Genomic DNA, 57,327 nt, shown 5'->3' with positions numbered 1-57,327 from the left:
CGGCGGCTGCCTTGACGACCGCCGCCTTGAACTCCGCCGATCCCTCGATCCTGAGCGGCTGGCCGCCGAACCGGGTCGCACCGAGATCGAGGGCAAGATAGGCGGCTTGCAGCGAAACCTCGGGCACATAGATCCTGTCGGCGCGGTCGATGGCCTTGCCGCCGTCGCGCAGGTAATAAACCGAAGAACCGTTTTTCAGTACATACGGCTTCAGATGGCGGTAGACGATGCGGCGCGCGTCGGCGCCGCTTGCGGCTGAAATGAATGCGGCGTCGAGCGCCGCCTGCTCCTTGTTGCGGCGCTGAAGCAGCGCCAGCGCGTCGCCATTGCCCTGTTGCGCGGCGTTGGCCAGATACTCGTCGAAGCTCCATCGCGGCCAGGCGCGGCTGATGGCATCCTGCTTCACCGACATGTCTTGCGCGATTTCGCGAGCCCGCCTCGTCAGTTCCTCGCGAAGTTTGCTCAACCGATCCCGCCTGCCTTTCGGCGGCCTGCCGTTGGCGTTCCGCGACCGCAGGCGCTTGTAGGTGTCAAGCGCTGGCTGAAAGGCGTCGTTCGCTTCCTTCCTGATGCGTTGAAGTGCCTTCTCGCGGGCGCGGCGCTTCGTGATGCGGTCGATGTGATAGTGCGCCCAAAGGCGGTTGTCGACCGGATCGCGCTGGATTGCCGGGCGGCTTGGAGCACCCGCGCGTTCGTTGCCCGGATACGGCCCGAACCGCTGCACCATCTGGCCGATGCCGAAAGCGCGGTCGACCGTGCTGGCGCGCACGCGGCGCCCGTTCTCGTCCTCCACGCAAAGCCCGGCGCCCCGTTGCTTGAGCACCAGCTTCCGCTCGGTGAAGCGCCGCTGCACGTCATCCCAACTCGCCGCGCCGTCGAGCATGGCAAGGCCGACGCCATTCTTTTGAAGCTCCGCCCTGAACGCTCGCGTCACCTCAACCGGCTGCGGGTCGGTCGAACGCCCATGGTTCGTGCGAAAGAGGCCGAATTCCTTTTCCAGCCGCTCGCACTCCGTCATGAGCTTTCTCTGGTCGAAATACGGCTCGTGCATCCGAAATGTCGTCGGGTGGATCTTGTTGATGGCGATGTGCATGTGGAGGTGGTCGGTGTCGATGTGGACCGCCGACATGCGTTGATGCGCTTCGAGCCCGATGGCGGCAACGAGCCGCTCTTCGATCTTTTCCAGCACCTCGTCGCTGGGCCGCTCATTGTCTGCGAAGCTGACGACGAGGTGGTAGGTCTTGTCGGCACTGGCGCGCGTGTTGCGCTTCTGCGTCGCGATGATGTCGGAGAGCGCCCAGTCCGGCTCGTCGGTGCCGCAATTGGTGATGCGGATGCCGCCGACGCGACCGCCCGCGCCGGCCTTGTCAAGGATATAATCGGACAGCCGCGCGATCACCTCCGTGCGGCGCGCGCCTTTCGGGCCGAGGATATAGGTCGCGAGTCCCGTATAGCTCGACGCAACGCCCCGCTTCACGCGCTTGGCGATCGTCCTTCGCGCTCTGACAGGATGCTCGCGTTCACCGCGGCTTCGCGTTCGAGCGCCGCCCGGAGTTCCGCTTCGGGCATCATCTCCAGCTTTGCTGCCTCGAGGATGATCGCCCGCCGCATGGTCCCGATGATCTGTGCCGCTTCATCCGGGACGTTCAGCAGCCGCGATCTTCCCCAGGCGGAGAGGCTCAATCCCTCGGCATCGGCCCGCTCCTTCAGGTCACCCATTTCCGACTTCGTCAGCCGGATCTTGAGCATAGACGTCCGGTTCTCATTACCCATCGCTTGCCTCGCGGTTTTGGTCACAGGAGATGCAATCTTCGATGATCGGCCGCACTGTCGCGCGGTCGCCAGAAAGCTCATTTGCGGTGGGACATTCGTGAAAAGAGCCATGAGATTACATAGACCCTGATTGTCCCACTTTTTCTACTAAGTAATTGTTTTATCACGCTTGTTCGATTCTCCTACGGGGCGCCATTTCCGAACAAAAAAGAGAAATGCGGGCGGAGTTTGTCCGCGCATCGGTCGATGCGGCTCTGGCGAGGATCGCCCTTGAGCCGATGATGCGGATTTCCTCATACTTCCAAGCACTTCGCGCATGAGAAGCCGGGCGCAGGCCTGACGGAATTCGGGCGACCCGCTTGTTAGCTTCTCCTTCATCTCGAAGGCGGGCGTGCTCTTCCGCCGCCGCTACCGAGCACCAGGCTGAAATGAAGCCCGACGACTTCAGCAAGATGCCGCGCATCGATGGCAAGCGCGAGACGGCCCGGCTCTCGCCCGCCAGTGAGATCTGCAATCCGGGTTGCAAAAACGACGGATCGGCGGCCCGTGCAATCGACATGCACAAAGGACGGTCCCCGGTCCGAAATTCCACACTCTGAAGCGGTTTCGCTCAGCCCTTCACCCGTCAGCTTGGCGAGTGCCTCCTTGATTGTCCAGAGCTTGAGGAAAAGATCGTGCCGCAAGTCGGCACCCATTTTTTCCAGCGTGGTGAGTTCGCTCTTCGACAGAAAGCCGGCAAGCATGGGCTCGGTGGGCGCAATGGCCGTCGCTTCGATATCGATGCCGACGTCGATTCCCTCGGCGACCGCAACAGCATCAAGCTGATCGGTGTGAGCGATGCTCGCATGAAAGCCGGGAGGGTGAGCCACCAAGGGTTTTCCTGTCTCGGTCTTGTCCAGCGCGGCGCGCCCTTCGAAACGTCGCCCCGCCAGTTCATGCAGAGCCGCTTTCAACGCGATGCGCGCGGCCGCCATGCCCATCTGCCGTTCATGCTTTCTGTAGCGGGCCACGTCGCGTAAGTCGTTTTCGTCCAGGCAAGACGAAAGCGATTGGAGATCGTGACGGACGGCCTGCGGTATGAGAAGGCAGACGACGCGCCGGAACTGGCGAGCGTCTCCGGAAGGAGGCTGTGGAACAGCGAAGCCTGACTGAAGCGAGATCGAAAACGCAGCAAGTGGGACGCTTATCCCGCTCAGATTGGGAAAGTCCGTCGACCAGGACGACTGCGAGAAGTCGTCCATCGCGGTCACGGGGCGGGGCGAGCCGCCTGCAAGCGCGCAACCCCGTCCTTGCTCTCGCTCAAGCCCGCATCGATCGCCAGTGCCCTGTTATAGTCGGCCAGCGCTTCTTCCTTTCGGCCGAGGGCCTCATAAATATGGGCTCGCGTATCAAGTGCGTGGGCATTCGATGGCGCAAGCGTGGCGGCTCGCTCCGCATCCGGCAGCCCTTCGCGTGCTCTACCGGCCTTGAAGTAAATCCAGGCCCGCAGGTTGTGTGCCTCCGCAAAGTTGGGCTTGATCTTCAGCGCCACAGTCTCGTCTGCGATAGCGGCGTCGAAATCGCCCTTGTCGGCTAACGCCTCGCCGCGATTGAGATACGCTTGGGCGCGAAAATCCTGCGGCACCTTGGTGTCGTCTATCACGCGCGCGCATGCAGCGATCCGGGCTTCGGTTTCGGAGTCGTCATCGCGGCAGAGGTCGTAATCGGCGGTTTGGCACAGCGACACGCTGAACGGCGCGATGATGAATGAGCTTAAAAGAAGTGCTTTCAGTGAAAGTCGCATGAAAGGCTTCCCTATGTTCGCATTCTGTATCGAATTGCATTATTCAAAGACAAAATCGGGCGCGAATATTCCGAAGTTATCGCTTTTTATTGTGTCATCCGAGCAGGATGAGGCAGGCGCTGGGGTAATCACACAGTGTGAAGCGACGTCTTTTTACCGTTACGGACGAAAGAGATACTTGAACTCCACCATTCCGTAGCCGCCTTCGCCACCGACTGTTGAAGTGGATGTGGCGCCGAGCCCGTTATTGTTGGAGCCATTCACGAACTGATAGCCGCCTGACAGGGTGATCGATGCAGTTCGAACGAGAAGGTTGGAAAGTTCGAACTTGAGGAAGCCGCCCGCACGCTGCGCGTCGCTTTCCTCGTTACCAAGCGCATACCCCTCCGCGCCGACAAATATCTGCTTGAAGTTATTATCCAGCTCTTCGATAATCTTGAAGCCGACGCGACCGCGCGCGAGGTAGCTGTAGAAAGCAGTGGAATAGTATCCGTCTATGCCGATATAATAAGGCAGCTCCGTTTCCGTCTCGAAGTCGGCATCGACCTTGAATCCGACCTCGTTGCCTCTCACGCTGTTCGAGAGATCGCGCGGGTTTAGGTGGTCGTCGCGTATATCGACACCGATATAAAGACCGGCTGAGAAGGTTGTATAGACGAGCTGATAGCCGAGCATCACATCGCCTTGCCATTCCTTGCCGTTGATCTTCCCGAGGTCGTCGGTGAAATAGCTGTATTCGTTATATTCCGCATCGGCCCGCAGCAGGAAGCCATGCGATGTAAGATCGTTATTGACGGCGTAAGCACCCCCGACCCAAACTGCTGTCGAACGATTGGCGATGTCTGTACCTTGCCAGAGCGCGGCAGATATTGGCGGAGCTTCGTCTGCGTCCTGCGCCATCACCGGGCTGAGAAAAAGCATAAGCGGCAGGGCAAAGGCGGCCCCCACTGAGTAATTCTTCATGCAAAATCCCCGTTCCCACCGTTGCTTTGGATAGGAAGACGCGATTCGCTTTTTGCCGACAATCTTGGGTTGAATGAATTCGGGAAATAGTTAGCATAAGTTGTAAAAATGCAATGGCCAGGCGTCGGTGGTGCGAAATCATGAGTCAGAGCGCCTGCTTGCTGTCGCGAGAGCGATGGTTTGGAAAGAGTCTTGTGACATTCTGCGCAGCGTTTCTTTCCCGGCAGCGCGACAGTCGGGCATGGCGTGTGGCTCGGTAACGTGCGAACTGGATCGACGGAACATGCCCGACATCGAAATCGGAAAAGCCCGATTCCCGTCGTCTCCGCCGCAGAGAGCGATAACGTGCGGCAAGGCAACGCTTTTTTTGCTCGCCTCGGTTATCACACTCATCATGACGACGACTGCGCGCACCGAATTGGCGGCTCTCAAGGGCATTGGTATCAAGCCAACCGGACTCAAACCCGTCTATCCGGACGGCTTTGTCTGTTCGGGACTGACCTCGCTCTATGCAAGCTGGATCGATGTTGACGGCACGCGCCGCTCGGAGGCGCATTCCGGCGTCGATGGCGGCAAGCTGGGCGACACCATTCATGCCCCCGGACCCGGACGCGTCGTGGCCGCGTGGAAGACCAACTTCGGCTGGGGGCAGGAAGCCTCGCTCCTCATTTTGCATAGCCGCGCCGACCTGAACATGTCCGGCGGCCCACCCCATTATTATTCCGAGTTCGACCATCTTCGCTGGAACGATGTCAAACGCTTCAGGGAGGGAGAACACATAGTGCGGGGGCAGGTGATCGGCCGGGTGGCCACACCCGGAAGCAACAGAAGCTATCTGCCTGAGGTCCACTGGGAAATCTACGAGGTGGACGATCCCAACAAGATCGAGTGGGTGGAAAAGGCGAATGGATTGAAATATTTCCTGAATAAGAAGGCCGAGTTGATCGATCCGCTTTACATGCTTGGGCAGAATAGTGGAATCCGCGCCGACAAGCGCGTGGACATCGCGCCGTTCTTCGGCGACGCCGACTATTCCCGGTTCAAGGGGTTCACTTATATCCTGCCGTGCCGCCCTCGCTGACGGCGTCAGTCGGGTAGGGCGCAGAAGACCGCTCCGGCGGTCGCGATCGTCCGGGAAACCTCTCTCGCGGTCGAATGCGTCAGCCGGACAGAGCTACCGTCTGCCGGTGATGTTCGGGCGAGGCTATTTCCTTCGCTATGAAGTCGGCGACATCCGCGCGCGAGATGGTCATCTTGCGCGCCTTGCGGTCGGCGCTGGCGAGATAATTCCCCGTCGCCGGGCCGTTCGTCAGCCCAACCGGCTGGACCAGAACGAAATCGTTCGGCGCTGCCTTGATCGCGGCTTCCTGCTTTTCCTTGTCGGCGAGGATCGCTCGCATGAACAATGCCGCAGCAATGGAGAACAGGAACGACTTCTTGTCCCGCGTATCGCCGATGCCGAAGGCTGTCACCGCGATCAGCCGCAAGCCGGGCTCGGCGACAGCGAGGATATTGCGCGTTCCATATTCGCAGATGTGGGGATTGATCGTACGCTTTCTTCCCTGCGTGCTGCGGGAATTTCCGAGGCTGATGACGCAGACGTCGTGGCCCGGAAGCACCCGCGCAACATCCTCGGCGGACAGCGCGTCGCCCTTGACGACGGTGAGTGCGTTGTCGGCCGGCAATTTCGACGGGTCGCGCACGAGGGCCGTCACCTGATGCCCGTCGGCGAGAATTTTCTCAACGGTCGCGCGGCCAGTACCGCCCGTCGCTCCAAAGACAATGATTTTCATACTGACGATATAGGAAGGTGGATAGCTTCATGCCAACCCCGCATGGCGAAGTTTTGCCTGGCGTTGCAAATTCGCTATGCAGGCATGCTTTCGGCGCCATCATCGCCGCGACACATTCTGCGCTCATCCATGGTAAGCTGAAATGTCGCACCGTCCGTCTTGCAGGGTACGGCAGCGTTCTGTCCATAACAAACCCGGCCCTTTTTGCCCCTCACATGACCGATCTTCTCACGAAGCCCGCCGCGGCGGTTCCGGCAACTGCCGTCGAGCGCCCATCTTCCGACCGCCGCCTCCTCGGCATCGGGTTCATGCTGACGGCGGTGAGCTTCTTCGCCTTCCTCGACACGAGCGCGAAGTTTCTCGGCACCGTCGAGCACATTCCGGTGGTCGAAATCATCTGGGTGCGCTTTCTGATGAACGCGGTGCTCATCGTCGTGATGCTCGGCCCTCGCGGCGTGGCGCGCGCCGTGCCGTCGCAAAGGCCGGGTCAGCAGATCCTGCGAAGCGCGCTGCTTCTCGCGACGACGGCTTTCAACTTCGCGGCCCTTCAGTTTCTCCAGCTTGACCAGACATCGACGATCTATTTTCTCGCGCCGTTCTTCGTGGCTGCGCTTGCGGGGCCGCTGCTTGGCGAATGGGTGGGATGGCATCGTCTCGCGGCGATCTGCGTCGGCTTCACCGGCATCATCTTCGTGACGAAACCCGGTTTCGGCGGCATTCACTGGGCGGTGTCGCTGGCGCTCGGCTCGGCGTTTTGCCATTCACTTTACAGCCTTTGGACGCGCTATCTCGCGCGCTTCGACGCGCCGCGCACGACGCTCGTCTACACACCGCTCGCGGGAGCCGTCATCATGGCGCCGGTCGCCCTCTGGAACTGGCAGATGCCGCCGGATACGCTCGCCTGGGCCGTTCTACTATGCATGGGGCTTCTGGGGGGAATGGGGCACTGGTTCCTGATTCTCGCGCATGACCGTGCGCCCGCGCCCGTTATCGCGCCGTTCACCTACGTCAACCTCCTTATTGCGACGTGCCTCGGCTATCTCGTTTTCCACGATGTGCCGGACATCTGGACGCTGGTCGGCGCAGCCATCATCGTGGCCTCGGGAATTTATCTGCTCTTCAGGGAGCGGGCGCCTTCGGCGTCCGCGCCCGCGTCGTCTTCGACCGTCGACGGGTAGACGGCGCGCACGCGAGCGGCGACATCGGCGAAGGTGCCCTCCGCGATGGACTTCCGGATCGCGGCCATAAGCTCCTGATAAAAGCCGATGTTAGCCCACGACAGGATCATCGGCGCGAGATACTCGCCCGAGCGGAAAAGATGGTGGATGTAGGCGCGGGAATAATCGCGCGAGGCGGGACATGTGCTCGTCTCGTCGAGCGGGCGCAGTTCCTCGATATGCGCGGCGTTCTTGATGTTGAGCTTGCCCGCCCATGTGAACGCCTGTCCGTGGCGGCCGGAACGCGTCGGCATCACGCAGTCGAACATGTCGATGCCGCGCTCGACGGCGCCCACGATGTCCGACGGCGTGCCGACGCCCATGAGATAGCGCGGCTTGTTCGTGGGCAAAAGCGGCGTGGTGAAATCGAGCGTCTCGAACATGGCGCGTTGGCCTTCGCCGACCGCGAGCCCGCCGACCGAATAGCCGTGAAAATCCATCGACGTCAGCTTCGCCGCCGACTCTTTGCGAAGCTCGGGATAGACGCTGCCCTGCACGATCCCAAACAGCGCGCGGCCCGGCTGGCCGTACTGCGCGAACGCCGCGAGCGAGCGCTCCGCCCATCTGAGCGACAGGCGCATCGAGCTTTCCGCTTCCTCGAACGTCGCGGGGAACGGGGTGCACTCGTCGAACTGCATCTGGACGTCGGAGCCGAGAAGGTTCTGCACCTCGATGGAGCGCTCGGGCGTCAATTCATGCATCGCGCCGTCGATATGCGAGCGGAACGTCACGCCTTTCTCGGTCAGCTTCCGAAGCTGCGCGAGCGACATCACCTGAAAGCCGCCGGAATCGGTGAGGATCGGGCCGTCCCAGCGCATGAAGCTGTGAAGTCCGCCGAGCTTCGCGATGCGCTCCGCGCCGGGGCGCAGCATCAGATGATAGGTGTTGCCGAGGATGATGTCGGACCCTGCCGCCTTCACATCGTCGAGGAAGACCGCCTTCACCGACGCGGTCGTGCCGACCGGCATGAAGGCGGGCGTGCGGATGACGCCGCGAGGCGTTGCGATTTCGCCGAGCCGCGCCGCGCCGTCCTGCGCGATGAGCTTGTAGGAAAAGGGTTGCGTCATGGGCGGACCGTTGCGGGCTGGGCGTCCGCGCGGGAGAGAAGGCAGGCGTCGCCGTAGGAATAGAAGCGGAAATCGGCCTCCACGGCGTGAGCGTAGGCGCGTTTCATCAGGTCGGTGCCCGAGAAGGCGCAGACGAGCATGAACAGGGTCGATTTCGGCAGGTGGAAATTCGTCACGAGGATGTCCGCGCTTCTGAAACGGTGGCCGGGCTTGATGAAGATCCTTGTAAAGCCTTTGGCGGGCTCGATAAAGCCGTCTTCGCGGGTGGCGGTTTCGAGCACGCGCAGCGATGTCGTGCCTGCCGCGATCAGGCGACCGCCGCGTGCGCGGGCAGCGTTGATGGCGTGTGCCGTCTCCTCGCCGATCTCGAACCACTCGGCGTGGATTTCATGATCCTCGACAGAATCCGTCTTTACCGGCAGGAAGGTGCCCGCGCCGACGTGAAGCGTGACGAAGGCGGTTTCGACGCCGCGCTCGGCAAGCCGCGCCAAAAGCTCGGGCGTGAAGTGAAGCCCGGCCGTCGGTGCCGCGACGGCGCCTTCGTTGCGCGCGAACACCGTCTGATAGTCCGAGCGGTCGCGTTCGTCGGCGGGACGCTGGCGAGCGATGTAAGGCGGGAGCGGCATTGCGCCGTGGCGCTGCATGACGGCCTCGACGCTGTCGCCGTCCGGTGCCGTGACGATGACGACGCCCTCTTCCGTCTTGGCGACGACGATCAGGCGCGAAGCCTGTTCCCCGGTCTCGAAGTGGATTGCGTCGCTCGGACGAAGCCGCCGCGCAGGCCGCGCGAAGGCTTTCCACGCCCCCGATGCTTCGCGTTCGATCAGGTTCAGGGAGACGTCCACGGCGGGCGCGTCGGCATCGCGGGGCGGGCGCGTGCCGGAGAGTTCGGCGGAAAGAACCCTGGTGTCGTTGAACACCAGGATGTCGCCGGGACGGAAAAAGGCGGGAAGGTCGCGGATCGTGGCTTCGGAGAGCGGCTCCGGCGCGGCGGGATCGACGCGCAGCAGCCGCGCGGCGTCGCGGGGGCTCGCGGGCCTGAGCGCGATGGCCGATTTGGGAAGCTCGAAGTCGAAGTCGCTGAGGTGCACGATGCGTTGCGGATGAAACGGCGGCCCGTGGCAGGGCAGGCCCGAAAACAAAAGATGAGCGCCCGCATCCTGCCGGACGCTGGCGCTCGTTCCTGAAGGTCGGTCTATCTGCCGCGCTAGGCGGCCTTTTCGATGCGCGCCGTCACGATCTTGTCGGGGTCGCGCACGGGCTCTCCACGCTTGATCTTGTCCACGTTCTCGATGCCCTCGATCACCTTGCCCCAGACGGTATATTTCCCGTCGAGGAATGACGCATCATCGAAGCAGATGAAGAACTGGCTGTCGGCGCTGTCGGGATGGTTCGCGCGCGCCATCGAGACGACGCCGCGCTGATGGCTTTCCTTGTTGAACTCGGCCTTGAGCTTCTTGCCGGAGCCACCGGTTCCGGTGCCCGTCGGATCGCCTGTCTGCGCCATGAATCCCTCGATGACCCGATGAAAGGGCGCGCCGTCGTAAAACTTCTGCTCGGCAAGCTCCTTGATGCGCGCGACATGGTTCGGCGCAAGATCGGGGCGAAGTTCAATTACGACGCGTCCCTTGGTTGTTTCCAGAACCAGATTTTCTTTATCGGCAGATGTCATGTTCAAGCTCTTTCCTTGCCGCCTTGACCGGATCTACGCCAACCTGAGGGGCGGCACATCATTATCTCAACAGGAATGTGGTGATCAGCGGGCGTCCGACGCAAGCTGAATCTTGATGATCTTGTCCGGATTGAACACGCGGCCATCTCCGCCTGCTCCCTTCTTGATCCGGTCGACGAACTGCATGCCCTCCGTCACGCGGCCCCAGACGGTGTATTGCCCGTTGAGGTGGGGCGCGTCTTCCAGACAAATGAAGAACTGGCTGTTCGCGGAATTGGGGCTGCCCGCGCGCGCCGCCCCTACCGTGCCGCGCTTGAACGGCGTGGAGTTGAACTCCGCGGGAAGGTCCGGATATTTCGAACCGCCGGTGCCGTCGCCTTTCGGGTCGCCCGTCTGGGCCATGAAACCCGTTATCACGCGATGGAACGTAAGGCCATTGTAGAAGCCCTCGCGAACGAGCTTCTTGACGCGCTCGACATGCTTCGGCGCGACATTGGGGAGAAGCTCGATAACGACGCGGCCGTCCTTCAGATCGAGGTAGAGCGTGTTGTCCGGGCTTGCCGCCCGGGCCGATGGAGCGGCAACGCCGAGCGTGGCGGCGACAAGAAGCGCCAGTAACATCAGGGAACGAAACATGGAAACCCTTTGCTTATCGATTTCGTTTGCGATTTCGAGCGGCTATCGCGCGTTCGGGGCGGGATTGCGGCCACCGGCGGGGCGCCCCGTCTTTTCGAGAATCCGCCCGAGCACATAAGGTGACACGAACGGCGACACATCTCCGCCGAGCTGTGCGATCTGACGGACAAGTGTCGCGGTGATATGGGCAAAGCCCGGCGTGGCAGCAAGGAACACCGTGTCGATGTCTGGCGCCATGGCCCGGTTCATGCCGAAAAGCTGCGTCTCGTAGCCGAGATCCGCGGCGTCGCGCACGCCGCGCAGCATGAACGACGCATCATGCGCCCGCGCCGCGTCGACCGTCAGCCCGTCGAAAAAAACCACTGTTCCCCGCTCACCGACGCCGAGGCTCGAAAGCTCGTCGCGCAGCATCTCCGCGCGCTCCTCCGCTGTGAAAAGCGGCGCTTTCGACGGGTGGACGCCCACGCCGACCACCAGCCGGTCGAACAGCGCCAGACCGCGCGCCATGATATCCCGATGGCCGAGCGTTGGCGGGTCGAAGCTGCCGGCGTAGAAACCGCAAGGCATGCGGTGTTACCTCGCGCTCATTCGGATTGGTCCTCGCCCTCGACGTCGCCGCCGGTATCAGCGCCGTCGCCATTGCCGTTGCCGGTTCCATCGTCGCTGATGAGTTCGGCGGACACGACGCGCTCATCCTGATCGGTGCGGAAGATCGTGACGCCCTGTGCGGAACGGCCGGTGATGGAGATGCCTTCGACGGGGCACCGGATCAGCTTGCCGCCGTTCGTGACCAGCATGATCTGGTCCGTATCTTCCACCGGGAAGGATGCGATGAGGCGGCCGTTTCGCTCATTGACGGCCATCGCGATGATGCCTTTGCCGCCCCGCCCGGACGTCCGGTATTCGTAGGACGAGGTGCGTTTGCCGAAGCCGCGCTCGGACATGGTCAGGACGTACTGCTCTGCCGCTCCCATTTCGCCGTAGCGCGCGGGGGTGAGGTCGGCGATGTCGGTGCTTTCGACTGCCTCGCCGTCGTCGAGGGCATCGACCGTCTCGGCTGCGGCGATTGCCTCCTGTTCGGCGGCGTCCGCCTCGGTCGCGGCGCGTTCACCCGCGGCGGCGCGGCGCATGGCGTTCGCCTGCTTGAGATACGCCGCGCGCTCGGCGGGCGTTGCGTCCATATGCCTTAGGATGGCGAGCGAAATCACGGTGTCATCCTCTTCGAGGCGGACGCCGCGCACGCCGGTCGACTCGCGGCCCTTGAAGATGCGCACATCCGTCACGGGGAAGCGGATCGCCTGACCGTTGGCGGTCGTGAGGAGAATGTCGTCGGTCTCGCGGCAAAGCTGCGCGCCCGCGATATCGTCTCCCGCATCGAGCTTCATTGCGATCTTGCCGTTCTGGCGGACTTCCGCGAAGTCGGCGAGTTCGTTGCGTCGCACATTGCCGGAGCGGGTGGCGAACAGGATGAACACGCCCGACTCGTCGCGCTCTTCCGGCAGGGGCAGGATGGAGGTGATCGTCTCGTCCTGTTGCAGCGGCAGAAGGTTGATAAGGGCCTTGCCGCGCGCCTGCGGGGCCGAGAGCGGCAGCCGCCAGACCTTCATCTTGTAGGCCATGCCGCGCGAGGAAAGGAACAGCACAGGCGTGTGTGTATTCGCGACGAACAGGCGCGTGACGAAGTCTTCGTCGCGCGTCGTCATGCCGGAGCGGCCCTTGCCGCCGCGTCGCTGCGCGCGATAGGTCGAAAGCGGTACGCGCTTGATGTAGCCGCGATGGCTGACGGTGACGACCATATCCTCTTTCTGGATCAGGTCTTCGTCGTCCACTTCGCCTTCGACATCGAGAATTTCGGTGCGGCGCGGCGTGGCGAACTCTTCCTTTATTGCGGTGAGTTCGTCGCGGATGATCGAGACCACGCGGGCGCGCGAAGAGAGGATATCGAGATAATCGCGGATCTTGTCGGCGAGCGCCTTCAGTTCGTCGCCGATTTCGTCGCGGCCGAGCGCGGTGAGGCGCTGCAGGCGCAGGTCGAGGATCGCTTTCGCCTGATCGATGGACAGGCGGTAGACGTTGCCCTCGTGGATGCGCGAGCGCGGATCGTCGATGAGAAGCAGCAGCGGCGCGATGTCGTCGGCAGGCCAGTCGCGCGACATGAGCGCTTCGCGCGCGCTCGCAGGGTCGGGCGCCGTGCGGATCAGCTTGATCACCTCGTCGATATTGGCGACGGCGGTGGCGAGGCCGACCAGCACATGCGCACGGTCGCGCGCCTTGCCCAGCAGAAACTTCGTGCGCCGCGTGACGACCGTCTCGCGGAACTGCGTGAAAGCCTGAATGAAGTCGAGAAGCGTATGCTGTTCCGGGCGCCCGCTGTTGAGCGCCACCATGTTGGCGGCAAACACCGATTGCAGCGACGTGAAGCGATAGAGCTGGTTCAGCACGACGTCGGGCATGGCGTCGCGCTTCAGCTCGATGACGACGCGATAACCGGAGCGATCGCTCTCGTCGCGCACGTCGGAGATGCCCTCGACGCGCTTCTCGCGCACGAGTTCGGCGATGCGCTCCTGAAGCGTCGCCTTGTTCACCTGATAGGGGATTTCGGTCACGATCAGCGCATCGCGATCCTTGCGGATCGTCTCGACATGCACCTTGCCCCGCACGACGATGGAACCGCGTCCCTTGAGATAGGCGGCGCGGATGCCCGCGCGGCCCATGATCACGCCGCCGGTCGGGAAGTCCGGCCCGGGGACGTGCTCCATGAGTTGCTCGATGCTGAGCGCGGGATTTTCGAGAAAGGCGAGGCAGGCGTCGATGACTTCGCCGAGATTGTGCGGCGGGATGTTCGTCGCCATGCCGACGGCGATACCGCCCGCGCCGTTGACGAGGAGGTTCGGGAAGCGCGCGGGAAGGACAGTCGGCTCGCGCTCGGAATTATCGTAGTTGTCCTGAAAATCGACGGTGTCGTTCTCAAGATCGTTCAGCAGCGTGTCCGAGATCTTTTCGAGGCGCACCTCGGTGTAACGCATGGCCGCCGGCGGATCGCCATCGACCGAGCCGAAATTTCCCTGCCCGTCGATGAGGGGCACGCGCATGGAAAAGTCCTGCACCATGCGGACGAGCGCGTCGTAAACCGATTGATCCCCGTGGGGGTGATATTTACCGATGACGTCGCCGACGACGCGCGCGGATTTGCGGTAGGGCTTGTTCCACGCGTAGCCGTTCTCGCTCATCGAGAAGAGAATGCGGCGATGAACGGGCTTCAGCCCGTCGCGAACGTCGGGCAGCGCGCGAGACACGATCACGCTCATCGCGTAATCGAGGTAGGAGCGCTTCATCTCGTCGGTGATGAGGATGGGACGAATGTCCCCCGCTCCGCGATCGCCCTTGTTGCCGTCTGACGGATCTGCCAAAACCTGACCCTTGGCGTTGTGAAAAGATAAAAAACGGCGAGAACAGCCGCTAACCTGGTCGGAATTTACAGGCTGAACCCCGCGAGGACAAGGACGCCGTCCATTTGCCTTTCGCGAGACGCCTGTTTTTGTTTTTGCGCTCTGCGATGATCGTCATCGCGCGAAAGCCACTCAACGGCAGCATGCGCTAGAATGGAATCTCGTCGTCGAGATCCTTGTCGAAGGGCTTCGGCTGCCCCGCATCGCGCGGCTTCGCGCCGCCCGTGCCGCCGCCGCTTCGGAAGCCGCCTCCGCCACTGCGGCCGCTGTCGCCCCGGTCGAAGCTCGCACCGCCTTCGTTGAAACCGCTGCCGCCTTCATAGCCGCCGGCGCCGCCTGCGCGCCCGTCGAGCATGGTGAGCTGGCCGTTATAGTTCTGCAGGACGACTTCCGTCGTGTAACGGTCGTTTCCCGAATTATCCTGCCATTTCCGCGTCTGCAACTGGCCTTCGACATAAACCTTCGCGCCTTTGCGCAGGTACTGTTGCGCGACCTTGCCGAGCTGCTCGTTGAAGATGACGACGCTATGCCATTCCGTCTTTTCACGCCGTTCGCCGGTCTGCTTGTCGCGCCACGTGTCGGTCGTCGCAAGCCGCAGATTGCAGATCGAACGGCCATCCTGTGTGTGGCGCACTTCGGGATCGGCCCCGAGATTGCCGATAAGAATGACCTTATTTACCGAGCCCGCCATGAGAGCCCCTTTCATCAAACATTGAGTCGCTGCGGAGTTTACATGAAGCGTCAGCGCCCAAAACACAACTGTACCCGCACGATCCGCTTTTCCACACAGGTTGGGTACAACGAAATGGCGTTCGCTATATGTTCTATTTGTGCCCGGCGTTCGTGTCAAGCAGCTTCGATTGCGAGACGGTCTGTTAACAGCGCTGCGGAAAACTCCCTTAAAACAAGGGTTTTTCGGGCCAAAAAACCACACTTTGTTACAAAATTACCGTGCAACCAGCATTTGGCCTGCATCTCGCTCGAAAAGGTTGTTGACGCGCGGCGCTACACGGCTCGAAGGTTGCGTTGCGTCAAATGGCCATTTAGACCTGATTCTGTTGGCCTAAATCGCAATCAGTGCTCTTGACCCGGTGGATCGAACGTACAACATCGATTGCACTCAAAGGGATGGGTTTGTTTGATCAGCCATCGGTAACGGACGCCCGGATTTCTCTTTCCAAGGCATGAATCAAGAAGGAACTCGAGATGTCGAAAACGCAAGCGGCGCCTGCGGCCAAGGCTGCGAAATCTGAGGCGGCCAAACCCAAGGCAGCGGCAAAGGCGGCAGCGCCCGCAAAGCCCGAGAAGGCAGAGATCGTGACGCTTCGTCAGCTCGCGACGGAAGTCGCCGAGACCCACGGCCTTTCCCAGAAGCAGGCGAACGAGGTTCTGTCGGAAGCTGTCTCCAGCATCGGCAAGCATCTGAAAAAAGGCGCCCGCATCCGCATCGCCGGACTCGGCACGCTTGAAGTGCGCAAGCGCGCAGCCCGCACGGGCCGTAACCCGGCCACGGGCGAGGCGATTGAAATCAAGGCCAGCAAGAAGGTGGCTTTCCGCGCGGCCAAAGATCTGAGCGAATCCATCTAGGGCTTTCGCGTCCAAGCAGTCGAGTTCGGCCAGCGACGAAACAATGCGGCTTTCACGCATCGTTTCGTCGCGGCAACGTGTTATTTCGGCCGTACACAAAGTGAGCGGTCGGCCAGAATGTTTTTTATGGCGGTCATTTCCTTTTCGATCGCGCCGAGGCGGGTGTCCGTCTCTGTCTTGTCGCGCGCTAGACCCGACATGACGCCGCCAACCGTGTATCCGGCAACGACCAGAAAGCCGCCGAACGTCAGAACCATCGCGAACGGCAGATAAATCCGGCTGAGCGGGACGGCACCGTGATGACCGTTGGCACCGGTTGCGGCAACCGGCTGGATGGCCGAGGGCCGTCCGTCATCGGGGATAGTCATCGTGCGCGCCTCTCCGCCTTTGCCGCCGGGCAAGGCTTTTGCGAGGCGGCGATCCGCGTCCGCTCGATGGTTCGCCCCTCTTCGATGTAATGGTGCCGCAGATAAAGAAGCCCGAGTGTCGCTGCCAGGACGGCCAGCGCAACCCGACCCTCGGCACTTTTCGAGAGCGACGCGAGGATTTCCCCGATGGCGGCCACGAGCGCGCCGACGAATTGCGCGACGCCAGAGACGATCGGGGCCAGCGGCCCGAGAAAGGCAAGAGCGCCCACAGAGACGCCGAGCTTTCCTGCCAAGGCCGCAAGGCTTCCCCAAGACGATGAAATGAAAGCAAGAAGCGCGTTCATGTGTCTGGCTCCGGTCAGTCGGTTGAGGCAGTGGGGGCGGAAGCGCCTTGATAGTCGAAGTTTCGGTAGGCCTTGACGTGCTCGCTTCGGATGAGCCGGAGCAGGGCTATGGCCGCCACGAGGACGGCGCAGAGAAGCAGCCAGCGATTTGTCGAGGCCCACGCGATCACGCCCTGAAGCGGTTCGAGCGCAGCGCGCGCGCCGCTGATGCTGTCGAGAACGCTGTCGCCGGAAAAGGTTTCGGTTGCCGCCACAGTCCCGAAAAGCCACGCGAAGATGCGTTGCAGCAGGTTCATCTGGTGCAGCGGCTTGTCGCCTGCCGCTTCGAGATCGCGCCGAGAAACTTCACGCCGCCTCGGCAGCATCGGCGCGGCCTCCGCGAGCGCCTTGCCGTACCCGGGGCGCCAAACGCCCGCCTCGCCGTCGAGGCCATTATCGTACTGGAAAAGCACGACGGCTCGATGGGTCTGCGCACCGAAAATCCCGTCCACCGCTCCGGCCGGATAACCGAGGGCCCGAAGCCGCGCCTGAAGCGCGCGAACCTCTCGACCGCGCATCCCGGCATGAAGGGTTTCGTCGAAATGCAACTGCGCCTCCGGCTGGCCCGCCATGGTGCGCGCGTCGATCCTGATCCCGGACACGCGGCGCGCCCAGCCGGTTCCGAAAACGCGCCACAGTCGCCCAAGCCGCTGGAGGAAGGCGAGCCGCGCGTCGCAATAGGCGTCGATGTATTTCGCCTGTTCGAGCCACTGCCGCGCGCGGCCAGGGCCCGAGTTCACCGCCGCGTCGAAAACGCAGAGATCGAGCCCGGCCGGCAGCGCCTCACAGGCCATCGCATCCCAGTAATTTTCGCGATAGATCGCGCGAAGTTCGCCGTCCTCGATCTGCCGGACCGGCCTTGCTCGTTTGCCCCGCCTTTTCCGCCAGGCGTCGTATTCACGCTGAATCACGCCGCGCATGGTAGGGCCGCCCGGATCGTCCGGGTGATTGGAATACCCGCCTTCCCATTTGAGCGTGATGGCAAGACAGCGTTCGAAATTGCCAGCCGCCATGGTGCACCTCCCATAAATGGAAAAAGCCGGTCGTCGACCGGCTCCAAAGGACTATCGTTCGCTTGTCAGCCTGAAGGTCGGCGTCGCGTTGCGGGATGGGTGGATCTGGCGTTACCTGTCGCCGCAAGCGCCGCCTTTGTGTGTGCCGAGCGCGCTATCTGACCGATATCTTCGCACGCGCTCGGAGCCGCCTACCAGCTAGCCAGAGCCACGCGACGCCAGGTCGACGCGGCGGAACACACGTAACGGTAGCTCCCGTCCTCGAACCAGTCTCCGCGATCTCCGATTGCGGTTGCGGAAGCGGGCGCTTCAGACACGCGGCGGCCCACCAGGGTGGCGCTGTCGGTGACGAACAGCGCGCGGCTGCGGGTGAAGTCGATGGTGTTATCCAGACACGTCGATGCCGGATCGCTGCTGCTCGGGCGCGTTGCCCCCGTCGTATTGACGACGTAATTCACATTCGGCGTCGTGGGCTGCCAATGATTGCGGTCGATATGGATGCCCTTCGACGGCACGGCTGTGTCCACGAGGGCCCCCACGTCTCCGGCTCCCGAACTGTCATAGCCGGAGAAGCGATTGTCCCGGATGAATATGTTCGAGCATCCGCCCTCGATATGAACCGCGCGGCGGCGTGACCCCTGCATCACATTGCCGGAAACATCGATGTTGTTGCATGCCGCGCTGAACGATACGCCATAATATGCGCCGCCGCCCGTCAGGTTGTTTCCAGTGAAGACAACGCCGGCGCATGCCGTGAAGTTCGCGTAGGAGTCGCAATTCGATGCAGCGGTGAGCGTGTTATTCGTTATCGACAAGCCAGCCGAAGTTGCGCCGGTGCCGGTAGCGAAGTAGACATCGACAAGCGTTCTTTCCGTCCCTTCAAAGACGTTACCGGTCACGGTGACAGACCGCAGGGCCGCACCGTTGTTTTCGATCTTGATGCCCCTCGCGTTGGCGGTCTTCATGTCCACGACGCGGTTTCCGATAACGGTGACCAAGTCGAAGTCGCCGCCGGGAGTTGCGGACAGCATGATGCCCTGTTGGGCTGTGCGGACATCGTTACCGAAAACCGTGGCGCTTTTCACGTAGCTGCCGGTAATGCCGTTCTGACTTTTAAGCAGAATACCTACCGACGTGTTGTTGACCTGGTTGCCGATGACGAGTGCCCCGTCTACCCCGAATAGTTCGATGCCGACGATTTCATTCGTCGGGGTGCCGGAAGAGAGCCCGACGACCTTATTGTCGACTACATAGATGTTGGTGCAGAGCTTCCCGTATATCAGATATTGGTGAGTATCCCAGCCTATGACGGTGTTGTCCGTAACCCGAATATTGTCCGGCTTGCTGGAAGCACCATATTCGCCCGCCTGAATACCATTTGCGGTGCAGGAATTTGTTCTGAGATCCACAACCAAATCGGAGACCCCGCTATTGGCGTACATGCAGGCTATGCTTGCCGCTACGCCGATGCCGTTAATAGTCTTGGTAGGGAGAGAGGCTGCGGGTCGGATGATGGATTGGCCATACACCCCCGTGAGTGATACCCCACCGAGCACGGATATGACCTGTGTCGTCCTGTAAATACCGACGGGGAAGTAGACTACGCCGCCGCCTGCGGCGGAAGCGGCAGCAATAGCGGCGGCAATAGCGGCATAGCTGTCTGCGGCGCCACTCGGGTCTGCCCCGTAAGAGGTGACATCGAACAAGGGGCTCGTGCCGCCGCCGCCCCTAGTCGCGCTGAGCACGCCAGAAGCGTTGATTGCGAGCCCCGAGCCGACTTTAACGCCGCCCAGAAGCGATGCGCTCGCGGTCGGGAGCGTATAAGCCGATGGAATTGTCGGCTTGTCGGAGAGGTCATTGTAGCTCCCGGTCGATGCGACGGCAGCAAGGCCGAGAGCAGACCGGGCACCGGCTTCCGTACTGGCCCCCGTGCCGCCGTTGGCGATGGACAGCGGCGTGCCTGACCAGTTCGCATCATTGACCGACGACAGAGATGCCAATGCGCCAAGAGAAGGCTTGTCGACGAGGTCCGCATAGCTGCCCGTTGCCGCCACCGTGGCGAGGCCGTCGATCTTGGTGGCGCGAGCGCTGTCAAGAACACCGGCAGTGCTGGTGGTAGCGGCGGCGATGGCGATGCCGGAGCCGGTGGAACTCGTCAGGTTGACGGCGGTGTCAGTGTAAGAGGCACCGAGATCCGTGCCGCCGCTATCGGAGGCGGACGCATGCGGAATGTTGTCGGCAGGCCAGGGCGAGACCGTAGCGGAGGACGTGACGAGCACCTCCTTGTAGTCCGCAGTCGCGCCGAGATAGACATCCGTCGTCAGACGGCCCGAGCCGTCGAGCACGAGCGGATTCGTGTTCGAGACGGTTCCTTCATCGTCGGAATATGTATCCTGAAGAGTGGTCGTCCCGGCCTGATAATAATACAGGTTGCCCAGAGCCAGCGGATCGCCGTTGCTATCGAAAAACTGGTACCCCTTCGGGTAACGCAAGCGCGTAACCATGCGTGATCTCCATTGTTGTGTTAAAGCTTCGGGGCATGCGGTGCGAACCGTTTGGACCGGCTCGCACAAACGGTTCGCGCGAGCGCGCGCTTCCGCTTGGGCGGCGCACGGGCATCGCGATGTCAGGGGGAGGCCGATGACTCCGATCGATTTTGCCGATTTCCATCACGCGGCGCTCGAAGTTGACGCTGTCCGGCACAATTTGCCGCTGAGCATCATCGAACGGCTGCGCGCCCAGGGCGATGCGGGCGGCATCAAGTACTGGACGCTTGGCGATCCAGGTGCGTGCGCACTTCAGACGCCGGGCTTCCCGTTGCTTCTATGCAATCTCTCGCCAGATGAATGCCGCAACTTCGCCGATCTGACTGCCGACCTCGACTATCCGGGCGTCGTTGGCACCGGCGACACAGCGCACCAGTTCGCCGAACGCGCTCGCAAGCACGGGATCGTGTTTGCCGAGGAAATTCCGCAACAGATCCTTTCGCTCGATCATGAACCGGCGGTGCCGAGCGTTAAGGGATTTTCCCGATTGTTGGCAGCGCCGGACCTGCCGCTTTTTCGGGATTGGATCGGGGAATTCATCCGCGAGGCAATCCCGCACGAAGCCGTCCCCTCGGATGAACGGCTTCGCGCGACGCTTGGCGAAAACCGCCACTGGGTGTTGATCGCTGACAGTGCGCCGGTTTCCATGGCGGCGATAGGTCGGCGCAACCGCACAGCGGCCGCAATCAATTCCGTCTATACGCCGCCAGCATTTCGCCGGCGCGGGTATGCAGGCACGATCACCGCAATCGTCGCGAGACAGATATTTTCCGAAGGCCGCGCTCATGCCTGCCTTTACGTCGACAAGCGCAATCCAGCGTCAAACCGCTGCTATGCAAAGCTCGGTTTCAAACCCGTCTGCGATGTCTGGCACATCGTTCGCCAGAAGCTAGGGCTTCACAAATAATGCCATAAAATCAGCACTTTATGCTTCTATCCGCACATCCTGACGGCACGTAATTTCTTCATGCGTCAGCCGGCTTTCGTTTTTTGCCCGGAGAAATTGAGCTTGCCTTCACTTGACACCCCCGCCTGCTCGTTCCTAGCTGATAGTCCGAGCGGTCGAGCCTCCCGGACGTTGCCCATGGATTTTCTGCCGAGCCTGAGTAACGTCGGCGCCTACGCATTCTTTCTCGATTTCGACGGCACGTTGACCGAGATCGCTGATACGCCCACGGCGGTTGTTGTCGATCCGCGCATGCCCGCTGCCCTCGCGAGCCTTTCCGCCAGCACGGGCGGAGCGGTCGCCATCGTAACGGGCCGCGAGATCGGCACCATCGACAGGCTTCTTTCACCGCTCAGACTTCCGGTCGCGGGCGTTCACGGTTACGAACTGAGGGATGCAGGCGGTTTCAGGCTTACCGAGGCCTCGGATGAAGCCGCTGGCGCGCGCATCGAAAGCCTGCTTGCCGAGTTCGTCGCTCAAAATCCGGGACTGTTGCTCGAAAAAAAGCGGGGCGCGCTCGCACTCCATTATCGTCTGCGCCCGGAGCTTGAAGCGCTGTGTCTGGCGCTTGTCAGGGAACTGGCGGATCCCCTGCCGGGCTTCATCCTTACGCACGGCAAGATGGTCGTCGAGCTTCGGCTGCACCGCGCGACAAAAGGAACGGCTATCGGCCTGTTCATGCAGCAACAGCCGTTTCAGGGCCGTGTCCCGTTTTTTGCCGGTGACGACGCAACGGACGAAGACGCAATGATCGTCGTGAACGCCTTGGGTGGCATCACCGCGAAGGTCGGTCCTGGCGAAAGCGCCGCGCAATATCGCGTTCCGGACGTGCCGTCGTTTCTCTCCTGGCTCTCCGCTACTGCCGACACATTCGAAGGACTTTGAATTTCATGGCTAATCTCGATCTGGGCCTTATCGGAAACTGTAATATCAGCGCCCTCGTCGACAAAAATGCGCGTATCGTGTGGTGCTGCCTTCCGCGGTTCGATGGCGATCCGGTGTTCCATCAGCTTCTCGGCAGCGAGAGCGGCAATCCCGACGACGGCGCTTTCACGATCGAGATGCCGGGTTTGAAATCGACCGAGCAGTTCTATGTCCCCAACACGGCCATTCTGAAGACCGTGCTGCATGCGGAAAGCGGCTCCGTGGAAGTCACGGACTTCATTCCGCGCTTCTACAAGCGAAATCGCCCGTTCCGTCCCAAGACGCTGATCCGCACCGTTACCGTCAAGGACGGCTCGCCGCGCATTCGAGTGAGAATCAAGCCCCGTTTCCGCTATGGCGCGGTCCAGCCGCAGATCACATCCGGGTCGAACCATATCCGCTTCGTCGGTCCCGACATGACCACGCGCGTCACCACCGACGCGCCTGTCGACTATGTGCTGGAAGAAACGGTGTTCAATCTCACCGAGCCGATCCATTTCGTGATGGGACCGGACGAGACGCTCACTGACAGCCCCTTCAACATTGCGCGCGACTTCGAGGAACAGACGACCGTCTATTGGAAGAACTGGAGCGGCAGACTGGCGCTTCAGCCGGAGTGGCAGGAAGCGGTTATCCGCGCGGCCATTACGCTGAAGCTCTGTTCCTATGAACCGACGGGCGCCATCGTCGCGGCGATGACGACGAGCATTCCCGAAGCTCCGGGCACGGGACGGAATTGGGACTACCGCTATTGCTGGGTAAGAGACGCTTATTTCGTGATCCGGGCGCTGACCAGTCTCTCGGCTGGCCGCACGCTGGAAAACTATTATCGCTGGATCATGAACATCGTCGCTTCATCGGACGGGCACATCCAGCCTGTCTATGGCATCGCGCTCGAAAAGGACCTGTTCGAAAGCACGGCAGCGTCCTTGCCCGGTTTTCAGAGCAAAAGCGGTGTGGACAATCGTCCGGTGCGGGTCGGCAATCAGGCTTACGAACATTTCCAGCACGACACCTACGGAAATCTCATCCTCGGCGCGGCGCAGGCCTTCATCGACAAGCGCCTGCTGACGCGCGCGGGTGTGGATGACTTTCGCCGGCTCGAACATGTCGGGGAGCAGGCGTTCAAGCTGTACGATGTCCCCGACGCGGGCATCTGGGAGCTGCGGAACCGCGCTCGCGTCCACACCTCGTCAAGCGTCATGTGCTGGGCCGCTTGCGACCGCCTCGCGAAGCTCGCGTCCTATGTCGGCGAGCACGACCGTGTCGCTTTCTGGCGCGAGAGGGCCGAACTTATTCGGCACAAGATTGTTACTTGCGCATGGTCGGACAAGCGCAAGGCTTTCGTTGAGAGCTTTGGCGGCGAACACCTTGACGCAAGCGTGCTTCTGATGGGCGAACTCGGTTTCATCGACGGACAGGACCCGCGCTTTCTCTCCACCGTCACCCAACTCGAAAAGGTGTTGGGTCGCGGTCCGTTCATGATGCGTTACGAAGCCGCCGACGATTTCGGGCTTCCGGAAACGGCCTTCAATATCTGCGCCTTCTGGCGGCTCGACGCCCTGGCCCGCACCGGAAAAAGAGAAGAAGCGCGGGAAATTTTCCAGTCTCTTTTGAATGCCCGTAACCATTTGGGACTTATGTCTGAGGATACCGATCCGGTCACTGGCGCGGCCTGGGGCAATTTCCCTCAAACCTATTCCATGGTCGGCATCATCAACGGGGCAACGCGCCTGTCCAAGCCGTGGGAGGCTTTCGTTTGAGCCGTCTCATCATCGTTTCGAACCGTGTCGCGGATCTCGAAGCTCAGGTGCAGTCCGGGGGGCTTGCCGTCGCACTCGGCGATGCCCTGCGTACGGTCGGCGGCATCTGGTTCGGGTGGGACGGCAAGCTCGCCGGGGAAAGCGAGCCGGCCACGGTTTCGCTGAACGTCAATGGCGCGGTGACGACCGCCACCATTCCGATGACAGAGCGGGACTACGAGGAATATTATCTCGGCTTCGCGAACAAGGTGCTCTGGCCGGTTTGCCATTATCGGCTCGACCTCGTGCAGTTCGAACCCGCCTATTTCGAGGGTTACAAGCGCGTCAATCGCGCCTTCGCTAAGGCGTTGGCTCCGCTTCTCGCGCCCGACGACATCATCTGGGCGCATGACTATCACCTGATTTCCTTCGCCAGCGAATTGCGTGCGCTCGGCGCGAAGCAGCGGATCGGTTTCTTTCTCCACATTCCATTTCCGCCGCCGGAGCTGCTCCAGGCCATCCCGACGCATGAATGGCTTGTCGAGGCGCTGTTCCAGTTCGACGTGATCGGCTTCCAGACCGAAAACGACGTCAGCAATTTCCACCGCTTCATCGAGAATCATGCTCACGGCGAGATCCTCGATGGAGGCAGGGTTCGCGCTTATGGCCGGACCGTTATCGCGCGGGCTTTTCCCATCGGCATCGATGTCGACGAATTTGCCAACGCGGCGCAGACGGCGGAAGCCGCTTCGCAGATCGAGCGACTGAACCGGCGCACGGTCGTGCGCTCGCACATCATCGGCGTCGACCGCCTCGATTACACCAAGGGGCTGCCCGAGCGCTTCAAGGCGTTTCGCAAGTTTCTTGAAATGCATCCCGAACACTGGAAGGCCGTGACGCTGATGCAGATTGCGCCTCCGACCCGCATCGAGGTGGAAGCGTACGCCAACATTCGCGAGGAGCTGGAAGGCCTTTCCGGGGCGATCAACGGCGAGTTCGGCGATTTCGACTGGACGCCTTTGCGCTACGTTCACCGGGCCATGCCGCGCGATACGCTGGCGGCGTTGTTCCGCGGCAGCGAGGTCGGCCTTGTCACACCGCTTCGCGACGGCATGAACCTTGTTGCCAAGGAATACGTGGCCGCGCAGGATGAGGAAGATCCGGGTGTGCTCGTGCTGTCGAAATTCGCGGGCGCGGCTGAGGAACTCGAAGAGGCGCTGATCGTGAACCCGTACGACATCGATGACATGGCGACCGCGATGCAAAGCGCGCTTCGGATGCCGCTCGAAGAGCGCAAGGAGCGCCACTCGGCGCTGATATCGCGCATTCGCCGGCATGATGTCGCTTACTGGCGCAGGAGCTTCCTCGAAGTCTTGGCCGAAGGCGCGCCAGAGGTTGTGGCGTGACGTGGCGGCTCATCGCCGATGTCGGCGGCACGAATGTGCGTTTCGCGCGCGTGTTCGACGGCCTCGTGTTTTCGGAGCGGCGTGCTTATCTGGGCGCGCGCTTCGAGAGTTTCATTCATGCCATGCGAGCCTACGCGACGGAAACGGGCGGGCTTGAAGGCTGCGCTTCGGTCGCCATCGGAGCGGCCGGGCCTGTGGCAGCCGGCGAAATTCACCTGACGAACATCGCCTGGACGATCCGCGAAGCGGATGTCGAAGCGGAGACGGGTGCGCCTTGCACGCTTTTGAACGATGTGGAGGCGGCAGCGTACGGCGCGCTTACGCTGACGGAGCGAGATTATGCCTTGCTTAGCGGCCCGGCGCCGGATCTTTCGCGGGCGAGGCGTCTTCTCATCGCCAATATCGGCACGGGTTTCGGCGCGGCGGCTCTTTTCAGGATGGAAAAGGTCTGGGCCTCCTGCCCGAGCGAGGCGGGCCATATGTCGCTGCGCCTGCCGGACGATGCCGCCGAGCTTCGGCTCGCCTTTCCATCCGTCGAGCATGCGTTGTCGGGGCGCGGTATAGCTCATCTTCACGCCGCCTTGCATGGCCGCGACGACGGGCTTTCCGCCCGGGACATCTGCGCAAATTCTGCGCGTGATCCCGCCGCGGCGGCGACGGTTCGGCTTTTCTCCGAAATTACCGGAAGCGTGCTCGGGGACCTGACGCTCGCCTATACGGCGTGGGACGGTGTTTTCCTCGTCGGTAGCGTCGCCAAGGGCTGCGCCGCCACCGATCCGCGCGCGATGCGGGCCGCGTTCGAGAACAAGGGGCCGATGTCGGAGCGGCTCAAAACCGTCCCCATCGCCCTGATGCTGAAGGAAGACCCGGCCTTCTTCGGACTCGCGATAGCGCCTGTGCACGCGTTCTGAAAGCGTTCGGTCGAGAAAGGACGCTGCGAAGATACAGTTCGCGACAATTTGTGACAAATCCCTCAAAATTGATCGCTCCGTGTGCCTCTCGCCATGATCGGGACGAACGCATGCGTCAAGTCTCGCGCATTCCTTAAGCCGTTTCAGCCAGGAGCGCGGGCCGTATGTTGGAAACCGAGACAGCTTCCCCACCCACGAGCCAGCCGGCGCCGGGCGTTCAAGCCCCAAGGCGGGTTTCGCGCATCCGGCTCTTCATCCGGGCGACCGTCGGCATTTCGTTCTTCAGCGTGCTGAGCCTCGTCATCGCGTTTTTCGCATTTTCTAGCCTGCCGCAGGTGCAGGATCTGCTGTTCGACGCGCGGCCCTATCTGGCGCAGGAGATCGTTTATTGGGCTGGCTTCTACGCTATCGGCATCTTCATCTGGGCGCTGCCGCTCGTCTTCACGTCGCGGCTCCTGCTCCAGCAGAATTACGACGTCATCGGCATCGACAACGAAGCGCGTTTCAAATTCTACATCTTCCGGCTGCCGAGTCTGTTCGTCGTCTTCGCCTTCATCGCGGTGCTCGTCGGCATCGTTGCAGCGGCGAACAATCTGCCCGTACCTTTGCAGGACGGCGGCAACAAATACGAAGCGCCGATCCGCCGCTTGCTTGAAGCGCATCTCATCACCCTTCTTGTCGCCACCGCTGTCGTGCTGCTGCTGGTGATCTTTCGCGACGTTTTCCTGCGCGGCTACGGGCGCGCGATGGCCCGGCGGGAGGTCAAGGACGCCGAAGGCTTCAAGCGCTCCCTGATCCGCATCGAACGTTTGACGCGAAAGACCACGCCAGACCTTCAGGCCATGGACATCCATCTATCCGGGCTGAAACCGGCATGGCTCGGCATGGAGACCTGGATCGCCGCGCAGCGCGTGAAGGAATTCATGTGGCGGTACATGATCCGCCTCACGGTGTTCCTGCTCGTCCTCGTCGCGATCCACTTCCTCTCCTATTCGGAGACGGTGCAGCAGCTGTTTTCGTTCCCGGATCTGACGTCCAGCCCCGGCATCCAGCAGGCGCTCGATTTCATCGGCGATACGCTCTACCTGAAACGCGCCTCTTTCCTGTTCGTGGTGTTCGGCGCGTGGCTGCCTTTCATCGCGTTCCTGGCGCTGCTTTCGAACCGCTTCCAGTTTCCCTTCATCGCGGCGCTCGTCGTCGTCGCCATCGGCCTTACCTTTTTTGTCGGCGACGGGCATGACGTTCGTGTCGCCAGGATTGCGGAAGACCAGCGGCCTTCGCTTCGTCCTGCCCTCTTCGCCGACGCGGTCAAGGGTTGGAAGACCGCCAGCGGCTGGGACGCGCGCGGCTGTGAATGGCTCGCGCCCGACGCAAAGGAACTTGCCGATTGCCCGCGCCCCATCATCGTTTCGGGCGAGGGCGGCGGGAGCCGCGCGGCTTTCCTTCTCGCCAGCGTGCTCGGCTCACTCGAAGATGACAGCCTGGAGCGTGCGAAGATCAGCGCGGGGCGGCCTTTCCATCTCCAGCTTTTTGCAATTTCGAGCGTCTCGGGCAGTTCCGTCGGCGCGGCCTTCTACACAAGCGCGCTGAAGACGCATCAGGCGACGAGCACTGAGGATCTGAAGGCCGCGCTGTTTCGCCAGCGGCTCTGGTTTCCGAACGTCGCAACGGCCAATCTTGAGGCTGCCAACACAGAGCGGGAGCCGAGCGGCGGCGCAGAGCCGCTGACCCGCGCCTTCCTCACCGATTTCGTGGGATACAAGGATGCGCTTCAGGCTGCACTCTCCAACGATTTCATCTCGCCGGTTTCCATCGGTTTCCTCGCCCGCGACGTGCTGACCCTGTCGCGGCTGCCTTTCGTGCTGGACAGGGCAGGCGTTCTCGAAACGGCGTGGGAAGACGCCTTCAATGGCGTCTACGGCACATCGCGCGCAACATCGCCCTTGTCGGGACCGCTCCTTGCCATGGCTCCGACACCCGCGAGCTGGACGCCGCTGCTGTTTCTCAACGCCGCATCGAACGAAACCGGCCGCCGCGTGATCGTGACGCCGGTCAGGATGACCGAGCCAACCAAGACCGGCAACGCGCTCTTCATCGACGCTTACGACCTGCATGAACTCCTCTGCTCGCCCTATCGCGATCCGAACACGAACGCCTATCCCGAGGTCGGCACGCTGGACGAGATCGCCCGCGCTCTTCCGTCGTTTTTCAGCCCTGTGGCTGGCGCTCGCTGCAAGGACAGGAAGCCCGTTTCGGTCGACGTTCGCCTCAGTTCGGCGGCAGGTGTGAGTTCGCGCTCGCCCTTCGTGTCGCCGCATGCGGGCATCCGCGACAGGCGCGCCCAGATCGTCGACAGCGTTGTGGACGGCGGTTATTACGACAATTCCGGCGCCGTGACCGCGTTTGAAATCGCCGCCGCCCTCAAGGCGGAGGACGGCAGGCTGAAGCCCTTCATTCTTCAGGTATCGAGCGAGCCCGACTGGTTCAAGGACACGAGCGTCTGCGGCCTCGGAAGCGATCCCGGCACCAGTCCGCGCATCCCCGATCAGGCCGACTTCCGGCCCGGCGCCGCCGTCTCGGACATCCTGACGCTGAATTCAACGCGCATCGCGCGCGGTTACGGAACCATCGTCGAGCTGCCGGATCGGGTGAAGCAGCTGAACGGCGGCGTCCGTTCTGTCGCGCAGATCAGCATCTGCCCGCAGCCGAGAGAGAATTTCTTTCTGAAGGAAATCCTCAAGTTCTCGAACAAGGACGAGGTCGCTAAAGAACAGAAGCGCGCTATGCGCATCCGCGAAAAGACAAGGGAGCAGGCTCAGTACAAAAGCGTGTCGCTCAGCTGGTGGGTGTCGCCGCCGCTTCAGGCGTTCCTCGATGGGCAGATATACTCCGCCCACAACGTGAAGACACGAAACTGCATGCTTTCGCTGCTTCGCGAAACCGGTCCGGGACGGGAGTGCCAGTAGAGCGTCATTGATCCCGGCCTGCGCGTCGTCAGGCCGGGCACGACGATGAAAGCACGAACGGACACCGCCCTTGCGCTTGCAGAAAGACCTACCGGCCGCTCCAGTCCGGTTTGCGCTTTGCGAGAAACGCCGCCATCCCTTCGCGAAAGTCCTCGCTCATGTAGCACATGAGGATCAGATCCTGATCGTCGACGTGATGCTTCATCGCCTGAACGCGCCGCAAGCCTTCCTTCGTAGCGCGAAGCGTGAGCGGCGCGAAGCTCGCGATTTCAGCGGCAAGCTGCGTCGCGCGCGCATCCAGGGCAGCGCGGTCGGGAACGACCTCGTTCAAAAGGCCGATGGTGAACGCTTCATCCGCCTCGATCAGCCGCGCGGTGAGGATCATGTGCTTGACCCGAGCGATGCCGATCAAGGCCGAGAGCCGCGCAAGGTTGGCGACCGAGAGGCAGTTTCCGAGCGTGCGCGCGATGGGAATGCCGAACTTCGCGTTGGCTGTGCCGATGCGCAGATCGCAGCATGCAGCGATAGCGCCGCCGCCTCCGGTACATGCGCCCGCGATGGCTGCGATTGTCGGAACGCGGCAGGTTTCGATGGCCGAAAGCACGCGCTCCATGAAGCTTTCGTAGCCGATGGCGTCTTCCGGCTTCTGGAACGCGCGAAACAGCGAGATGTCGGTTCCGGCGGAAAACGCCTTGTCGCCCGCGCCCGTGATGATCAGCGCCCGAACCGACGAATCCGCATTCGCGGTCTCGCACGCTTCCGCGAGTTTCTCGTACATCTCGAACGTGAAAGCGTTACGCGCCTCGGGACGGTTGATCGTAATTCGGGCGATACCGTCATCGACGGTGAGAAGCAGGGTTTGATCCGGGGATTCGGTGGTCATGCCGTCTCGCTCATGTCCATGATGCTCGCGAATCTCGCATTCGCGGCATCACCTTGACGGATATCATCTTCGCTGTCACGGACCGGCGCGATGCGGCAACGAAAGAACGAGCACGATGTCATCGCCCGGAAGCGTTTACCACCAGGCCATGCGGCGCATGACACCGTCCTGCTTGATGAGCCAGTGATACAGCGCGCCCGCGATGTGCAGTCCGATCAGTAAAACGAGGATGCCCGCGCCGATCTGGTGCGCGGCGGCGAGGTTTTCTACCACGGGCTTGGGCTGCGGGGCGATGAGTTTGGGAAGCGTGAACAGTCCGTAGAAGCTCACCGGCCGGTCGGCAGCCTGGGAGAGGAAAATACCGATCAGAGGCTGCGCGATAAGCATGAGATATAGCGCGTAATGGTTCAACCGAGAGCCGACCCGTATCAGCGCCGGCTGATCGTCGAGGACCGGAGGGGCGTTGTTGAAGCGCACGAGGAGGCGTATCAGCACCAGAAAAAGAATGAGCGCGCCGGTCGCCTTGTGAAGGCTGTAAAGCTGGCCGCGTATCGGATCGTCAGGGCCGATGCCCTTCGTCATATACGCGCCAAGCGCGAGCATGAAGAAAACAAGAAGTGCGATGGTCCAATGGAAAGTGCGGGCCCACGGCCCGTAACGAAAATTCATTGCTTGCTCCAGTTCGTTTCTTCCTGAAGCGGGATGCGATGAACGCGGCCGTCCGCACCCGCCGAGGACGACGCCCGCTATGCCCGTTGGAGACAATGTTCGGGTTGACGGACGAACGAGCGCCGCGTTCGATGGTAAAGACACGTTCGAGCCAGAGCGGTTCCAAAGAAACTGGAATTGGTCGAAGTCGAGGATCAGCCTCGCATCAGGCTGAAGGGGAGCCAATGTCGCCGGAATTTATTCCTTTCGTCATCCTGACGATTACCACCGCAGCCGCCGCGCTCGGGGTGTATCTGTTCGCACTTTTCCTGAAGCGCAGGCGCCCCGCGAAACTTGTTCTCGGCGCGCATATTCTCCTCGGCATGGCGGGACTGGAGCAGGTTGCGATCCTCATCCGGGGCGCGGCGCCGAGCGGGACGGCGGCGGTCGGACAATTCGGCACGGCAGCGGCGGGACTGTTCGCATTATCGCTTTTCTCGGGCTTCGTCGCCCCGATCGTCGCCCAAAGGTCGAAGCAGGGCGGCGTCGCATTGCTTTACTCCCATGTCGGGCTTGGCCTCGCGGGCTTCGCATCGCTTCTCATCTGGTTCGGATCGTTCGCGATGTGACCGTTCCCTTCCCCGGCTTCACCGGAACAGGGGCAGGGCGAGGGGCGCGCGCCCGCCGGTCACATGCGATGCCCCTGTTGGTTCGATGCACGTCGGATGATGGTCCGGACGGCAGCGGATCGGGGAGGGGGATCAGGAGCCGTAATAATAGGAGGCGAGGTTTTTGGCGGAGCCGGTTAGCGCGTTGACCGCGCTCGTCAAGGCAGCCGCCTCGGTCGACGCCGCCGAGAGCAGAGCGCCGCTTGTCGACGAGGCGCTCGACGTGGCTGCGCTTGTCAGCGCATTCGCCGCGTCCGCGCCGAGTGTCGCCGTCTTGTAGAGATTGTTCAGGCGGGTCTGATAGGCATCCGAAAGCGACTTCTGCGAGTAATCCTGAAGCGCGGCGAGCGTGTTGCCGGAAAGTCCCATGCCGTTCGCCGCCGCGGATGCCTCGATCCTGCTCAACCCGTAATCCACGCTTGCGGTGAAGCCGGGATCGGTCTTGAAACTCTCGTAATACGTTGATTGCGCATCCGATCCGTTCGCGCCTGTCGCATTGTTGTAGAGTGCCAGCGCGTTCGTGCCCGCCGTCAGATAGGGCTCCTGATAGCTCACCGCCTGTTCGTAGCGCCTCTGCTGAAGCGCCGCTGCCTCTTTCGCGGCCTTCGCCGTCGTCTGCGCGCCGAGATAGGAGGCCGCCGCCGAAGTCGCGCCGCCGAAGTCGCGCCGCCGAGGAGGGCCGTTACTGCTGCTTCTGCCATGGAAGATCCTTTGCGTAGACTGTTTCGAGGGGCTGAAACCGAAGCCGTTCGAGCAGCGTGAGAGTTCGGGGCATGCGCCCTGCAACGACGAGCCGCGTCGCGCCCTTTTCAATCGCCCATGCCTCGAAGGCGCGCAAAAGAGATGCGCCGTAGCCTCGCGCGCCGGGCTGCGCGTACCAGGCGGTTTTGAACGCGGTCGGCTCGCCCGTGAGGTAGTGCGGCGCGATCATGCCCGCGAGGACGGCCACCGCAGGCTCTTTCGCCGCCAGCAGCACCCGGTTTCGCTCGAAAATCTGCGCGAAGGCGAAACGGGCGAGCGCGCGTGGATCGGCGCGCCGTGCACCTTCCTCGGCATAAAACCGCAAGGCCAGTTCCACGAAACGGGCGGCATCGGCCTCGCTCGCCTGTCGAACGACGCCGCTCATGTGGCGAGCCTGTTCTGCGCGCGGAGCACCGCGAGTAACGAATTGATCGCGGCGGCTGCCTCCGAGACGGTCGGTTCGAGCGGCACGTTTGCGATCGCGCTCCCCTTCACGAACTCGATGCTCTGGAAGAAATCCGCATACTGCTTGTCGAGCTTGCCCGTCGCCGGGTCCACGATATAGGGGTGGCGGGGCGCGTAGGTCGTCGTCTTGGCCATGCTGTCAAGCTCCGTCGGCAAGGCGTAGGTTGAAAGCTTGCCCGCGATCCAGTGGCCGTAAGCCCAGTTCGCGGCGTCGCTCCAGACCCACCAGAACAGCGGAAAGTACGGATAGGGCCGCGCGTCCCATGTGTAGATCATGATGCGTGACACATCGACCATGCGGCCGTCATAGACGGTGCTTTGCGGGTTGTTCGTCTCCTCGAACGCGGCATCGGTCTCGTCGAAGAAGCGCAGCATCGAATGGAGGTAGCGGCGCTGGATGAGGTTGTCCGGCTGGCCGGTCGAGTGATGAGGCAGGGCGCTTTCCGCCGATTTCGGATCGTGGAACACGTTCGGCTGGTTCGATCCCTTGTCGATGGAGGGGCAGCCGAGTTCGGTGAACCAGAATGGCTTGGAGCGCGGCACCCAGGCCGTCGGTTCCGCAGCCTCGATGCCGCCGAGGCGGTCGTAATGCGGGTTCGCCCACCAGCCCCATATGTCCTTGTAGCGATAGATCCAGGGCTTGTGGTAGCCGCCGTCGGTGATAGGCGAACGCACCTGGGCGTCGCGGTCGGCGGTGCTGGCGTAGTACCAGTCGTAGCCTTCGCCGCCTCTGATGTTGCCCATCAGATAGTCGTAATCGGTGTTGGCCGTCAGCGTGCCGTCTTCCTTCAGCGCGCGGTCCATGTTCGGCGTGCCGTCTCGCCAGTCCGACAGCGGCCAGTAATTGTCGAAGGCGATGGCGTCTATGTTCGGGTCCGTCCACAGCGGATCGAGATGAAAGATAGCATCGCCCGTGCCGTCAGGCGGCTGATGGCCGAACCATTCGGACCAGTCCGCTGCGTAGGAGAGCCTGGCCCTCGGCAGAACCGCCTTTACGTCCGCCGCCAGTTGCTTCAGCGCCGTCACGAAAGGATAGCCCCCTTCCGCGCCGCGAAGCCACGTCAGGCCGCGAAGCTCCGTGCCGAGCAGAAAGATATCCACGCCGCCCGCATCCGCGCAGAGCTGCGCATAATGCAAGACGAAGGCGCGATACTGCCTGACGAATGCTGCGACTTCCGCCTCGACCTCGGCCGACCTGTCCGCGGTGGCATAAGCCTTCGTGATGCGTCCGCGCCATGGATAGACCGGTTGACCCGCCCCGCCCCGAAGCGGGTCCGGCAGCGCGTTGCCCGCCGGGATGTCCATCAGAATGAACGGCGTGAAGGCGACTTCGAGCTTGCGCGCCTTCAGATCCTTGATGCAGGCGACAAGCGATGTGTCGTCCGGCGTGCCGCCGAAAGCCGCGTTGCCGTCCACCTGCGAGACGACATGCGCCTCGCCGCGCGACATGCCCGCGCAACTCCAGCGATCTGGCATGGTCTCGAAGCTCGCGCGCGTGACGCCGGGCACGAGTATGCATTCGCCAGCGCGCAGATCGGTGCCGTACCACGAAACGAAAAGGTTCACGAGGCCGACATTCGGCAACTGGCTTTGCATCACATTGAGCGAAGTGGCCCAGTCGCACGCCGCGCCGCCGATGCGCCCGGCCCTGTTTGCGGCGGCATGGGCGAGGAGCCACATATCGCGCTCATAAATGCTGAAGGCGTTTTCCGTCGCCACATATTCAGTGCCCGCCGTGACCTGGTCGCGCAAAACTTCATATGGCGCGTAGGCGAACTCGGTTGCGGCGGGGATCATGGTCACGGCGCGGACGGCGCTCGCATAGGCCGTTTCGTTCGAATCGAAGCCTTTTTCAGTCCAGCCTTGCGCCACAAATTCGCGGATGAGCGCATTTGCCGTGGCCGCGATCCCGGTCCACGAAGCGTCGCTTTCCAGATCGGCGATCGCTGGGCCGGTGCGTCCCTTGAACTTCGAGAGAAAGGCGCGCGTGTTGTTGTCGACGCGGCCCTTGCGATCGACCGAAAAGCCGAACGGACTGAATAGGTTGTCCTTTCCGGTCATGATGCCGTCCTCACGGTGCGATGGCGCGCACGCGCGCTTTCGCCGAGAGGATGCCGCGCATGACCGGCGACGACGATGCGAGGCGAAACGTTCGACCGCCGCGGGGCGCCGCGCCGAGCTGATGGAAACTCGCTACCGTGAATAGCTCGCCCACGCGGCCGAGGGAGGCGACACGCCCGCCGGTCCAGGTGACGCCGCCATCGTCCGACCAGTCGAGCATCAGCTTAGGGTCGGCGGTGTCCTCGTCGTTGCTCGTCATGCCGACCCCCGGAATGATGTCGACGTCGAGCTGGTCGACGATGAGGCCGTTCGGGAAAGCATGCAGCGGTGCCGACTGCGCAAGAAAGAGATAAGGTTGGCCGCTTGCCGTATAAGACGCATCGTCGAGCACGTGAAGGCTCGCATCGACGCCCGAACCGATCACCACCTTGCCGTTGAAAGAGGCATGCCCACGCGCCGTCCAGTGATCGAGTTCGCCGCTCGCCCGCTCGTGCCAAAGCCCGGTGGCCAGGTCGAATTCGAACGTCCAGTAGGGGCTCGTGACGGCATAGAAGTCATGGCCGTTGAAATGCGTGTAGACGGCATAAAGCGCGCGCCGCTCGTCCCACGACAGCGCGGCGATGGCGCGCTCGATGGCGTGTGTGGAGATGCGCTGCGGCTCCGACCCGGTGAGTTGGCGGACGACGCCGTTATGGTCCACGAAGAGGAGCGAGTCCCCGACGCTTGCGGCCGTGTGCTCCGCAATGCAGCCGATGTCGATATCGGCGCGGATCGGCGCGAAGGCGAACGGCGTGGTGCCTGCGTTTTCCCAGATTTCCAGGCTCGCCTCGCCGAGCGCGATGAGGGCGCCCCGGTGCGTGACGATTCGGCGAAGTCCATCCGAGCGGCTCGTGGTGGTCGCGAATGACAGGGCATTGACTGTCACCGCGTCGTTCAGCGCTGTGTGAAAGATGCGCCCGTCGGCGATGGAGAAGACGAGATAGCCGTCCAGGAAGGTCACGCTGTTCGGAGCGGGAAGCGTCGTGATATCGGGGGCGGCGATGGCGTTCGTCGCGGTGTCGAGCACGTAATAAACTCCGTCGGCGACGATGCCGATCTGCGGGTTCGTCTGCTGGTTCGCGGCCATGACGACCATGGAACTGCCCGCGATCTCGCCCGAGACCACTGCGGCGTTGCCTGCATCATCGAATAGCGCCGCACGCGTGCCCGCGACCACGTAAAGCCCCTTGCCGTAGACGTAAAGCATCCCACGGCAGGGGCCATCCAGGCCGGTCTCACCCCGGTCGAAGCGCCTTGTGCCTGGCACCGCATAGACCGGAAGCGAAGCCTTTGCCGCTTGCCCCATTGCCTCGGCGTAGCCGTTGAGGAGGCGCTGGTTCGACACGACGCCGCTTGCGCCTTTGTTCGATGTGTGACCGAATTCGACGGAAACCATGACATTACTCCGGGAGCGTTGAGCGCTTCTGCGGTGGAGGGTTGAGAGCGTTTCGAGCGAGGGGAGGTCGCGCTTCTGGAGCGCCGGAGCCGGTATCGAGGGACGGGGCAGGTCCGCCCCCTTTGCTGAGTGCGTCCGGCTGAAACGCTCCGCGTCGCGCACCAATCGGAGCGACACCAGTCGGATCCTCTAGTCTAGCGGCGCTGGCTCGGGAGCGCGGTGAGCGCACGGTCTTGCGATGCCTCAGGCGCGGCTACGAAGGCGGCGAGCATTGCCGCGTAAGCCTTCTTCGCACGGCTCTGGATCGAGGGTTGCGCCTCGATGCCGCTTTCGCTCGCCAATTCGACCGCGAGCAGCGCTTTCGCCCCTTCCACGAAACAAGGCGGAAGCGGGAAATCGTCGTCGAGGTCGGCGGTCTCCGGCGTCACGTTGCCCGCGACGATGCCATCGGCGGCCCATGCGCCGAGCATGCCACCATAGGCTTGCAGGCCGGCGACGGCGCGCGCGGGATCGAGGTTCGCGCCGAGCGGCAGGAGACCCAGCCGCCGATACGCGCCGGTGATGACGTCACGCGCCGTAGTCATGGAGAACCTCGCCGAGCGCTTGCCTGAGACGGGCTTTCGTCCAGCCCGGCTCGACCTTCAGACCGCAATCGCCTGCAAGTTCAAGCATGCGTCGGCGGGACATGGTGTCGAGGGCTTCGGCATCGGGCGCGCCCCCCTCGGGCGACACGTCTTCAGCTTCCCCGACGTCGGGGACGGGAAATCGCTGCCAGCCTTCCTCGCGCGGCACCTCGCCCGCGGCACCGAAAAGGCGAGCTTCGCCCTTCCGATACATCCAGAGGCGTGTGTCGGCGTGCATCACGAGCCCTTCATCAGGCCCAGCCCGACGAGCGTCGCGCGGATCTCGTTCAGAAGGGTGACGATCGCTTGTGCCTGCGCCTCGCTGAAGCCGTAAGGTGCGGCGTTGGTCGGCGCGGTCGCGGGCACCGCGGCCTGTGCGGAGCCAGAGCGCTGCGGCGTGGGCGTGGCGTTGTAAAACGAGATGAGGTCGCTCGGGCTCTGGCCGAGCACGGTGCCGTCAGGATTGCCGTCGGAGGGATGGCGAACGGGCATGGAATAGCTCCTCGGTTCTGGACAAGTGGTGCGCGGTCTGCCGGGGCTGTGCCCGGTTGCTGACGCTCGCGGCTTACGCCGCCGACCCGGAAAGGCGCGTGGCGAGGTCGGGGTAGATCGGCTTCACGCCGTAAAGGATGTCGAGCCGCCACATGTTGATGTCGTTGACGATGTCGTAGTCGCAGATGACGCGGATCGAGAGCCCGTTGTAGCTCTGCCGCGCCTTCTTGCTGGCCCCCTCGGGCAGTTCCATCGGCACCATGCAGAGCGCGAAGGCGTTCTCATGAAAGACGAGGTTCTGCGGATAATTGGCGCCCGCCGTTCCCGCGAATGTCAGCGCCGCGTTGGCTGCAGGCGCCGCGCTCACGGTCTGATACTGGCCGGATACGATGATCGCGGGCGAAATCGTAAGCGCGTCGGCGTTGCCGGTTGCCGTAACGGGCGCCTTCACGACGAACTGCTGGAGATAGGGAAGAACCTGCTTCGTGACAGGGTTCACGGCGTAAACGCCCGCGAGGGTGAAGACGTCGCCCGCATTGAGCGTGGCGCCCGGCGTCAGCCCGTCCACGAGGATCGCCGTCTCGTCCGAGTCCTTGGCGGCGAGCCACGTCGTGACGCCCGTATTCGTGACGCCGTTTGCCGAGGCGATGGCCGAGATCACCGGCGTGCCCGCGTGATTGCCGACCGTGTAGCTGACGACATTCTGCGAGGCGTAACAGTCGGTATTGCCGACGAGCGGAAGGCGCGACTTCTCAAGCGCGGTCTTCGCCACGTCCGGCACATGCAGGCTCGTGAAGCTCGACGCCATGCCGTAGAAATCGGCGGGCGAGAGGCACGCCGTGCGCGGGGTCGGCACCGCCATTTCATCGAGGCGCTGCGGCGCGGCGATGAACGACCTGTAGCCGTCGAGCGTTTTCCCCGGCGTGCCGACCCAGTTCCACACCGCCTTGTAGAGAGACAGCACGTCGAGATCGACCTGATTTGCCAGCGCGATCATCGGATGCTTCAGATAGCGCTCGGCGAAACGGTCGATGGACAGCGTCAGGTCTTTCGTCGGAAAGCGCAGGTCGACGCCGCGCTGCGTGTCGACCTTGATCTGCACCTTGCCTTCGGTCGCGTCCTGCATCTGCGCGACGGAGCCGGAGCGGACGGCGTATTTCACCGGCTTGCGGATGGTGAGCGTGTCGCCGATCTTCGTTTCGCCGAATTCGGCCTCGTAGGCGCGATACACCATTTTCGCGGCGACGAGGTTATTGTCGAGCTGCATCAAGCTTTCTTTGGCGATGAGGCTCGGCGTGAGAAGGGTAGAGGCCATGCGGGGAGGTTCCTTGGATTGAGGGAGGCGCGCCTGTCCGTTCCGCGCCGTGAAGCGGGCTCTAAAAAGGGCCGATTGCCGTTGGATTCGTCAGTAGCCGCGCGCGCGGCGGTATTCGTCGAACGTCATCTGGTCGAGCGGCTTGCCCGCGTTGCCGCCGCGCCCGGTGAGCGCGCCGATCGGCTCGGGCGCGCGGCTGACTGCGGCTTGCGCAGTGTCGAGCCGGGTTTCGAGCCGCGCGATTGCCATCACCTGACTGACGGGCGGAAGCGCCGCGATGCGCGCGGCCTCGCCGGGATTCTTGCCGAGGTAATAGGCGATCTCCGCGCCTCGCGGCATTCCGCGGATCGCCTCCGCCATGATCGGCGTGACGGCGAGGTTCGGATTGTGGGCCACCTCGTCGAAGTCCGGGACCTTTTCGCGGAATGCGGAGGTCGCTTCGCCCCAGGCGTCGTAAGCGGCGCGAGCCGCGATCTCGCGAGCCTGCTCGGCCTGCCGGGCGAGGATCTCCGCGCCGACCTCGCGCACGGCCTGCTCGGCCACGGCGCGGGTGTAGTCTTCGGGGGTGCGGTAATCCTGCGGGCGCCCCGCGTTCTGCAATCTCTGGCGAAGCGCCTCCGCCTGAGCCGCGCTCGTTTGAGCGAGGGCGTCGGCGACCTCCTTGTCGCGAATGAGGCGGTCGACGCGTGCCTTTCCGGGCGCGCCTTTGCGCCGTGCGGCGCCGCCTCTGTCTGCGGCCTCGCTCGCATCGTCGTGAAGGGCGGAAAAAGCCAAGGCGGCTTCGTCCGCCGACGGGGTATCGCCGGGGATGGTCATGCGCGGTCCTTTTGCTGATGGAAGAAACTAGAGGGCGGCGGGTCCTGCGGGAGCCTTGCCGCTCGCCTTGAGTTCTGCCTCGGCCTTCGCGGCGTCGAGTGCAGCCTGTTGAGCGACGGCCTCGGCCTTGGCGGCATCCGCGCCGGACTTGGCGGCTAGGCTCTGGGCGCGGGCGAGTTCGGCTTCGGCGAGCGCCTGTTGGCGTGCCTGCGCGGCCCGAACCTCGGGCGATGCAGCCTCTCCTGTAACCTCCGGGGGCGTGCGTTTCAGCCGCGCCGCGATTTCGTCGGCGCCCGGCCAGTCCATGGTCTTCGCGACGAGGTCGCCCGCGATCCCCGCCGCCTGCGGCACGGCGCGGATGAACTGAAGCATCGCGTCGGCAGCCTCCGAGCGTCGCGTGGCGTAGGCCGGTCCTATCTTCACGCGCACGTCGTAGACGCCTTGCGAAAGGTCGTTCAGCAGCATGGGCTTGCCGTCAACGCCCATAACGGCGGCATTGATGCGCACGGGCTCCTGGCTGTCGTCCTCTCGCATGATGCGAAGCGTCCGCTCGCTGTCGTAAATCTTCGGCACGAGGTCAATCAGCGCCTTGCCGAGATGATGCAGCGTCGCCATCAGGTTATCCTGATAGTGAAGCGCCGCGTTGCCGCCCTGATTTTCACGCGCCCGAATGGCCACGCCGGAAATCTCGTTCGACCGCGCCCAGAGCGCTGCGTCGTAGATGCCCGTCGTCGCCTTCATCTCGTCGGCGGCGATGGCACTTTCCTGCGTCAGCGCGGTCGGTACGTCCGGCGGCGGCTCGCGCATCGGGCGGCTGCCTGGTGCGTCGGGGTCCGGCTCGTAGAGAAGATAGGGGCGTGCGACACTGTTCTGCGTGTCCCACTGGCCCTTGAATTTTGCGATCATGGCTGGCGTTGCGAGGAACGGCGAACGCGGCGCGAGCGCGATGGCTTCCGCCGCCGCCGAACGCCAGAAATTATAGAGCTGTTGCGGGTCGCGCGCGGCGCGTATGAGGCCGCTGCGGACGGTTTTCGTCTCGAGCGCAGTTTCCGCGCCGATCACCGGAAAAATCGGGATGGTGCGCCCGGCCCAGGCGTTCGGTCCTTCGAGTACCTCGCTGCCCGAAAGCAGCCAGCGTTCCACCTTGTGCGAGCGAACCTTGCGCGTGGCGACGATCCCAAGCCGCGGCAGCTCCGCCGGGTCGACCTCGGTGATGTCCACTGTCTCGCCGCGCGCGAGCCTTGCGATGGCGCGCTCGACGGGCCGCTTAACCCAGTATTCGCAGACGCGCACGGCATCGCGGCTTGCCCAGAACAGGCCGCTTTCCGCGCTGCCATCGGCGGGCGTGTCGAAATCGGCGGGGGCCGCATGGGGGAAGCGCGCTTCGAATTCTTTGCGGCCGATCATCTCCGACACGAGGCAATAATCGGCATCGGCGCGGCTCGGCTCGATGGCAGCCGGGTCCCAGAACACCGAAAGCGGATGCTGGATGCGCTTGATCAGGATTTCCTGCTCGAAGGCGTTGTCGTCCACATAGTCGGTGGCGAGGCGGAAATGGCCGATGCCACACGCGACCGCGTAATAGACCGCATGCGCGAAGACGTGCGTCGCGTTCGAGCGATACTGGATGTGCCGGAACAGGCCGGAAAAGATCTCCGCCAGCGCTTCCGTCGCCGCGCCGCCCGCCGGGATGGCCTTGATCTGCGGCGGGTTCATGCGCACGCTGTTGGCGACTTGATGCACGAATTGCGGCAGGCGGTTGATGGTGAGACACGGGCGGCTCTGCGCCTCGCGCTGCTGGCGCACGGCGGCGGGCCACTGGTCGCCCGCGAGGAACTTCAGATCGGTGAACGCATCTTCGCGGTTCTCGCGATCCTGCAGCCATGCGGCTGCGAGGCGCTCCCGCGCCTCCCGAACGATGTCGATGTGGGGCAAGGGAACCTCTTTGGGGCGGTGACGCGCGTGCTTGCAGTTCAATGACGTTTGGCATATGCTGCTGGCATATGTCTGAGGGCAGTGTGAATGGAGCGTCAGGTCAAACTTTTCAAAAACGGGCGCAATCAGGCCGTCCGCATCCCGCGCGAATTCGAGTTGCCGGGAGACGAGGCGATCATGCGCAAGGAAGGCGACAAGCTCATCATCGAGCCGATGCGGAAACTCTCTCTTCTGGAACTCCTCGATACGCTTGAGCCGATCGAGGATGAGTTTCCCGAGATTGAGGATCTGCCTCCGGAACCAGTCGATTTCTGATGCAGTATCTTCTCGATACGAACATCGTTTCGGATCTCGTTCGGAACCCTAAGGGCCTCGTCCGAAAGCGGATTCGCCAAGTCGGGCAGACGAATGTCTGCACCAGCATCTTTGTCGCGTGCGAAGCGCGTTACGGAGCCGCCAAACGAAATTCGCTCCAGCTCACCCGGCAGTTAAATCTTATTCTCGCAACGATTGATATCCTGCCTTTCGAGGCACCCGCCGATACAACCTATGCCGCGCTTCGCTCAAATCTTGAACGGGAAGGCCGGTTGATCGGAAACAACGATCTCTTCATCGCCGCTCACGCTCTCACGCTTGGTTGCACGCTTGTGACGGCCAATGAACGCGAGTTCGCCCGCATCGACGGGCTTCTGTGCGAAAACTGGTTGCGCAGTTGAGGTGAAGTATTCAAGTAAGCCAGCTTCCGCCGCCCCCGCGCTCATCGTCCCACGTCGCGGCGTCGGGAACGGGGCGGATCATGCGCGGGAACAGGTCGGCCAGCGCCCACACCAGCGCATCGACGCGGTCGGCCGCGCCGTCGCCCTCGATGCCGAAGGGCGTGAACTGCACCATCTGATCTTCGAGTGTCGGCAACGCGCCAACATGGCTCACGCGGCCCTGCGCATAAAGCGCGGCGATGGGCTCGGCTCGCACGGTCTTGCCGCGGCTCGCGCGAACCGCCCGGATCGGCAGCCCGCCGCGCACCGCGCGCAGCACCGTCTCCACCATTGCGCCGCCCTGGTTTATCTCGACCACCACGGCGTCCGCTTCGTACCTGTCGAAGCCTGCGACCGCTTTTTGAGCCCAGCCCATTGGTCCTTGTCGGTTGGAGAGATCGTCAAGGACGTAACCGCGACCGTCTTCGCCGAGGGCACAGACGACAATCCCAGTTTCTGAAGTCTTATCACCCGCCCCGCTTGGGCGTGCCGCGGGGTCGATCCCCACCACAACACGGTCAAGCCGGGGAAGCGAAGCTCCCCGAGCAACGCGGTGCCGATCCAGCATAGATCGCGTCCAAAGAGCGTCAGCAACGTCGTCCAGGAGTTCTGCATTGATTTCCTGCCTCCCAAGTCTTGAACCTTCGTAACTTTTCACAACCGTATTAAAGTAATTTTGCGCCAGATTGGCGCGATTGTCATACGTGCTGCCGCGCGTCAAGACGACGCCATGCCCCTCTTTGGCGAGAAATTCGCGAATAATTGCAATGGGGCGTGGCGTCGTGGTCACAATCTGACGGGGGTCATGGCCGAGCCGGAGGCCGAACTGCAACATATCCCAGGTTTCGCGTGCATAACGCCACTTCGCGAGTTCGTCGCACCACGCCGCGTCGTGCTGCGGCCCGCGCAACTGATCCGGCTCCGTCGCATTGTAGAGCATCGCGACCGCGCCGTTCGGCCAGGTCAGCCGACGCTTGGACGGCTCGAATTTCGGGCGAAAGCCGCGCGGATGGATGGGGAGAAGGCCGCTCGGCCCTTCCACGATCACGTCGCGCGCGTCTGCTGCCGTCTCGGCCACCAGTGCCACGCGCGAATATCGTCCGCCCGAGAGCGGCGTCGGCCCGCAGACGCATGCGCGCACCCATTCGGCGCCGGTGCGCGTCTTGCCGGCACCGCGCCCGGCGAGAATGAGCCAGGTATGCCAGTCGCCGGATGGCTCGCGTTGTTCGGGCCTTGCCCAGAATGCCCAATCAAATCGGAGGCTTTTCAGCTCCCTTGCCGTCAGTTGCGAGAGGAAGTCCGCTCTCCGCTCCGGCGTCAGCGATGCGAGAAAGCTTGCGCTCCATTTCGTCCCGGAGTTGCTCGGCATTCACGCTGTCCTCCGGGTTTTCCTCACGCAGCGGCGGAAGCTTGTCGCGGAAGCGCTTGCGGAACCGGTTTCGCATCTGAAGCGCCCAGCCGCCCGCGTTCCACGTTCGCATGAACTGGCCCTTGCGACCGGCGGCGAGCCACCATGCATATTCGAGTTCCTTGGCACGGGTCATCGCGTCGCGAAACTCCTCATGTGTCTTGGTCCAGGCGGTGAGCGTCTTCACGCTGACATGGAGCGCGGCGGCAATTTCGGCCTTGCAGCAGCCCTCGGCGGCGAGTTCCAGCACCCGGTCGCAGTAAGCCGCGTTATAGAGAGTGGGGCGTCCGCGACCCCGCGGCCGCAAGATTTCGAGATCGGTGCCCATGTCACCTCTTGAAACGAAGCAGTGTTTACGGGGAAGTGGTGCAGAGCGTTATTGTCGAACTGTGTAACAGCGTGCCGTTTCTTCCGGCATCATCTGCAAGCGTTCTGCAACTATACTGATTGATAGGGGAAGTCACCGTCGCCGTGCAACGGCGGTGTATCCGACGTATCGCGAAGATGGTCGACATGGCTAAGAAACATTAAAAGCGACGGCACCCGGCACCGAAAGCCGCGGGGCGCGAAGTCTCATTCGCTCCAAAAAGACTTAAATGGGCCATCCGAGGTTGTCGTTTGTCCGCGACTTCCCCCGGTCGCTTGCGCCTGCCCCTTGCCAAATCGGTCGCAGCTTGCAACTTTCCATCCTCGCATCCGGTTGGGATTCGCGGCGCTTCGTCGGCGCGCCGGAAGGGGAGAAGGATGACCAAGCACAGCGCAGCGGCGACACGCGATCTTTTCGGCGAAGGCGGCGAGCCGGAAAAGCCGAGGGCGGCCGGAAGCGTGGCGCGTGGCGTTGCGCCTGCCGAAAGCTACACCGCAGCCGACATCGAGGTGCTGGAAGGGCTGGAGCCGGTGCGTCGGCGCCCCGGCATGTATATCGGCGGCACCGATGAGAAGGCGATGCATCACCTCTTCGCGGAGGTGATCGACAACGCCATGGACGAGGCCGTGGCGGGACATGCGAGCTTCATCGAAGTAGCGCTCGACGCCGATGGCACGCTTTCGGTCGCGGATAACGGGCGCGGCATCCCGATCGACCCGCATCCGAAATATCCGGGCAAGTCTGCGCTCGAAGTCATCATGACCACGCTGCATTCGGGTGGAAAGTTCAACTCGAAGGTTTATTCCACAAGCGGCGGCCTGCACGGTGTCGGCATCTCGGTCGTGAACGCGCTTGCCGAGAAGCTCGAAGTCGAGGTGGCGCGCAACGGCAAGCTTTATCGCCAGACCTTCGCGCGCGGCCTGCCGACCTCGAAGCTGGAAGAAGTCGGCGCTGTGAGGAACCGGCGTGGCACGACTGTTCGTTTCCACCCCGACCCCGAGATCTTCAAGGAACGGTCCACGTTCCGTCCCATCCGTATTTTCAAGATGGCACGCGCGAAGGCCTATCTCTTCGGCGGCGTTGAAATCCGCTGGAGCTGCGCGCCGGAGCTTCTGAAGGGCGATGCGGATGTTCCAGAGAAGGCCGTCTTTCATTTCCCCGGCGGCCTGCGAGACTTCCTGTCCTCTCGCATCGAGAAGCTGACCACGGTTACGAAGGATGTGTTTTCGGGCCGCGTTCAGAAGGAAGGCGGACATGGCAGCGTCGAGTGGGCCATTGCCTGGATCGCAGACGATGACGGCTTCATGCAGTCGTATTGCAACACCGTGCCGACACCCGAAGGCGGCACGCACGAGCAGGGCTTGCGGGCGGCGCTTACGAAGTCTCTGCGTGCGTATGGCGAACTCACGAACAACAAGCGTGCCGCGCAAATCACGGCGGACGACGTTTTCGTCGCCTCGGGCGCGATGCTTTCGGTCTTCATCCGCGAGCCGGAATTTCAGGGGCAGACGAAGGACAGGCTGTCTACCGCAGAGGCCGCGCGCATTGTCGAAAACACCGTCAAGGATGCGTTCGATCATTGGCTGACCGCATCGCCCCAGCAGGCGAACGGCCTTCTGGACTTCGTCATCGAGCGCGCGGAAGACCGTCTCAGGAAGAAACGCGAGAAGGAAACGCAGCGGCAGAAGGCGACGCGCAGGCTCAGGTTGCCCGGCAAGCTCGCGGACTGCTCGAAGAATGCGAAGGACGACACCGAAATCTTCATCGTCGAAGGCGACTCGGCTGGCGGTTCCGCGAAACAGGCGCGCGACCGCGCCACTCAAGCCATCCTGCCGTTACGCGGCAAGATCCTGAACGTTGCCAGCGCCTCGCGCGACAAGCTCGCCCAGAACCAGCTTCTTTCGGACCTGACGCTCGCGCTCGGCTGTGGAACCGGCAAGCACTACAACGACGCCGACCTTCGCTACGACCGCGTCATCATCATGACCGACGCCGATGTCGACGGCGCGCATATCGCGTCGCTGCTGATTACGTTTTTCTATCGGCAGATGCCGGATCTGATCCGCAACGGCCATCTTTTCCTCGCGGTTCCCCCTCTTTACCGTATCAGCCAGGGTGGCAAGACGGCCTATGCGCGCGACGATGCGCACCTGGCGGAATTGAAGCGCACCCTCTTCAATGGACGCGGCAAGCTCGAAGTCAGCCGCTTCAAGGGCCTCGGCGAGATGATGCCCGCCCAGTTGAAAGAGACGACGATGGACCGGAAGAAGCGCATGATGCTGCGCGTCGAGATTGCGGGCCGCGATGGCGATCTGACCGGCATCGATGCGAAGTCGGAAGAGGCGGCGGCCGCTGAGGTCGTCGAGCAACTGATGGGCAACAAGCCGGAAGCGCGCTTCCGTTTCATTCAAGACCGCGCCGCCTTCGCCGAGCCTGAAGCGCTGGACATCTGATCGTCGATGGAATGTGCTGTTGTGGGGCGTTTTTTCAGTTGGGCGTCGTCGGGGCAACAAGGCGCCGTCGGGACCGGACGATTGTCCTGATGAAAGCTCCAACGGCGTCTACAAGCCGGGCCAGGAAAAGCTGGCATTCGCAAACATGCTTTTCGTTTTAGGGACCGGCCGGGAAGCGCGCGGAATGGATGCACGCTTCGTTCTGGCTGCACTCGCGGGCCGTTCTTTTTTTGACGCACGGCCGCGCTGCGTGAGCGCAGGGCCACGCGACGCCTGACCAGAACGAGTGCGTATGCCTGCCGAAGGCGGAGGATAATCGCCGGATCGAAGATGAGACCCGGCCGCGATGTCGTCGCTCGTGCGGGCGTCGGCGATCTTCGCTACCGTGATCGCGACCGTTTGCGCGTTGATCGATGGAGGCGCATTGACTGATTTCTCGTCGCGCTTCACGGCTTGCAAGGCAGAAAGAAGAGCTGATGTCGGCTGGGGTGCCTTCGCTCCGTTGAAACGCCGCACAGCTGTGCGCATGGTCTTCGTCCAAGCTTTCGAGATCGGCCCCTGATAAAGGCCAAGCCGCGAGAGTTCCTTGCCGATCGCCTCGATCAGTTCGGCTCGCGTGTTCGGCACCGGCAATACAGCAGCCGCATCGCTCAATTTTACAGGAAGCGGACCGGTCGGAGCGGAAGCCGTCCCCGGGCGTTGTTCTGAACGCTCATTCACTTTCTGCTCCGCCGCAGCGTTCTTCAATGTCGCGGGTGCGGCGGCGCCCGTTTTATCAGGCGACTTCGACAAGTCCGCAGTTCTGAGCGCTCTCGGAGGGCCCGCGCGGAACTGATCCGCCAGCATCGGCAGCCCGATCAACGCCGCCGTGCTGCAAAGGAGCAGAACAAGTGGGCGCATTCCATAAACTCCTCGACGCAAGTTGCCAGTCGGCTACGGGGTCAACAAGGGCTCCGGGAATTCGATCCTGATACGGTAAATCTAATCTTCGGTTGCGGCACGACAGATCGCAACCGATTTTGTCACTTCTCGGCAAAATTCAGTGAACGGCGTGTGGAAATCAACATAAAGGTTCAGAGCTTCAACCTGTCCACCAGATCTTGTGCAGCGAAATTAATCCTCGCTTAACACTTCACGAATCACTAAAGCTGATGTCGGGGGCCTAATAAGCGCTTGATCTTGCGCCGGAAAAGACTGCGGACCAGCGGCGGAACGCAGCCTTGACGAGAAAGTCTCGTTCCGGCTCAGCGCGAGCGCACACGGACATGTGACTTCTGCCGGGTCTTGTCGGCGCGTCTTTGCGGGGCGCGCCACCCGGGATATTGTATCACGTCAGACCGACAGAATTCGCTGGCCCCCTTGCAATGGCGCCGCCAGCGGAGCGGCGCCCCATATGGGGGCAAGGCATGAGACACGTACTCGGTGTAGCAGGCGTTATGGCGGCGGCGATTCTTCTCATCGTCTCCGCAGCGATGAACTGGAAATTCGGATATACGCTCGGCAAGTCCGAGTTCGAGTCGCAGCTTTATGGCGGGGCGAGTGCTGCTGCCGACTGCTTCAAGGCACTGCTGCCGTTCTTTATCTTCGCGGCGCTGCGCAATCGCAGTTACAGTCAGGCGCTTGGCGGCGCACTGCTGTTCGTCGTGTGCTTTTCCTATTCGCTTTCGTCATCGCTGGGTTTTGCCGCGCTTAATCGTGCTGACACGACGAGCCAGCGCGTGCTGAAGGTCGAGACGCATGCGGATCTTCGGTCCGATCTCGAACGCGCGCGCGCCGCGCTGGCTGCTCTGCCCGAGCACCGCCCGTCCGGCACGGTTGCGGGTGAAATCGAGGCGTTCAAGCAGAATGGCCGCTGGATATCGAGCGGCGAATGCGCGAATGCGACCGCGACGAAAAGCATGACCTATTGCGAGAGCTACTTCAAGTTGAAGGCAGAGCTAGCGGTTGCAGAGCAAGCCGACAAGCTCGATGCGAAGGTTACGCAATTGCGCACGGAACTCGGCGACCTGACTTCGGAGGCGGCGACAAAAGCCAGCGATCCTCAGAGCCAGATGCTGGCCGGGCTTACCGGGTATAAGACCGAAGACGTGCAGACGGCGTTGACCGTGCTGATCGCGCTTCTCGTGGAGCTTGGTGCAAGCCTCGGGTTCTATACGGCCTTTTCCTATTGGCGGATCTTCGACGTCAAGGGCCTGCCCGCGCCTGAACCCGTTCGTGTCGTCGCGCCCGCGCCTGCCTTCGCGCCCACGCAGCGCCTTCCCGCTCTGGCCTTCGATGAGGATGCGGATCTGACACCGGCTCAACCCAAGACGGACGTCGAGCTTTATTTCGACGAACGGGTCGGCCGCGAGAACGGCTCCAGTGTGACGGCTCTCGCGCTTTACGACGACTACTGCCAGTGGTGCGAGGCGAAGGGCAAGCAACCGCTCGGTCTGCCGATCTTCACGCGCCGCTTCAGCGATCTCGGCGTTCAGAAAGCGAAAGTCGCCGGTCGCATCCGTTATATGGACGTGCGCCTGCTGTTTTCGGCGTCGGACGACGACGGACTGCGAGAGCTTTCGGCGGTTTCCTAAGGTACCGTTGCGGCAAGTCGAAAATAGCCGGGTTCACGCCCGGCTATTTTTTTGCCCGGGGATCGGGCTTCCAACCATCGGTTCGGCCAGGGCCGTCATGCCGTATGTCAGACGCGATACCACGCTTTAGATCTGCGTTGGGAAGAGATTGTCCGTATTCAATCGATGCCGCCAGGTCGATCCAACCAGGCTGGCGCCTATATGGACAGCTTTCCGCGCATGACGAGGCGGGCGAACCCGCCGATGCGGACGCGCTTGAGCTTGCGCGACGCTATTTCGATTTCGAGCCTGATTTCGCTCGGTCTTCCCATCTCGATGCCTTGTTCGATTGCGAACTCGGACGTCCCCTCCGGCAGGATATCGAAACGATGGATGACCGCCGAGAAGGCCGCGGCCGCCGATCCGGTCGCGGGGTCTTCAGCCACGCCCAATGACGGCGAGAACATGCGGGCATGAAATGCCGCGCTGTGCTGAATGGTCTCTCGGCAATAGAGGTAAACCTTGCCGCCCGAGCCGTGGAAGGCTTCATCCCAATGCTGCGCCACGATATGGGCGCGCCCGATCGCTTCGAGGTCGCGCACCGGGACGAAGGTGAATGGAGTCCCCGCATCGTATTGCGACGGCTTGTGATTGGCGAAGCCGATTTCGCCAGGAGCAAGGCCCAGCGCTGCCGCGATGCGGTCGTCATGGGCGGGCGCGCCGGAAAGCTCCGGCAATTTCGGCACGTCGAATTCCGCGTAAGGCGCGCGTCCCCGTCTGCCGACCACACCGACCCGAATGCTTCCGATCTCTTCTTCCAGAACGATGAGCGCATCGCAATCGGCTGCGGCCCCCGATATCCGGTCGTCGGCGAGCTGGATCGCCACGCCGACGGTCGGATGACCGGCGAAAGGAAGTTCGGCGGCGGGGGTGAATATGCGCACATAGGCGGTATGGGCCGGCAGCCGAGGCGGCAACACGAAGACGGTTTCCGAGAGATTGAACTCGCGCGCGACGGCCTGCATCTCTTCGGCCGAGAGGTCGCCCGAGTCGAGGACTACGGCCAGCGGGTTGCCCGATAGCGCCGAGTTGGTGAACACGTCCCACACTGCATATCGCCGTTCCATCAACCCGTCCCTGCCTGACGTTCCGTCTCGATTTTGAGCGAGAATAATCTATTTGGCGGGGCCGTGCGACCGGAAAAGGCGGATTTCTCTAGGGATTGCAAGGGATGAAATGTCGTGTTCAAGCCCGCAAATCGAGACGGCTTTTTCGGCTTTCGATGTCCTCATCTGAGTCGCGGGACACACCAAATGGTGGCGCAAATGGCCGCTTTTCTCGCATTTGGAGCGCGTCCGGCCTCAACCTGAGGAGCGCTTTGCTCGCCCCTGTTGCCTATATGCCACCCAAACCGATGCGCGAATTAAATGTAGGCGGATCGATAATATACGGAAAATATTGATATATTTTGTTCTATGACGCAAAAAGGCTTGGCATGCCAAGCATCCGGCTCCTTGCCGGTAGCTTGTTGCGCCGCACTGCCTCGGAGACTAGTATCCGCCTATCGAATGAAACGCAGGCACTGCCTAGGGCTGGTGGTGTCACGTGTGCTTTCATACGTTGACAACACAGAAGACTAGATGGGGAACTTGAGATGAAACTTCTTTCCGGCATCGCTGGCCTGACGCTCGCCAGCGTCGTGGCTATTGCCTCTGCAAATTCGGCTGACCTCTATCGCGGCCAGGCTGGCGGTTACAAGGACGGCCCGGTGGTTGCTCCCGTTGCGACCTGGACCGGCTTCTACGCTGGTATCAACGGCGGCTACGGTTGGGACGATATCGATTCCGACTCGAGGTTCGACGGCGACTTCAATGGCGGCTTCGGCGGCGGTCAGATCGGCTACAACTGGCAGGGCGCTTTCGGCACCAGCCCGCTCGTGATCGGTATCGAAGCTGACATCCAGGGTTCGGGCGTGGGTTACGACGCGCACAGCTACGAAGCTAACCTTGATTATTTCGGCACCGTTCGTGGTCGTCTCGGCTACGCTCTCGGTAACAGCCTCGTCTACGCCACGGGCGGTTTCGCTTACGGCAGCTTTGAGGTCAAGGGCAACGGCTGGTCGAAAGACGAGACCGAAACCGGCTGGGTCGTCGGCGGTGGTCTTGAACACAAGTTCACGCCGAATATCTCCGGCAAGATCGAATATCAGTACCTGAACTTCGAACTCGACGGCAACAGCAACTACAAGGATCTCGACTTCGGCGTCAACACGGTCCGCGTCGGCCTGAACTATCACTTCGGTTCCACGGGCTACGAGCCCCTGAAGTAGGCTTCGGCTTCTTCCGGAATGAGAGAGCGGCGCCTTCGGGCGTCGCTTTTTTTGTGTCTCGCGCAATCTGCTGTGCGGGTTGGCCGGGGCGGCAGGCCGGGCTTCTCATGGCTTCTTGATCGCAAGGCGTTCCCGGCGCCAGCCGGTGCCAAGGTTGCTCAGGCTGGAGCTTTCAGGACGCGCTTCAGCTGCGCCCGATGGCGAAGCGCGTTCATCGCGTTCGTCTCTTGCAGATGCCGTCGACGATAAATGGTGATGGCCAGCGATTTGCGCCTGCCGAAACCGCGATTTCGCTCAGCTTGTCAGCAAGCTGCGATAGAAGGCCAGTTCAAGGTCAAGGCATTCGCGGATTGTCTCCGCACGCCGGAAGCCGTGCCCCTCGCCCTCGAATTCGTGATATGCGACGCGGACGCCCTTTGCCCGCAGAGCGTTGGCGATGGCGAGCGACTGCGCCTTCGGCACCACCTTGTCTTCCGTGCCCTGAAGCAGGATGAGCGGCGTCTTGATCGCGTCGGCATGCGTGAGCGCCGAGCGCGCGCGGTAGAGCTGCGGGTCGGCTTCCACCGTCGCACCGAGCAGCGTTTCGAGATATCCCTGCTCGAACTTGTGCGTCGTCTTCTGCAAGCCGATAAGGTCGGCCACGCCGTAGTAACTCGCCGCGCCGCGAAAGACGTTCGACGTTGCAATCGCCATCAGCGCCGTGAAGCCGCCCGCGCTGCCGCCCGTTACGAAGATCGCGCGAGGATCGGCCAGCCCGCTCGCCGCCGCGTATTCCGCCGCCGCCACCGTATCGGCGACGTCGGCCACGCCCCACGCGCCATTGAGCCGGTCGCGATAGGCGCGGCCATAGCCGACGCTTCCCGAATAGTCGAGATCCAGCCAGCCGAAGCCGCGCGAGGTGAAGAACAGCGTTCTGGCCTTAAGCCCGCGTGGCGCGGCGCTGGTCGGTCCACCGTGCAGGTTGACGATGAGCGGCGGGGCCGCGCCCTCGGGACCGCGCGCATCAGGGTTGGCAGGCGGGTAATAAAGGCCGTAGACGGGGCCGGAGGGGCTCGGAATTTCGAGGCGCTGCGGTGGGGCGATGAAGCCGGGGATGATCGCGAGCGCGGAACCGCGCCGGATAATGCGCGGTGCGCCGCCTCCTTCCGCCTCTACCGCGATGCAAAGCGCCTCGTCGTCAGCCATGCCGATCAGCGCCGTGAGACCGTCGTCGACAGATACGGCGTTCACAGCGGTAAAAGGCGAAGCGAGCGGTGTCAGTCCTCCCGTTTCCAGGTCGAACAGCGCCGCGCGCGTCTCGCCGTTGTCGACATACGACAGCCGCGCCTTGCCGTCGCCGGAAAGCGCAAAGCTCGCCTGATTGAACACCCACAGCGGCAAAGACAGATCTCCGTCGAGCCGCGTGATCTGCACCGGGGCGGCCGCCTCCATCCAGCGCCACAGATTGCCCGTGCCGTCAGCGTCCCAAACGAAGAGCAGCGCCTCGCCGGTCCATTCCGGCTGGAAGCAGGCCGTGCCGCCGCCGCCCGCTACCTTCACCACGCCGGATAGCGTGCCATCCGGGGCAAGATGCCCGACGAACAGTTCTGCCGCGTCCCACGGCATGTGGGGCAGGTTCCAGGCGAGATAAGCCAGAAGCGAGCCGTCGGGGCTTATGCGTGGGCTCGCGTAGAAGTCATGTCCTTCGACGAGGACGCGAGGCCCGCTTCCATCGAGCGGAATCGACCACAGCGCGTTGGCGGGTCCGACGCCGTCGTGCGTCCGGCTCGCGCGATGCGTTTCGCCCACCGCGACGAGGCGATTGCGGCCTGCGTCGAGCGTCATGTCGGCGAAGCGCGTGTCCGGCAGTTCGGTGAGGCGGCGCGGCGGCGCATCGGCCCCTGCCGCCGTCAGTCGAGCCGCGTAAAGATCCTGATCGGCGTCATTGACGAAATAGAGCGCGCCACCCGCCACGGTAAACTCGCCGCCGCCATATTCATGCACCCGCGACCGCGCCGACCATGGCGCGGGCAGAAGCTCGGTGATGCCGCCCGCCGGCGTCCAGCGCAGCACGGGCGAGCGCCCCCTCTCGGCGGGGCGGCTTTCGCTCCAGTAGACGGCGCCGCCGTGCGCTTCGACGCGCCCGAAACGAAGCGCGCCCGCCGCGACCGCCTCGGCGGATATCGGGGACGGCCAATGGCCGAAGGGGATTGCCTGTTGCGTCATGCCGCACCTCTGGGCTCGAAGCGTGGTTAACAAAACTACCTATATTCACCCCATAGGCATTTTGATTGCGGGATTGAGCATGAGTTTTTATGAAGAAGCTGATTTTACCCATGCTGAAGCAAAGCTACTCGAATGCGTGCGAATGGGAGAACATTGCGTCCTTGGCGAGACGAAGCCTGACGTATCCACTCCGGAAAACACGATACGCGCCTGTGTGCTCCTCAACGTCCTGCTAAACAAAGATCTCTTTGAAGGGAAGCTGGAAATCCGCGGTGCCTATATCGATGGTGCCGTTATCCTCGACGGCGTCACTAAACTTCGCCCGCTCCACCTTACGCATTGTTTTATCTCTGAGCGTTTGTCCTTCGGGGATGCCGAGACCCGCTCCATCGCCCTTGAAAATGTGACGGTCGCGAGCCTATGCGGCAACAGCGCACGGATCGATGGCGATCTCTTCATTAGAAGATGCAACATCGCCGAGAGCCTCGAACTCTTCGGCGCGGAAATCACCGGCACCCTGTCTTGTACGGGAACAAGACTTGGCCTGAATCGCGACGATACATCGGTGAACCTGATTACGGCTTCGATCGGCGGTAAACTTGAGTTCAACGGAGGCTTCAGTGCAAATGGCACGATATTTATCGACGATTCCATCATAGAGGGGATCTTCGATTGCTCGCGCGCTTTTCTTTCCGCCTCCAAGTCGAAGCACGTTAACCCGAGCGCTCCTTGGGAAGTACCTGTGCGAGCTTTGAGTGCCTATCGCGCGCGGATTAGCGGCACCTTGAATCTCAGGGAAACAGTCGCGCATGGCGAACTTTCCTTTACGGGCGCTGAGATCGGAGGCGACGTCGACTGCCGCGGCGGGACTTTTGAAACTCCCTCGGAAATCGACCCGATTACACTCCGCTTCACACGCATAAAAGTGGGTGGGAATGTCTACATCGGACGTGGATTGCGAAGCTCGGGCAAGGTCGAGTTCAATGGCGCGAGCATAAGTGGCAATGTGAACTGTGCCGGTGGGCAGTTTTCAGTTCCGTACGACCCAAAACCAAATATTCAAAAGTTGCTTGGTAACGTAACACGTGACGCGCTTTCATTCGTGAACGCACGCATCGGAGGTTGCTTGTTCCTCGCGCCAGCGAGCGAGGAAGCCAACGTCGCTTCAAGTGAAAGCTCCTATGATACGCCTGCTGTTATCTACGGTTCACTGGATCTCAAGGGCGCGAACATCCGCATTATAGCAGATAGTAGGGCGGCCTGGCCCAAACCAACCAACCGGAAGAATCTTCACAACGTCATCTACCTGGATGGCCTGGAGTACGAGCGCTTTGCTGGGAAGGACATCACTGCAAAAGACCGCATCAGATGGCTGAAATATCAGCCGACTGCTCATCTTGGGCGAGATTTTCGTCCGCAGCCTTTCGAGCAACTGATGACGGTGCTCCGGAACATGGGCCATCGCCTAGAGGCTGGCCGCGTTGGTATCGCGCGCGAGAGATATTTTTTCAAGCGCGCTCTCTCGCAATGGCGGGAAGCGCCTCATAGCATTCCTCTGGTGGCAATTCTCTACTTAATTAAAGGCTTTTTTATCGACCACGGATACAGACCGCGCAAAGTAGTTGGCCGGATGCTCCTCGTCGCAATAATATGCGCTTTCTACTATAATCATGCCGAGAAACAGGGCGTATTCGCACCAAGCGATTCGCAGGTTCTGCTCGACGAAACATTGCACAGCTGCCGTGTCATCTCGCCTGAAGGTAATATAACGCAAGTAAAGGCTCTAGTTAGCGACCAGAAAACCGCTCGCAGATGGACGGCATGCCTTGAAGAAAAACTGCCGGAACACCCACGCTTCGATCCCATGATCTATTCGCTAAAAATTCTTTTGCCTTTTCTCGATGTTTTCAAGGAAAAGAGCTGGGTTCCGATGTGGAAGGAAGTGGAGATAACAGTCCCCACATTCGGCAAAATTGTCCTTCCGGCAAGCACCACCCAGATCGTCGTGCTTTTTGAAACGGTATTCGGTGGTCTTGCGAGCGTCTTTGCGATCGCGGCATTGACAGGGCTTATCCGTACGGATTGATGACGGGCGAGGCCCCTCAAGCCGCCTCGCCCGTCAGCGTATTCCGCCCCGGCTCGTAATTAAGGATGGGCGCGAGCCAGCGCTCTGCCTCGGCGAGCGTCCATCCCTTGCGCCGCGCGTAGTCTTCCACCTGGTCGCGCTCGATCTTGCCGACGCCGAAGTAATAGCTGTCGGGATGCGAGAAATAGAGACCGGACACCGAAGCGGGCGGCGTCATGGCAAAGCTCTCGGTCAGCGCGATGCCCGTCGCACGCGTGGCGTCGAGGAGATCGAACAGCGTCGTCTTCTCGGTGTGGTCGGGTTGCGCGGGATAGCCGGGCGCGGGCCGGATGCCGCGATAGGTTTCGGCCAGAAGCTCATGGGGCGCGAGCGCCTCGTCGGCGGCATAGCCCCAGAACTCGCGGCGCACACGCGCGTGAAGATGCTCGGCGAAGGCTTCGGCCAGCCTGTCGGCGAGCGCCTTCACGAGAATGCGGGAATAGTCGTCATTCGCGCGCGAGAAGCGCTCCGCGATGACGTCCTCGCCGATGCCCGCCGTTACCGCGAAGCCGCCGATATAGTCGGCGATGTTGGTCGCCTCCGGCGCGACGAAGTCGGAGAGCGCGATGTTGGCGCGGCCGCTGTCGCGCGCGATCTGCTGGCGGAGCGTGCGGAAGTTGGCAATCGTCTCGGTACGGCTGTCGTCGGCATAGATGGCGATGTCGTCGTCTTCGAGCGCGTTCGCGGGCCAGAAGCCGTAAACCGCGTTCGCTCGGAACCAGCGTTCTTCCACGATCTGCGCCAGCATCGCCTGCGCGTCGCGCCAAAGCGATGACGCGGCTTCGCCATATTTGGCGTCAGTAAGGATGCCCGGATATGTGCCCTTCATCTCCCAGGCCGAGAAGAACGGCGTCCAGTCGATATAGGGCACGAGCGTCGCGAGGTCGTAGTTTTCAAGCGCGCGGGCTCCGATAAACGTCGGCTTCGGCGGCACATAGCCCTGCCAGCCCGGATCGAAGCGATTGGCGCGCGCCTGCTCCAAAGTGAGGCGCGATTTCGCCGCGCGGCCGCGCTCGTGGGCGAGCGCCACCTTGCTATAGGTCTCGCGAATATTCCCGATATAGGTTTCGCGCTCGCCGCCGAGCAGGCTCGACACGACGCCGACGGCGCGGCTCGCATCCGTGACATAGACCGCTTGTCCGCGCGCGTAGGTCGGCGCGATCTTCACGGCGGTATGCACCTGACTCGTCGTCGCCCCGCCGATCAGAAGCGGTACCTCGAAGCCCTGCCGCTCCATCTCGGAGGCAACGAACACCATCTCGTCGAGGCTCGGCGTGATGAGGCCGGAAAGGCCGATCACATCCGCCTTGTGCTCGCGCGCGGCGTCGAGGATCTGCTGTGGAGGCACCATCACGCCGAGGTCGATCACCTCGTAATTGTTGCACTGGAGAACGACGCCGACGATGTTCTTGCCGATGTCGTGCACGTCGCCCTTGACCGTCGCCATGACGATGCGGCCTGCGGCTTGCGCTTCTCCACCGCCCGCCGCCTTCTCTTCCTCCATGAAAGGCATGAGCCAGGCGACAGCCTTCTTCATCACGCGCGCCGATTTCACCACCTGCGGCAGGAACATCTTGCCCGCGCCGAAGAGATCGCCGACGGCGTTCATACCGTCCATCAGCGGGCCTTCGATGACGTTGATGGGGCGGCCGAGCAAGGCGCGGGCTTCTTCGGTGTCGGCGTCGATATAATCGGTGATGCCGTGGATGAGCGCATGCTTCAGCCGATCCGCCACGGGCCGCTCGCGCCACGAAAGGTCCGGCGCCGCCTTCTTCGAGCCACCGCCCTTGAAGCGGTCGGCCGCTTCAAGCAGCCGGTCCGTCGCATCGGGGCGGCGGTTCAGCACCACGTCTTCGGCCAGTTCGCGAAGCTCGGGGTTCAAGTCGTCATAGACGCCGAGTTGCCC

General features: G+C 62.4%; 50 protein-coding genes and 1 pseudogene (2 of these 51 running past the window's edge). 16 read left to right on the top strand and 35 right to left on the bottom strand.

The genetic code is table 11. The features are described 5' to 3' along the window. From traI to bcsS, 5 genes are all read right to left on the bottom strand, one after another. Nucleotides 1-1,477, bottom strand: the 5' portion of a protein-coding gene (gene traI, locus EK416_RS06265; RefSeq protein WP_245433957.1) for a TraI/MobA(P) family conjugative relaxase. The gene continues 362 nt to the left of window position 1, outside the view; 1,477 of the gene's 1,839 nt are visible here — the first part of the coding sequence; it begins with the start codon at nt 1,475-1,477; its stop codon lies beyond the left edge, outside the window. After that, nucleotides 1,474-1,773, bottom strand: coding sequence for a plasmid mobilization protein (locus EK416_RS06260; RefSeq protein ID WP_127076651.1), 300 nt, complete (start codon nt 1,771-1,773; stop codon nt 1,474-1,476). Before EK416_RS06260 ends, traI begins: the two co-directional genes overlap by 4 nt. A gap of 374 nt (nt 1,774-2,147) precedes the next feature. After that, entirely contained in the window at nt 2,148-3,014 is an 867-nt protein-coding gene (locus EK416_RS06255) for a 4'-phosphopantetheinyl transferase family protein (RefSeq protein WP_127076650.1), read from the bottom strand. 5 nt (nt 3,015-3,019) lie between these two features. Beyond that, nucleotides 3,020-3,556, bottom strand: a complete 537-nt coding sequence (locus EK416_RS06250) for a tetratricopeptide repeat protein (protein WP_127076649.1) — start codon at nt 3,554-3,556, stop codon at nt 3,020-3,022. Between the two features lie 159 nt (nt 3,557-3,715). Then, nucleotides 3,716-4,519, bottom strand: a complete 804-nt coding sequence (gene bcsS, locus EK416_RS06245) for a cellulose biosynthesis protein BcsS (protein WP_127076648.1) — start codon at nt 4,517-4,519, stop codon at nt 3,716-3,718. 394 nt (nt 4,520-4,913) lie between these two features. Here bcsS and EK416_RS06240 point away from each other — a divergent pair, with 394 nt between their 5' ends. Then, a complete protein-coding gene (locus EK416_RS06240) occupies nt 4,914-5,600 on the top strand; it encodes a M23 family metallopeptidase (protein WP_245433956.1) in 687 nt (228 codons plus the stop codon). 79 nt (nt 5,601-5,679) lie between these two features. Here EK416_RS06240 and EK416_RS06235 read toward each other — a convergent pair whose 3' ends face one another. After that, nucleotides 5,680-6,312, bottom strand: a complete 633-nt coding sequence (locus EK416_RS06235) for an NAD(P)-dependent oxidoreductase (RefSeq protein ID WP_127076646.1) — start codon at nt 6,310-6,312, stop codon at nt 5,680-5,682. A gap of 215 nt (nt 6,313-6,527) precedes the next feature. Here EK416_RS06235 and EK416_RS06230 point away from each other — a divergent pair, with 215 nt between their 5' ends. Further along, nucleotides 6,528-7,490 (top strand): DMT family transporter, encoded by a 963-nt coding sequence (locus EK416_RS06230; protein WP_164729887.1) that lies wholly within the window; start codon nt 6,528-6,530, stop codon nt 7,488-7,490. On the opposite strand, the gene tgt is transcribed toward EK416_RS06230, so the two are convergent. The 7 genes from tgt to ssb form a co-directional block, all read right to left on the bottom strand. Then, nucleotides 7,421-8,596 (bottom strand): tRNA guanosine(34) transglycosylase Tgt, encoded by a 1,176-nt coding sequence (gene tgt, locus EK416_RS06225; protein ID WP_127076644.1) that lies wholly within the window; start codon nt 8,594-8,596, stop codon nt 7,421-7,423. The two genes, EK416_RS06230 and tgt, sit on opposite strands and share 70 nt — an antisense overlap. Then, nucleotides 8,593-9,687, bottom strand: coding sequence for a tRNA preQ1(34) S-adenosylmethionine ribosyltransferase-isomerase QueA (queA, locus tag EK416_RS06220; RefSeq protein WP_127076670.1), 1,095 nt, complete (start codon nt 9,685-9,687; stop codon nt 8,593-8,595). The genes tgt and queA overlap by 4 nt, the downstream gene beginning before the upstream one ends. Nucleotides 9,688-9,803: 116 nt before the next feature. Next, nucleotides 9,804-10,268, bottom strand: a complete 465-nt coding sequence (locus EK416_RS06215; RefSeq protein ID WP_127076643.1) for a peptidylprolyl isomerase — start codon at nt 10,266-10,268, stop codon at nt 9,804-9,806. An 84-nt stretch (nt 10,269-10,352) separates the two neighbouring features. After that, nucleotides 10,353-10,904 carry a peptidylprolyl isomerase gene (locus EK416_RS06210; RefSeq protein ID WP_127076642.1) on the bottom strand — a complete coding sequence of 184 codons (552 nt, stop codon included), beginning with the start codon at nt 10,902-10,904 and terminating at the stop codon, nt 10,353-10,355. Nucleotides 10,905-10,946: 42 nt separating this feature from the next. Next, entirely contained in the window at nt 10,947-11,471 is a 525-nt protein-coding gene (coaD, locus tag EK416_RS06205; protein ID WP_127076641.1) for a pantetheine-phosphate adenylyltransferase, read from the bottom strand. Between the two features lie 17 nt (nt 11,472-11,488). Then, a complete protein-coding gene (gyrA, locus tag EK416_RS06200) occupies nt 11,489-14,314 on the bottom strand; it encodes a DNA gyrase subunit A (protein WP_127076640.1) in 2,826 nt (941 codons plus the stop codon). Between the two features lie 187 nt (nt 14,315-14,501). Beyond that, nucleotides 14,502-15,044 carry a single-stranded DNA-binding protein gene (gene ssb / locus EK416_RS06195; protein ID WP_127076639.1) on the bottom strand — a complete coding sequence of 181 codons (543 nt, stop codon included), beginning with the start codon at nt 15,042-15,044 and terminating at the stop codon, nt 14,502-14,504. Between the two features lie 515 nt (nt 15,045-15,559). Between ssb and EK416_RS06190 the strand changes: the two genes are divergently transcribed. Beyond that, complete coding sequence (locus EK416_RS06190) at nt 15,560-15,940, top strand: HU family DNA-binding protein (protein ID WP_164729886.1); 381 nt, start codon at nt 15,560-15,562, stop codon at nt 15,938-15,940. 80 nt (nt 15,941-16,020) lie between these two features. Here the strand turns inward: EK416_RS06190 and EK416_RS06185 are convergent, their stop codons facing one another. The 4 genes from EK416_RS06185 to EK416_RS06170 all read right to left on the bottom strand — a co-directional run bounded on the left by EK416_RS06185 (nt 16,021) and on the right by EK416_RS06170 (nt 20,208). Next, nucleotides 16,021-16,308 (bottom strand): hypothetical protein, encoded by a 288-nt coding sequence (locus EK416_RS06185; protein WP_127076638.1) that lies wholly within the window; start codon nt 16,306-16,308, stop codon nt 16,021-16,023. Next, nucleotides 16,305-16,652 (bottom strand): hypothetical protein, encoded by a 348-nt coding sequence (locus tag EK416_RS06180; protein ID WP_127076637.1) that lies wholly within the window; start codon nt 16,650-16,652, stop codon nt 16,305-16,307. The genes EK416_RS06185 and EK416_RS06180 overlap by 4 nt, the downstream gene beginning before the upstream one ends. Nucleotides 16,653-16,666: 14 nt before the next feature. Continuing rightward, nucleotides 16,667-17,704: a glycosyl hydrolase 108 family protein gene (locus EK416_RS06175; RefSeq protein WP_127076636.1), complete on the bottom strand. Its 1,038-nt coding sequence runs from the start codon at nt 17,702-17,704 to the stop codon at nt 16,667-16,669. 191 nt (nt 17,705-17,895) lie between these two features. After that, the gene (locus EK416_RS06170; protein WP_127076635.1) at nt 17,896-20,208 is read right to left on the bottom strand and encodes a glycosyl hydrolase family 28-related protein; all 2,313 of its coding nucleotides are present in this window, start codon (nt 20,206-20,208) and stop codon (nt 17,896-17,898) included. 136 nt (nt 20,209-20,344) lie between these two features. Between EK416_RS06170 and EK416_RS06165 the strand changes: the two genes are divergently transcribed. The 6 genes from EK416_RS06165 to EK416_RS06140 all read left to right on the top strand — a co-directional run bounded on the left by EK416_RS06165 (nt 20,345) and on the right by EK416_RS06140 (nt 29,145). Beyond that, entirely contained in the window at nt 20,345-21,157 is an 813-nt protein-coding gene (locus EK416_RS06165; protein ID WP_164729885.1) for a GNAT family N-acetyltransferase, read from the top strand. A 177-nt stretch (nt 21,158-21,334) separates the two neighbouring features. Then, a complete protein-coding gene (gene otsB / locus EK416_RS06160; protein WP_164729884.1) occupies nt 21,335-22,081 on the top strand; it encodes a trehalose-phosphatase in 747 nt (248 codons plus the stop codon). Nucleotides 22,082-22,086: 5 nt separating this feature from the next. Continuing rightward, nucleotides 22,087-23,883, top strand: coding sequence for a glycoside hydrolase family 15 protein (locus tag EK416_RS06155; protein ID WP_127076632.1), 1,797 nt, complete (start codon nt 22,087-22,089; stop codon nt 23,881-23,883). Continuing rightward, nucleotides 23,880-25,268 carry an alpha,alpha-trehalose-phosphate synthase (UDP-forming) gene (gene otsA / locus EK416_RS06150; RefSeq protein WP_127076631.1) on the top strand — a complete coding sequence of 463 codons (1,389 nt, stop codon included), beginning with the start codon at nt 23,880-23,882 and terminating at the stop codon, nt 25,266-25,268. Before EK416_RS06155 ends, otsA begins: the two co-directional genes overlap by 4 nt. Next, entirely contained in the window at nt 25,265-26,179 is a 915-nt protein-coding gene (locus EK416_RS06145; protein WP_164729883.1) for a glucokinase, read from the top strand. The genes otsA and EK416_RS06145 overlap by 4 nt, the downstream gene beginning before the upstream one ends. A 164-nt stretch (nt 26,180-26,343) precedes the next feature. Next, the gene (locus EK416_RS06140) at nt 26,344-29,145 is read left to right on the top strand and encodes a hypothetical protein (protein WP_127076629.1); all 2,802 of its coding nucleotides are present in this window, start codon (nt 26,344-26,346) and stop codon (nt 29,143-29,145) included. 88 nt (nt 29,146-29,233) lie between these two features. On the opposite strand, the gene EK416_RS06135 is transcribed toward EK416_RS06140, so the two are convergent. Together EK416_RS06135 and EK416_RS06130 are read right to left on the bottom strand one after the other, a co-directional pair. Next, nucleotides 29,234-30,028, bottom strand: coding sequence for an enoyl-CoA hydratase/isomerase family protein (locus EK416_RS06135; RefSeq protein WP_127076628.1), 795 nt, complete (start codon nt 30,026-30,028; stop codon nt 29,234-29,236). Between the two features lie 135 nt (nt 30,029-30,163). Then, on the bottom strand, nt 30,164-30,697 hold the full coding sequence (locus EK416_RS06130) for a cytochrome b (RefSeq protein WP_127076627.1): 534 nt from the start codon (nt 30,695-30,697) through the stop codon (nt 30,164-30,166). Between the two features lie 224 nt (nt 30,698-30,921). On the opposite strand from EK416_RS06130, the gene EK416_RS06125 reads away from it, so the two are divergent. After that, nucleotides 30,922-31,305 carry a hypothetical protein gene (locus tag EK416_RS06125; protein WP_127076626.1) on the top strand — a complete coding sequence of 128 codons (384 nt, stop codon included), beginning with the start codon at nt 30,922-30,924 and terminating at the stop codon, nt 31,303-31,305. Nucleotides 31,306-31,437: 132 nt separating this feature from the next. On the opposite strand, the gene EK416_RS06120 is transcribed toward EK416_RS06125, so the two are convergent. From EK416_RS06120 to EK416_RS06075, 10 genes are all read right to left on the bottom strand, one after another. Further along, nucleotides 31,438-32,130: a hypothetical protein gene (locus EK416_RS06120; RefSeq protein ID WP_127076625.1), complete on the bottom strand. Its 693-nt coding sequence runs from the start codon at nt 32,128-32,130 to the stop codon at nt 31,438-31,440. Next, a complete protein-coding gene (locus EK416_RS06115; protein WP_127076624.1) occupies nt 32,027-32,470 on the bottom strand; it encodes a GNAT family N-acetyltransferase in 444 nt (147 codons plus the stop codon). Before EK416_RS06115 ends, EK416_RS06120 begins: the two co-directional genes overlap by 104 nt. After that, nucleotides 32,467-34,611 (bottom strand): GTA TIM-barrel-like domain-containing protein, encoded by a 2,145-nt coding sequence (locus EK416_RS06110; RefSeq protein ID WP_127076623.1) that lies wholly within the window; start codon nt 34,609-34,611, stop codon nt 32,467-32,469. The genes EK416_RS06115 and EK416_RS06110 overlap by 4 nt, the downstream gene beginning before the upstream one ends. Before the next feature lie 10 nt (nt 34,612-34,621). After that, nucleotides 34,622-36,046 (bottom strand): hypothetical protein, encoded by a 1,425-nt coding sequence (locus EK416_RS06105; RefSeq protein WP_127076622.1) that lies wholly within the window; start codon nt 36,044-36,046, stop codon nt 34,622-34,624. A 194-nt stretch (nt 36,047-36,240) separates the two neighbouring features. Next, nucleotides 36,241-36,630, bottom strand: coding sequence for a hypothetical protein (locus tag EK416_RS06100; RefSeq protein ID WP_127076621.1), 390 nt, complete (start codon nt 36,628-36,630; stop codon nt 36,241-36,243). Next, nucleotides 36,614-36,907, bottom strand: a complete 294-nt coding sequence (locus EK416_RS06095; RefSeq protein ID WP_127076620.1) for a hypothetical protein — start codon at nt 36,905-36,907, stop codon at nt 36,614-36,616. Before EK416_RS06095 ends, EK416_RS06100 begins: the two co-directional genes overlap by 17 nt. Continuing rightward, nucleotides 36,907-37,161 carry a hypothetical protein gene (locus tag EK416_RS06090; RefSeq protein WP_127076619.1) on the bottom strand — a complete coding sequence of 85 codons (255 nt, stop codon included), beginning with the start codon at nt 37,159-37,161 and terminating at the stop codon, nt 36,907-36,909. The genes EK416_RS06095 and EK416_RS06090 overlap by 1 nt, the downstream gene beginning before the upstream one ends. Nucleotides 37,162-37,234: 73 nt before the next feature. Then, nucleotides 37,235-38,476 (bottom strand): P22 phage major capsid protein family protein, encoded by a 1,242-nt coding sequence (locus tag EK416_RS06085; RefSeq protein ID WP_127076618.1) that lies wholly within the window; start codon nt 38,474-38,476, stop codon nt 37,235-37,237. Between the two features lie 90 nt (nt 38,477-38,566). Continuing rightward, nucleotides 38,567-39,292, bottom strand: coding sequence for a hypothetical protein (locus EK416_RS06080; protein ID WP_127076617.1), 726 nt, complete (start codon nt 39,290-39,292; stop codon nt 38,567-38,569). Nucleotides 39,293-39,319: 27 nt separating this feature from the next. Next, nucleotides 39,320-41,227, bottom strand: a complete 1,908-nt coding sequence (locus EK416_RS06075; protein ID WP_164729882.1) for a portal protein — start codon at nt 41,225-41,227, stop codon at nt 39,320-39,322. An 87-nt stretch (nt 41,228-41,314) separates the two neighbouring features. On the opposite strand from EK416_RS06075, the gene EK416_RS06070 reads away from it, so the two are divergent. Both EK416_RS06070 and EK416_RS06065 read left to right on the top strand, forming a co-directional pair. Next, entirely contained in the window at nt 41,315-41,542 is a 228-nt protein-coding gene (locus tag EK416_RS06070; RefSeq protein WP_127076615.1) for an antitoxin, read from the top strand. Beyond that, nucleotides 41,542-41,943, top strand: coding sequence for a type II toxin-antitoxin system VapC family toxin (locus EK416_RS06065; protein WP_127076614.1), 402 nt, complete (start codon nt 41,542-41,544; stop codon nt 41,941-41,943). The genes EK416_RS06070 and EK416_RS06065 overlap by 1 nt, the downstream gene beginning before the upstream one ends. A 10-nt stretch (nt 41,944-41,953) precedes the next feature. Here the strand turns inward: EK416_RS06065 and EK416_RS06060 are convergent, their stop codons facing one another. Together EK416_RS06060 and EK416_RS06055 are read right to left on the bottom strand one after the other, a co-directional pair. Next, complete coding sequence (locus tag EK416_RS06060) at nt 41,954-43,351, bottom strand: DNA-packaging protein (RefSeq protein ID WP_127076613.1); 1,398 nt, start codon at nt 43,349-43,351, stop codon at nt 41,954-41,956. Then, nucleotides 43,233-43,718: a helix-turn-helix domain-containing protein gene (locus EK416_RS06055; protein ID WP_127076612.1), complete on the bottom strand. Its 486-nt coding sequence runs from the start codon at nt 43,716-43,718 to the stop codon at nt 43,233-43,235. The genes EK416_RS06060 and EK416_RS06055 overlap by 119 nt, the downstream gene beginning before the upstream one ends. Before the next feature lie 416 nt (nt 43,719-44,134). Between EK416_RS06055 and parE the strand changes: the two genes are divergently transcribed. Beyond that, nucleotides 44,135-46,210, top strand: a complete 2,076-nt coding sequence (parE, locus tag EK416_RS06050; RefSeq protein WP_127076611.1) for a DNA topoisomerase IV subunit B — start codon at nt 44,135-44,137, stop codon at nt 46,208-46,210. 108 nt (nt 46,211-46,318) lie between these two features. On the opposite strand, the gene EK416_RS06045 is transcribed toward parE, so the two are convergent. Further along, a complete protein-coding gene (locus EK416_RS06045) occupies nt 46,319-46,957 on the bottom strand; it encodes a hypothetical protein (protein WP_127076610.1) in 639 nt (212 codons plus the stop codon). Between the two features lie 659 nt (nt 46,958-47,616). On the opposite strand from EK416_RS06045, the gene EK416_RS06040 reads away from it, so the two are divergent. Then, on the top strand, nt 47,617-48,783 hold the full coding sequence (locus EK416_RS06040) for a hypothetical protein (protein ID WP_127076609.1): 1,167 nt from the start codon (nt 47,617-47,619) through the stop codon (nt 48,781-48,783). Between the two features lie 197 nt (nt 48,784-48,980). Here EK416_RS06040 and EK416_RS06035 read toward each other — a convergent pair whose 3' ends face one another. Beyond that, complete coding sequence (locus EK416_RS06035; RefSeq protein WP_127076608.1) at nt 48,981-49,889, bottom strand: PhzF family phenazine biosynthesis protein; 909 nt, start codon at nt 49,887-49,889, stop codon at nt 48,981-48,983. A 527-nt stretch (nt 49,890-50,416) separates the two neighbouring features. Between EK416_RS06035 and EK416_RS06030 the strand changes: the two genes are divergently transcribed. Then, nucleotides 50,417-51,091: an outer membrane protein gene (locus EK416_RS06030; RefSeq protein ID WP_127076607.1), complete on the top strand. Its 675-nt coding sequence runs from the start codon at nt 50,417-50,419 to the stop codon at nt 51,089-51,091. Nucleotides 51,092-51,385: 294 nt separating this feature from the next. Here the strand turns inward: EK416_RS06030 and EK416_RS06025 are convergent, their stop codons facing one another. Next, complete coding sequence (locus tag EK416_RS06025; protein ID WP_127076606.1) at nt 51,386-53,296, bottom strand: S9 family peptidase; 1,911 nt, start codon at nt 53,294-53,296, stop codon at nt 51,386-51,388. A gap of 22 nt (nt 53,297-53,318) precedes the next feature. Here EK416_RS06025 and EK416_RS06020 point away from each other — a divergent pair, with 22 nt between their 5' ends. Continuing rightward, complete coding sequence (locus EK416_RS06020) at nt 53,319-55,382, top strand: hypothetical protein (RefSeq protein WP_127076605.1); 2,064 nt, start codon at nt 53,319-53,321, stop codon at nt 55,380-55,382. Nucleotides 55,383-55,398: 16 nt separating this feature from the next. Here EK416_RS06020 and metH read toward each other — a convergent pair. Next, nucleotides 55,399-57,327, bottom strand: a pseudogene (metH, locus tag EK416_RS06015) (methionine synthase) (its annotated part continues 732 nt past the right edge of the window); the annotation flags it as partial.

Source organism: Rhodomicrobium lacus (assembly GCF_003992725.1).
GTDB lineage: Bacteria > Pseudomonadota > Alphaproteobacteria > Rhizobiales > Rhodomicrobiaceae > Rhodomicrobium > Rhodomicrobium lacus.
Note: the sequence above shows the minus strand (reverse complement) of the source record. Positions and strands in the feature narration are given on the sequence as shown.

Coding starts and splice junctions, on each gene's coding strand:
- EK416_RS06260 (WP_127076651.1), bottom strand. CDS start 1,773: ATGGGTAATGAGAACCGGACGTCTATGCTCAAGATCCGGCTGACGAAG.
- EK416_RS06210 (WP_127076642.1), bottom strand. CDS start 10,904: ATGTTTCGTTCCCTGATGTTACTGGCGCTTCTTGTCGCCGCCACGCTC.
- bcsS (WP_127076648.1), bottom strand. CDS start 4,519: ATGAAGAATTACTCAGTGGGGGCCGCCTTTGCCCTGCCGCTTATGCTT.
- EK416_RS06100 (WP_127076621.1), bottom strand. CDS start 36,630: ATGACTACGGCGCGTGACGTCATCACCGGCGCGTATCGGCGGCTGGGT.
- EK416_RS06055 (WP_127076612.1), bottom strand. CDS start 43,718: ATGGGCACCGATCTCGAAATCTTGCGGCCGCGGGGTCGCGGACGCCCC.
- EK416_RS06185 (WP_127076638.1), bottom strand. CDS start 16,308: ATGACTATCCCCGATGACGGACGGCCCTCGGCCATCCAGCCGGTTGCC.
- EK416_RS06250 (WP_127076649.1), bottom strand. CDS start 3,556: ATGCGACTTTCACTGAAAGCACTTCTTTTAAGCTCATTCATCATCGCG.
- EK416_RS06030 (WP_127076607.1), top strand. CDS start 50,417: ATGAAACTTCTTTCCGGCATCGCTGGCCTGACGCTCGCCAGCGTCGTG.
- EK416_RS06070 (WP_127076615.1), top strand. CDS start 41,315: ATGGAGCGTCAGGTCAAACTTTTCAAAAACGGGCGCAATCAGGCCGTC.
- EK416_RS06105 (WP_127076622.1), bottom strand. CDS start 36,046: ATGGTTTCCGTCGAATTCGGTCACACATCGAACAAAGGCGCAAGCGGC.
- tgt (WP_127076644.1), bottom strand. CDS start 8,596: ATGACGCAACCCTTTTCCTACAAGCTCATCGCGCAGGACGGCGCGGCG.
- EK416_RS06025 (WP_127076606.1), bottom strand. CDS start 53,296: ATGACGCAACAGGCAATCCCCTTCGGCCATTGGCCGTCCCCGATATCC.
- EK416_RS06190 (WP_164729886.1), top strand. CDS start 15,560: ATGTCGAAAACGCAAGCGGCGCCTGCGGCCAAGGCTGCGAAATCTGAG.
- ssb (WP_127076639.1), bottom strand. CDS start 15,044: ATGGCGGGCTCGGTAAATAAGGTCATTCTTATCGGCAATCTCGGGGCC.
- EK416_RS06215 (WP_127076643.1), bottom strand. CDS start 10,268: ATGACATCTGCCGATAAAGAAAATCTGGTTCTGGAAACAACCAAGGGA.
- otsB (WP_164729884.1), top strand. CDS start 21,335: ATGGATTTTCTGCCGAGCCTGAGTAACGTCGGCGCCTACGCATTCTTT.
- EK416_RS06065 (WP_127076614.1), top strand. CDS start 41,542: ATGCAGTATCTTCTCGATACGAACATCGTTTCGGATCTCGTTCGGAAC.
- EK416_RS06040 (WP_127076609.1), top strand. CDS start 47,617: ATGAGACACGTACTCGGTGTAGCAGGCGTTATGGCGGCGGCGATTCTT.
- EK416_RS06230 (WP_164729887.1), top strand. CDS start 6,528: ATGACCGATCTTCTCACGAAGCCCGCCGCGGCGGTTCCGGCAACTGCC.
- EK416_RS06135 (WP_127076628.1), bottom strand. CDS start 30,028: ATGACCACCGAATCCCCGGATCAAACCCTGCTTCTCACCGTCGATGAC.
- EK416_RS06060 (WP_127076613.1), bottom strand. CDS start 43,351: ATGCCGAGCAACTCCGGGACGAAATGGAGCGCAAGCTTTCTCGCATCG.
- EK416_RS06130 (WP_127076627.1), bottom strand. CDS start 30,697: ATGAATTTTCGTTACGGGCCGTGGGCCCGCACTTTCCATTGGACCATC.
- EK416_RS06255 (WP_127076650.1), bottom strand. CDS start 3,014: ATGGACGACTTCTCGCAGTCGTCCTGGTCGACGGACTTTCCCAATCTG.
- EK416_RS06125 (WP_127076626.1), top strand. CDS start 30,922: ATGTCGCCGGAATTTATTCCTTTCGTCATCCTGACGATTACCACCGCA.
- EK416_RS06165 (WP_164729885.1), top strand. CDS start 20,345: ATGACTCCGATCGATTTTGCCGATTTCCATCACGCGGCGCTCGAAGTT.
- coaD (WP_127076641.1), bottom strand. CDS start 11,471: ATGCCTTGCGGTTTCTACGCCGGCAGCTTCGACCCGCCAACGCTCGGC.
- EK416_RS06170 (WP_127076635.1), bottom strand. CDS start 20,208: ATGGTTACGCGCTTGCGTTACCCGAAGGGGTACCAGTTTTTCGATAGC.
- EK416_RS06110 (WP_127076623.1), bottom strand. CDS start 34,611: ATGACCGGAAAGGACAACCTATTCAGTCCGTTCGGCTTTTCGGTCGAT.
- EK416_RS06115 (WP_127076624.1), bottom strand. CDS start 32,470: ATGAGCGGCGTCGTTCGACAGGCGAGCGAGGCCGATGCCGCCCGTTTC.
- EK416_RS06035 (WP_127076608.1), bottom strand. CDS start 49,889: ATGGAACGGCGATATGCAGTGTGGGACGTGTTCACCAACTCGGCGCTA.
- EK416_RS06090 (WP_127076619.1), bottom strand. CDS start 37,161: ATGCCCGTTCGCCATCCCTCCGACGGCAATCCTGACGGCACCGTGCTC.
- EK416_RS06085 (WP_127076618.1), bottom strand. CDS start 38,476: ATGGCCTCTACCCTTCTCACGCCGAGCCTCATCGCCAAAGAAAGCTTG.
- EK416_RS06080 (WP_127076617.1), bottom strand. CDS start 39,292: ATGACCATCCCCGGCGATACCCCGTCGGCGGACGAAGCCGCCTTGGCT.
- EK416_RS06240 (WP_245433956.1), top strand. CDS start 4,914: ATGACGACGACTGCGCGCACCGAATTGGCGGCTCTCAAGGGCATTGGT.
- parE (WP_127076611.1), top strand. CDS start 44,135: ATGACCAAGCACAGCGCAGCGGCGACACGCGATCTTTTCGGCGAAGGC.
- EK416_RS06155 (WP_127076632.1), top strand. CDS start 22,087: ATGGCTAATCTCGATCTGGGCCTTATCGGAAACTGTAATATCAGCGCC.
- EK416_RS06095 (WP_127076620.1), bottom strand. CDS start 36,907: ATGCACGCCGACACACGCCTCTGGATGTATCGGAAGGGCGAAGCTCGC.
- EK416_RS06180 (WP_127076637.1), bottom strand. CDS start 16,652: ATGAACGCGCTTCTTGCTTTCATTTCATCGTCTTGGGGAAGCCTTGCG.
- EK416_RS06175 (WP_127076636.1), bottom strand. CDS start 17,704: ATGGCGGCTGGCAATTTCGAACGCTGTCTTGCCATCACGCTCAAATGG.
- EK416_RS06140 (WP_127076629.1), top strand. CDS start 26,344: ATGTTGGAAACCGAGACAGCTTCCCCACCCACGAGCCAGCCGGCGCCG.
- EK416_RS06235 (WP_127076646.1), bottom strand. CDS start 6,312: ATGAAAATCATTGTCTTTGGAGCGACGGGCGGTACTGGCCGCGCGACC.